General features: G+C 66.1%; 51 protein-coding genes. 24 read left to right on the top strand and 27 right to left on the bottom strand.

Translation table 11 applies throughout. From position 1 onward, the window contains the following. The 6 genes from C8C94_RS00005 to C8C94_RS00030 form a co-directional block, all read left to right on the top strand. Positions 1-1750: bifunctional diguanylate cyclase/phosphodiesterase (locus C8C94_RS00005; RefSeq protein WP_121419242.1), on the top strand; the 1750-nt coding region annotated here is incomplete at its 5' end. Further along, entirely contained in the window at positions 1747-4260 is a 2514-nt protein-coding gene (locus C8C94_RS00010) for a bifunctional diguanylate cyclase/phosphodiesterase (protein ID WP_121419243.1), read from the top strand. The genes C8C94_RS00005 and C8C94_RS00010, both read left to right, overlap by 4 nt. A 96-nt stretch (positions 4261-4356) precedes the next feature. Continuing rightward, the gene (locus tag C8C94_RS00015; RefSeq protein WP_055401739.1) at positions 4357-5568 is read left to right on the top strand and encodes an FAD-dependent monooxygenase; all 1212 of its coding nucleotides are present in this window, start codon (positions 4357-4359) and stop codon (positions 5566-5568) included. 327 nt (positions 5569-5895) lie between these two features. Then, on the top strand, positions 5896-7818 hold the full coding sequence (locus tag C8C94_RS00020; protein WP_121419244.1) for a PrkA family serine protein kinase: 1923 nt from the start codon (positions 5896-5898) through the stop codon (positions 7816-7818). 60 nt (positions 7819-7878) lie between these two features. Then, on the top strand, positions 7879-9147 hold the full coding sequence (locus tag C8C94_RS00025; protein ID WP_121419245.1) for a YeaH/YhbH family protein: 1269 nt from the start codon (positions 7879-7881) through the stop codon (positions 9145-9147). Further along, the gene (locus C8C94_RS00030; protein ID WP_121419246.1) at positions 9144-10775 is read left to right on the top strand and encodes a SpoVR family protein; all 1632 of its coding nucleotides are present in this window, start codon (positions 9144-9146) and stop codon (positions 10773-10775) included. The genes C8C94_RS00025 and C8C94_RS00030 overlap by 4 nt, the downstream gene beginning before the upstream one ends. A gap of 198 nt (positions 10776-10973) precedes the next feature. Here the strand turns inward: C8C94_RS00030 and C8C94_RS00035 are convergent, their stop codons facing one another. After that, the gene (locus tag C8C94_RS00035; RefSeq protein ID WP_121422604.1) at positions 10974-11339 is read right to left on the bottom strand and encodes a MerR family DNA-binding protein; all 366 of its coding nucleotides are present in this window, start codon (positions 11337-11339) and stop codon (positions 10974-10976) included. 109 nt (positions 11340-11448) lie between these two features. Between C8C94_RS00035 and C8C94_RS00040 the strand changes: the two genes are divergently transcribed. After that, a complete protein-coding gene (locus C8C94_RS00040) occupies positions 11449-11898 on the top strand; it encodes a hypothetical protein (protein ID WP_121419247.1) in 450 nt (149 codons plus the stop codon). On the opposite strand, the gene C8C94_RS00045 is transcribed toward C8C94_RS00040, so the two are convergent. Then, complete coding sequence (locus tag C8C94_RS00045) at positions 11870-13048, bottom strand: nitrate/nitrite transporter (RefSeq protein ID WP_121419248.1); 1179 nt, start codon at positions 13046-13048, stop codon at positions 11870-11872. The genes C8C94_RS00040 and C8C94_RS00045 overlap by 29 nt on opposite strands. Before the next feature lie 761 nt (positions 13049-13809). On the opposite strand from C8C94_RS00045, the gene C8C94_RS00050 reads away from it, so the two are divergent. Then, positions 13810-14172 carry an MliC family protein gene (locus C8C94_RS00050; protein WP_055394413.1) on the top strand — a complete coding sequence of 121 codons (363 nt, stop codon included), beginning with the start codon at positions 13810-13812 and terminating at the stop codon, positions 14170-14172. A gap of 185 nt (positions 14173-14357) precedes the next feature. Here C8C94_RS00050 and C8C94_RS00055 read toward each other — a convergent pair whose 3' ends face one another. From C8C94_RS00055 to dctP, 4 genes are all read right to left on the bottom strand, one after another. Further along, complete coding sequence (locus C8C94_RS00055; RefSeq protein WP_121419249.1) at positions 14358-15641, bottom strand: hydroxymethylglutaryl-CoA reductase, degradative; 1284 nt, start codon at positions 15639-15641, stop codon at positions 14358-14360. A gap of 34 nt (positions 15642-15675) precedes the next feature. After that, entirely contained in the window at positions 15676-16992 is a 1317-nt protein-coding gene (locus C8C94_RS00060) for a TRAP transporter large permease subunit (RefSeq protein WP_121419250.1), read from the bottom strand. After that, positions 16989-17519: a TRAP transporter small permease subunit gene (locus C8C94_RS00065; RefSeq protein ID WP_121419251.1), complete on the bottom strand. Its 531-nt coding sequence runs from the start codon at positions 17517-17519 to the stop codon at positions 16989-16991. Before C8C94_RS00065 ends, C8C94_RS00060 begins: the two co-directional genes overlap by 4 nt. Positions 17520-17596: 77 nt before the next feature. Further along, a complete protein-coding gene (gene dctP, locus C8C94_RS00070; RefSeq protein WP_121419252.1) occupies positions 17597-18643 on the bottom strand; it encodes a TRAP transporter substrate-binding protein DctP in 1047 nt (348 codons plus the stop codon). 191 nt (positions 18644-18834) lie between these two features. Between dctP and C8C94_RS00075 the strand changes: the two genes are divergently transcribed. Further along, on the top strand, positions 18835-20253 hold the full coding sequence (locus C8C94_RS00075; RefSeq protein ID WP_121419253.1) for a PLP-dependent aminotransferase family protein: 1419 nt from the start codon (positions 18835-18837) through the stop codon (positions 20251-20253). Between the two features lie 18 nt (positions 20254-20271). On the opposite strand, the gene kynA is transcribed toward C8C94_RS00075, so the two are convergent. The 6 genes from kynA to C8C94_RS00105 all read right to left on the bottom strand — a co-directional run bounded on the left by kynA (position 20272) and on the right by C8C94_RS00105 (position 25835). Beyond that, on the bottom strand, positions 20272-21159 hold the full coding sequence (gene kynA, locus C8C94_RS00080) for a tryptophan 2,3-dioxygenase (protein ID WP_121419254.1): 888 nt from the start codon (positions 21157-21159) through the stop codon (positions 20272-20274). Between the two features lie 18 nt (positions 21160-21177). Then, positions 21178-22488 (bottom strand): kynureninase, encoded by a 1311-nt coding sequence (gene kynU, locus C8C94_RS00085; protein WP_121419255.1) that lies wholly within the window; start codon positions 22486-22488, stop codon positions 21178-21180. Between the two features lie 88 nt (positions 22489-22576). Next, the gene (kynB, locus tag C8C94_RS00090) at positions 22577-23230 is read right to left on the bottom strand and encodes an arylformamidase (RefSeq protein WP_121419256.1); all 654 of its coding nucleotides are present in this window, start codon (positions 23228-23230) and stop codon (positions 22577-22579) included. Positions 23231-23353: 123 nt separating this feature from the next. Then, the gene (locus C8C94_RS00095; protein WP_121419257.1) at positions 23354-23704 is read right to left on the bottom strand and encodes a YkgJ family cysteine cluster protein; all 351 of its coding nucleotides are present in this window, start codon (positions 23702-23704) and stop codon (positions 23354-23356) included. Positions 23705-23745: 41 nt separating this feature from the next. Next, positions 23746-25182, bottom strand: coding sequence for a HAMP domain-containing sensor histidine kinase (locus C8C94_RS00100; protein ID WP_121419258.1), 1437 nt, complete (start codon positions 25180-25182; stop codon positions 23746-23748). Continuing rightward, positions 25179-25835 carry a response regulator transcription factor gene (locus C8C94_RS00105; RefSeq protein ID WP_121419259.1) on the bottom strand — a complete coding sequence of 219 codons (657 nt, stop codon included), beginning with the start codon at positions 25833-25835 and terminating at the stop codon, positions 25179-25181. Before C8C94_RS00105 ends, C8C94_RS00100 begins: the two co-directional genes overlap by 4 nt. Positions 25836-25966: 131 nt before the next feature. Between C8C94_RS00105 and C8C94_RS00110 the strand changes: the two genes are divergently transcribed. Both C8C94_RS00110 and C8C94_RS00115 read left to right on the top strand, forming a co-directional pair. Beyond that, positions 25967-27949: a S9 family peptidase gene (locus tag C8C94_RS00110; protein WP_121419260.1), complete on the top strand. Its 1983-nt coding sequence runs from the start codon at positions 25967-25969 to the stop codon at positions 27947-27949. Beyond that, positions 27937-28305 (top strand): copper-binding protein, encoded by a 369-nt coding sequence (locus C8C94_RS00115; RefSeq protein WP_233573345.1) that lies wholly within the window; start codon positions 27937-27939, stop codon positions 28303-28305. Before C8C94_RS00110 ends, C8C94_RS00115 begins: the two co-directional genes overlap by 13 nt. Before the next feature lie 6 nt (positions 28306-28311). Here the strand turns inward: C8C94_RS00115 and C8C94_RS00120 are convergent, their stop codons facing one another. Genes C8C94_RS00120 through C8C94_RS00130 form a run of 3 tightly spaced genes read right to left on the bottom strand, consistent with a single transcriptional unit; the run spans position 28312 to position 31153 of the window. Then, positions 28312-28992, bottom strand: a complete 681-nt coding sequence (locus C8C94_RS00120) for a hypothetical protein (protein ID WP_121419261.1) — start codon at positions 28990-28992, stop codon at positions 28312-28314. Between the two features lie 14 nt (positions 28993-29006). Then, complete coding sequence (gene argF, locus C8C94_RS00125; RefSeq protein ID WP_216845874.1) at positions 29007-29939, bottom strand: ornithine carbamoyltransferase; 933 nt, start codon at positions 29937-29939, stop codon at positions 29007-29009. Positions 29940-29956: 17 nt separating this feature from the next. Next, positions 29957-31153 (bottom strand): aspartate aminotransferase family protein, encoded by a 1197-nt coding sequence (locus C8C94_RS00130; RefSeq protein WP_121419262.1) that lies wholly within the window; start codon positions 31151-31153, stop codon positions 29957-29959. 268 nt (positions 31154-31421) lie between these two features. Here C8C94_RS00130 and C8C94_RS00135 point away from each other — a divergent pair, with 268 nt between their 5' ends. Then, complete coding sequence (locus C8C94_RS00135; protein ID WP_121419263.1) at positions 31422-31745, top strand: DUF3579 domain-containing protein; 324 nt, start codon at positions 31422-31424, stop codon at positions 31743-31745. Positions 31746-31930: 185 nt separating this feature from the next. Here C8C94_RS00135 and rpsT read toward each other — a convergent pair whose 3' ends face one another. Then, entirely contained in the window at positions 31931-32233 is a 303-nt protein-coding gene (rpsT, locus tag C8C94_RS00140; RefSeq protein WP_121419264.1) for a 30S ribosomal protein S20, read from the bottom strand. A gap of 201 nt (positions 32234-32434) precedes the next feature. On the opposite strand from rpsT, the gene murJ reads away from it, so the two are divergent. Continuing rightward, positions 32435-34000 carry a murein biosynthesis integral membrane protein MurJ gene (murJ, locus tag C8C94_RS00145; RefSeq protein WP_121419265.1) on the top strand — a complete coding sequence of 522 codons (1566 nt, stop codon included), beginning with the start codon at positions 32435-32437 and terminating at the stop codon, positions 33998-34000. 82 nt (positions 34001-34082) lie between these two features. After that, complete coding sequence (locus C8C94_RS00150; protein ID WP_121422607.1) at positions 34083-34934, top strand: SirB1 family protein; 852 nt, start codon at positions 34083-34085, stop codon at positions 34932-34934. A 3-nt stretch (positions 34935-34937) separates the two neighbouring features. On the opposite strand, the gene C8C94_RS00155 is transcribed toward C8C94_RS00150, so the two are convergent. Together C8C94_RS00155 and C8C94_RS00160 are read right to left on the bottom strand one after the other, a co-directional pair. After that, on the bottom strand, positions 34938-35789 hold the full coding sequence (locus C8C94_RS00155; RefSeq protein WP_121419266.1) for a plasmid replication/partition related protein: 852 nt from the start codon (positions 35787-35789) through the stop codon (positions 34938-34940). Between the two features lie 85 nt (positions 35790-35874). Then, positions 35875-36942: a transporter gene (locus tag C8C94_RS00160; RefSeq protein WP_233573346.1), complete on the bottom strand. Its 1068-nt coding sequence runs from the start codon at positions 36940-36942 to the stop codon at positions 35875-35877. Positions 36943-37062: 120 nt separating this feature from the next. Between C8C94_RS00160 and ppk2 the strand changes: the two genes are divergently transcribed. Further along, positions 37063-37977, top strand: a complete 915-nt coding sequence (gene ppk2, locus C8C94_RS00165; protein ID WP_121419267.1) for a polyphosphate kinase 2 — start codon at positions 37063-37065, stop codon at positions 37975-37977. Positions 37978-38036: 59 nt separating this feature from the next. On the opposite strand, the gene C8C94_RS00170 is transcribed toward ppk2, so the two are convergent. Continuing rightward, positions 38037-38795: a LytTR family DNA-binding domain-containing protein gene (locus tag C8C94_RS00170; RefSeq protein ID WP_055394454.1), complete on the bottom strand. Its 759-nt coding sequence runs from the start codon at positions 38793-38795 to the stop codon at positions 38037-38039. Then, positions 38776-40071, bottom strand: coding sequence for a sensor histidine kinase (locus C8C94_RS00175; RefSeq protein ID WP_121419268.1), 1296 nt, complete (start codon positions 40069-40071; stop codon positions 38776-38778). Before C8C94_RS00175 ends, C8C94_RS00170 begins: the two co-directional genes overlap by 20 nt. A gap of 52 nt (positions 40072-40123) precedes the next feature. Between C8C94_RS00175 and argH the strand changes: the two genes are divergently transcribed. Further along, a complete protein-coding gene (gene argH, locus C8C94_RS00180; RefSeq protein WP_121419269.1) occupies positions 40124-41593 on the top strand; it encodes an argininosuccinate lyase in 1470 nt (489 codons plus the stop codon). Between the two features lie 41 nt (positions 41594-41634). After that, entirely contained in the window at positions 41635-42624 is a 990-nt protein-coding gene (locus C8C94_RS00185) for a Bug family tripartite tricarboxylate transporter substrate binding protein (RefSeq protein WP_121419270.1), read from the top strand. 328 nt (positions 42625-42952) lie between these two features. On the opposite strand, the gene C8C94_RS00190 is transcribed toward C8C94_RS00185, so the two are convergent. From C8C94_RS00190 to C8C94_RS00205, 4 genes are read right to left on the bottom strand one after another with little or no spacing between them, the layout of a single operon-like run. Continuing rightward, on the bottom strand, positions 42953-43954 hold the full coding sequence (locus tag C8C94_RS00190) for a GlxA family transcriptional regulator (protein WP_121419271.1): 1002 nt from the start codon (positions 43952-43954) through the stop codon (positions 42953-42955). A 37-nt stretch (positions 43955-43991) separates the two neighbouring features. Beyond that, positions 43992-44627 carry a DJ-1/PfpI family protein gene (locus C8C94_RS00195; RefSeq protein ID WP_121419272.1) on the bottom strand — a complete coding sequence of 212 codons (636 nt, stop codon included), beginning with the start codon at positions 44625-44627 and terminating at the stop codon, positions 43992-43994. Beyond that, positions 44624-45412, bottom strand: coding sequence for a carbon-nitrogen hydrolase family protein (locus C8C94_RS00200; RefSeq protein ID WP_121419273.1), 789 nt, complete (start codon positions 45410-45412; stop codon positions 44624-44626). Before C8C94_RS00200 ends, C8C94_RS00195 begins: the two co-directional genes overlap by 4 nt. 15 nt (positions 45413-45427) lie before the next feature. Then, positions 45428-45997 (bottom strand): cysteine hydrolase family protein, encoded by a 570-nt coding sequence (locus tag C8C94_RS00205; RefSeq protein WP_121419274.1) that lies wholly within the window; start codon positions 45995-45997, stop codon positions 45428-45430. Positions 45998-46306: 309 nt separating this feature from the next. Here C8C94_RS00205 and C8C94_RS00210 point away from each other — a divergent pair, with 309 nt between their 5' ends. Further along, positions 46307-47377, top strand: a complete 1071-nt coding sequence (locus C8C94_RS00210) for a PHB depolymerase family esterase (RefSeq protein ID WP_121419275.1) — start codon at positions 46307-46309, stop codon at positions 47375-47377. 100 nt (positions 47378-47477) lie between these two features. Here the strand turns inward: C8C94_RS00210 and C8C94_RS00215 are convergent, their stop codons facing one another. After that, complete coding sequence (locus tag C8C94_RS00215; RefSeq protein ID WP_121419276.1) at positions 47478-48578, bottom strand: AI-2E family transporter; 1101 nt, start codon at positions 48576-48578, stop codon at positions 47478-47480. A gap of 52 nt (positions 48579-48630) precedes the next feature. Then, positions 48631-49683, bottom strand: coding sequence for a phosphoribosylformylglycinamidine cyclo-ligase (purM, locus tag C8C94_RS00220; protein ID WP_121419277.1), 1053 nt, complete (start codon positions 49681-49683; stop codon positions 48631-48633). Between the two features lie 184 nt (positions 49684-49867). Between purM and hda the strand changes: the two genes are divergently transcribed. The 5 genes from hda to C8C94_RS00245 all read left to right on the top strand — a co-directional run bounded on the left by hda (position 49868) and on the right by C8C94_RS00245 (position 54629). Then, entirely contained in the window at positions 49868-50566 is a 699-nt protein-coding gene (gene hda / locus C8C94_RS00225; RefSeq protein WP_055395116.1) for a DnaA regulatory inactivator Hda, read from the top strand. A gap of 38 nt (positions 50567-50604) precedes the next feature. Further along, complete coding sequence (locus C8C94_RS00230) at positions 50605-51324, top strand: HAD family phosphatase (RefSeq protein ID WP_121419278.1); 720 nt, start codon at positions 50605-50607, stop codon at positions 51322-51324. Between the two features lie 63 nt (positions 51325-51387). After that, positions 51388-52980, top strand: coding sequence for a polynucleotide adenylyltransferase PcnB (gene pcnB, locus C8C94_RS00235; RefSeq protein WP_121419279.1), 1593 nt, complete (start codon positions 51388-51390; stop codon positions 52978-52980). Continuing rightward, positions 52977-53504, top strand: coding sequence for a 2-amino-4-hydroxy-6-hydroxymethyldihydropteridine diphosphokinase (gene folK / locus C8C94_RS00240; RefSeq protein ID WP_121419280.1), 528 nt, complete (start codon positions 52977-52979; stop codon positions 53502-53504). Before pcnB ends, folK begins: the two co-directional genes overlap by 4 nt. A 156-nt stretch (positions 53505-53660) precedes the next feature. Further along, positions 53661-54629, top strand: a complete 969-nt coding sequence (locus C8C94_RS00245) for an IS1595 family transposase (RefSeq protein ID WP_082437481.1) — start codon at positions 53661-53663, stop codon at positions 54627-54629. A 225-nt stretch (positions 54630-54854) separates the two neighbouring features. Here C8C94_RS00245 and C8C94_RS00250 read toward each other — a convergent pair whose 3' ends face one another. Next, a complete protein-coding gene (locus C8C94_RS00250; RefSeq protein ID WP_121419281.1) occupies positions 54855-55490 on the bottom strand; it encodes a cysteine hydrolase family protein in 636 nt (211 codons plus the stop codon). A 160-nt stretch (positions 55491-55650) separates the two neighbouring features. On the opposite strand from C8C94_RS00250, the gene C8C94_RS00255 reads away from it, so the two are divergent. Further along, positions 55651-56619, top strand: a complete 969-nt coding sequence (locus tag C8C94_RS00255; protein ID WP_121422609.1) for a helix-turn-helix domain-containing protein — start codon at positions 55651-55653, stop codon at positions 56617-56619. Positions 56620-56805 lie beyond the last annotated feature (186 nt).

Genomic DNA, 56805 nt, shown 5'->3' on the forward strand with positions numbered 1-56805 from the left:
GCGTGTGGAGGCCGAGCTGGCCGACCAGAAGGCCCATCTGGCCCGCGTGGTCAACGCCATGCCCGACATGGTGTTCTTGAAGGATGCCAGCGGCGTGTACCTGTCCGTCAATCCGGTGTTCGAGCGATTTGCAGGCAGGTCGGAGCGGCAGATCGTGGGCTGCAACGATTTTGACTTGGTGGCCCCGGCCGAGGCTGAGCGCTTTCGCAAATACGACCAACGCGCCATGCAGGCTTGGCAGCCGCTGGTTTACGAAGAAACACTGACCTTTGCCGAAGATGGCTACCGAGGCCAGTTCGAGACCATCAAGACCCCCATCCGTGACCTGACCGGCCGGGTGACGGGGGTGCTGGGGGTGTGCCGCGACATCACAGACCGCAAGCGCGCAGAACAAGAAATCGAGCGCCTGGCCTTCTTCGACGCCCTCACAGGCCTGCCCAACCGCCGCCTGCTGCTGGACCGCCTGCAACGCTCCATCGCCGCCTGCCAGCGCACCAAGAACCTCGGCGCCCTGCTGTTCATCGACCTCGATAACTTCAAAGACCTCAACGACACCCTGGGCCACGACATGGGCGACCAGCTCCTGTCCCAGGTCGCCACCCGCCTGGTGGGCAGCGTGCGCGAAGCCGACACCGTGGCCCGCTTTGGCGGCGACGAATTCGTCGTCATGCTCGAAGCCCTGGCCCCCGACCTGCAAGACGCCGCCACCCAGGCAGAAACCGTGGCCGAGAAACTCCTGGCCAGCCTGAACCAGCCCTTTGAGCTCGACGGCGCCCAGCACTACAGCACCCCCAGCATCGGCATCACCCTCTTTGGCGACGAACGCCTCACGGTGGACGAACTCCTCAAACGCGCCGACCTGGCCATGTACCAGGCCAAGGCCGCAGGGCGCAACACCCAGCGCTTCTTCGACCCCGACATGCAAGCGGCCGTCAACGCCCGCTCCAACCTGGAAGCCGACCTGCGCCAGGGCCTGGCCCGGGGCGAACTGCTGGTGCACTACCAGCCCGTCGTGGACCACCAATCCCAGCTCATGGGCGCAGAAGCCCTGGTGCGCTGGCGCCACCCCCAGCGCGGAATGATCAGCCCCGGCGACTTCATCCCCCTGGCCGAACAGACCGGCCTGATCCTCCCTTTAGGCCAATACGTGCTGCAAACCGCCTGCGAACAACTGCAGCGCTGGGGCCAGCACGAGGCCACCGCCCACCTGTCCATCTCGGTCAACGTCAGCGCCCGGCAGTTCAGGCAACCGGGCTTCGTGGCCGAAGTGCTGCAGACCCTCAAGAACCACCACGCCGACCCCCGCAAACTCAAGCTCGAACTCACCGAAAGCCTGCTGCTGGGAGACATCGAAGACACCATCGCACGCATGGTGCAGCTCAAGAGCGAAGGCGTGGGCTTTGCGCTGGATGACTTCGGCACCGGCTACTCATCGCTCTCCTACCTCAAGCGACTGCCGCTGGACCAGGTCAAGATCGACCAGAGCTTTGTGCGGGACGTGCTGACGGATCCCAACGACGCGGCGATTGTGCGGACCATCCTGGCGCTGGCCAAGAGCCTGGATCTGGAGGTGGTGGCCGAGGGGGTGGAGACGACGGGGCAGCTGAGTTTCCTGAGGCTGCATGGGTGTGAGGGGTTTCAGGGGTATCTGTTTGGGCGCCCGGTACCCATGGATGTGTTTGCGCGCGAACACCAGCTGGGCTTGTTTGCCCAGCCCGCGCTGGCCCTGCCGGAAGGACGCAAGCCATGACCGAGCCGGGCATTCTCTGGGTGGACAGCGACACGCAGCATGCAGCGGCAGCGCGGCATCTGATCGCCACCCGCTACCCCGACTGGCGTGTCGTGAACAGCCCCACACCCGAGACCGCCCGGGCGCCGCTGGCGTCGCAGGCCTGGGATGCCGTGGTGTTGTGCTTCAAGCCTTCGGTGCAGGACCTGCCCGGCGTGCTGGAGCTGTGCGCGGGCCGTCCGGTGCTGATGTGCATCGACGCCCACCAGGAGGCATTGGCCGCACGCGCGTTTCGCTGCGGGCTGGGTGACTACATGGTGCGCGAGGCAGATGGTGTGGCACACCTGCCGGAGCTTTTGCACCGTTTGGCCGTGCTGCTGCAGGGAGCCCAGGGGCAGGGCCAGCCTGTTCGCATGGTGGACGCCCGCATCTGGCAAGAGGCGCTGACTTTGCTGCAGGAGCAGCGCACGGCCCTGCAGGCCACCCTGGCCAGCATGAGCCAAGGCATCTTCAAGACGGCGCCGGATGGCAGCATCACCGTCTACAACCAGCGTGTGCTGGAACTGCTCAACCTGCCCGAATCGCTGATGGCCACGCGGCCCACGCTGGCCGACTTGACCCGCATCCAGGCCGAGCGTGGTGACTTTGGCGAAGGCCACCGCCTGGTGGACCGGCGCGGGCATGACTACGTGGCAGGGGGGGCCGTGGCGCCTGCGCCCGCCGTCTACTGGCGCACCACATCCGATGGCCGCACGTTTGAAGTGCGCACCACCGGGCTGCCCGATGGGGGTCTCGTGCGCACTTTTGCGGATGTCAGCGACTACGTGCGCGTTGAGAACGAGTTGCGTGAGAGCGAGGCGCGCTTTCGATCGCTGAGTGACCTGTCGTCCGACTGGTACTGGGAGCACGACGCCGAAGGGCGCTTTGTGCAGCTGGCGGGCGACCTGAGCGTCAATGGCATACCGCTGTCCAACGTGATGGGCCGCACGCGCTGGGAGATCGGCGCGCTCAACATGACCGAGACCGACTGGGCTGCGCACCGCGCGGTGCTGCAGGCCCACCAGCCGTTTCGCGATCTGGAGCTGCAGCGTCAGCGGCCCGATGGCAGCATGCACTGGATCTCGGTCAGCGGTGTGCCTGTGTTTGACGCGCAGGGCGCCCTGTGGGGCTACCGGGGCGTGGGCCGCGACATTACTGAGCGCAAGCGGGTCGAGAGCCAGATCGAGCAGCTGGCGTTTTACGATGTGCTCACCGGCCTGCCCAACCGCCGCTTGCTGGTGGACCGGCTGCAGCGCGCCACGGCGGCCGTGGCACGCTCAGGCGCTCAAGGGGCTCTGCTGTTCATCGACCTGGACAACTTCAAGGACCTCAACGACACCCTGGGCCACGATACAGGCGACCAGCTGCTGGTGCAGGCGGCCCAGCGTCTGAAGGCTTGCGTACGCGAGGCTGACACCGTGGCACGGTTTGGCGGCGATGAATTCGTGGTGCTGGTGGAAGGCCTGAGTGCCGATGGCCCGCACGCCAGTGCCGAGGCCGCGCTGGTGGCCAGCCATATCGCCACCACGCTGGGCAAGCCCTACGCGCTGGGCGATACCAGCCACCACAGCACCCCGAGCATCGGTATTGCGCTGTTTGGCCAGCAGACCGTGAGTGTGGACGAGCTGCTCAAGCACGCGGACCTTGCGATGTACCAAGCCAAAGCTGCAGGGCGCAACACCCAGCGCTTCTTCGACCCCGACATGCAGGCTGCAGTGAGCAACCGTGCGGCCCTGGAGGCCGACCTGCGCCGAGGTCTGCAAGACAAGGAACTGGTGCTGTACTACCAGCCCGTGGTGGACGGCAAGGGCCGCCTGCAGGGCGCGGAAGCCCTGGTGCGCTGGAAGCACCCCCGGCGTGGGCTGGTGTCGCCAGCTGAATTCATCCCGCTGGCCGAGCAGACAGGGCTCATCCTGCCGCTGGGGCAATGGGTGTTGCAGGCCGCTTGCGAGCAGCTGGTGGTGTGGTCACGCAGCTCGCTCACGCGACAGTTCTTCCTGTCGGTGAACGTGAGCGTGCGGCAGTTTCGCCAGCCCGATTTTGTGGAGCAGGTGCTGGGCTCGCTGCAGTCCAGCGGGGCCAACCCCGAGCGCCTGAAGCTGGAACTGACGGAAAGCCTGCTGCTGGCCGATGTGGAGGATGTGATCTCGCGCATGGAGTACCTGCGGCGCTATGGTGTGGGCTTCTCGCTGGACGACTTTGGCACCGGCTATTCCTCCCTGAGCTACTTGAAGCGCCTGCCGCTGGACCAGCTCAAGATTGACCAGAGTTTTGTGCGCGATCTACAGACCGACCCCAACGATGCCGCCATCGTGCGAACCATTCTTGCGCTGGCGCACAACCTGGATCTGGCCGTGGTGGCCGAAGGCGTGGAGACCACGGGCCAGCTGGAGTTCCTGCAGCGCCATGGCTGCCAGGCTTTCCAGGGCTACCTGTTTGGCCGCCCCATGCCACCAGAGGTTCTGGAGCGGGCACTGCGGCCTGCGCTGTGACGAGCGACGTATGGCGTGGTGTGGTGTCTGGATGTGGTTGCAGGGCCCCTGCGCCATGACAAACATCCAGGCTCGCCCGCACGGCACAATCGGTGCATGAAGAAGCAGGTATTGGTCGCCGGTGGCGGCATTGGCGGCTTGGCCGCCGCGTTGGGCGCATCGCGCGCGGGGTGGGATGTGCGGCTGTACGAACGCGCGGCAGCATTCAGCGAAGTGGGCGCCGGCGTGCAGATCGGGCCGAACGTAGTGCGCCGCCTACAGGCCTGGGGCCTGCAGCAGCCGTTGCAGGCAGTAGCCGCGTTCCCCAGCCGCTTGCAGGTGCGCAACGCCGTCAGTGGCAAGGAACTGGCCGTGCTGCCGTTGGGCCCCACGGCGGTGCAGCGCTATGGGGCGGCCTATGCCACCATCCACCGCGCCGACCTGCATGGCCTGCTGCTTTCCGCCGTGACCAAATACACCGACACGCAGTTGCATCTGGAGCACGCCATCGACGGATTCACCGATGCCGAGGGGGTCGTGACTGTTCGCACCAGCCGGGGCAAGGAGGTGGAAGGCGATGCGCTCATTGGTGCCGATGGCCTGTGGAGCCGCACGCGCACCCAGCTGCTCGGTGCCGTGCCGCCCCGCGTGACAGGGCACCTGGCCTACCGCGCGCTGGTGCCGCAGCATGCGCTGCCCGATGCATTGCGCACAGGCCAGGTCACCGCCTGGCTGGGTCCGCGCCTGCATGCTGTGCAGTACCCCGTGCGCCGGGGCGAGCTGCAGAACATCGTCGTCATTGTGCAAGGCCCCGCGCCGCACGATCTGGAAAACTGGGACCACGCTGCCAATGCTGCGGGCCTGGAGCACGCCCTGCAAGGCACCTGCACGGCGCTGCAGGATGTCGTGCGCAGCGTAGGTGCCGCCGGTGGCCCCGGCTGGCGCCTGTGGCCGCTGTGCGACCGCCCACCGGTGCGCGCTGCCGACGAGATGGCGCAAGGCCTGGTGGCCCTGCTGGGCGATGCGGCTCACCCCATGCGCCCCTACCTGGCCCAGGGCGCTGGCATGGCCATTGAAGACGCGGCCGAGCTGCAGCGTGCGCTGGCCATGCACGACCTGGACGTACCGCTGCGCCTTACCCGCTACGCCCTTAACCGCTGGGAGCGAAACGCCCGGGTGCAGGCGCGCTCCATCCGCAACGGCCGCATCTTCCATGCCACCGGGCCTGTGCGCTGGGGCCGCGATCTGTCGCTGCGCCTGCTGGGCGAGCGGTTGCTGGATGTGCCCTGGTTGTACCGGGGCGATGGCTCCAGCGCCAGTTCGTTGTGAGTTCATTGCGGTGGGCGGGGTGGTGGTAACTGCCCGCCTCGAGCCGCCCGGTTCATGACCCTGCAGGGTGGGTGAACAGCGCCGCCAGGTTGTCAGGATATTCCCTATCCGGGGCAACCCCTGCATGCGCTGCGCGGGATGAACTTTGCGCAGTGTGCCACGCTCTATCCCTGTGTGTGCAAAGCCCCGAAAAGGCAACGGATGCGCCAGCGAATTTGCTGTTCAAGCGCACGCCGTGGTGCTACAAAGGGCCAAGCCGGTAGCGATTCCCACTGCAACACCGTGGCACCACCCGAGCCCGCCGGGGGTGCCGCCACAGGAGGTCGTATGGATGCCATCAGCAGTTTCGCCGCGCGTTATGCCCGTAGCCGCGAAGAGGAAATGTCGATTGACGAGTACCTCGCCGAGTGCAAGCGCGATCCCATGGCCTACGCCACGGCCGCCCAGCGCATGCTGGCCGCCATTGGCGAGCCCGAGATGGTGGACACGCGCAATGACCCGCGCATGTCACGGCTTTTTGCCAACAAGGTGATCAAGCGCTACCCGGCCTTTGCCGAGTTCTACGGCATGGAGGACGCCATCGAGCAGGTGGTGAGTTTCTTTCGCCATGCTGCGCAAGGGCTGGAAGAGCGCAAGCAGATTCTTTATCTGCTGGGCCCTGTGGGTGGCGGCAAGAGTTCGATCGCGGAGCGGCTCAAGCACCTGATGCAGAAGGTGCCTTTCTATGCGCTCAAGGGCTCGCCGGTGAACGAATCGCCGCTGGGCCTGTTTGATGCGCTGGAGGACGGCCCCGTGTTGGAGGAACAGTTCGGCATCCCCCGCCGCTACCTGCAGCGTGTGCTCTCGCCGTGGGCGGTCAAGCGGCTCGACGAGTTTGGCGGCGACATCCGCCAGTTCCGCGTGGTCAAGCGCTACCCCAGCATCTTGAAGCAGGTGGGCATTGCCAAGACCGAGCCGGGCGATGAGAACAACCAGGACATCTCCAGCCTGGTGGGCAAGGTGGACATCCGCAAGCTAGAAACCTTTGCGCAGGATGACACCGACGCCTACAGTTACAGCGGAGGCCTCTGCCTGGCCAACCAGGGCCTGCTCGAATTCGTGGAAATGTTCAAGGCACCCATCAAGGTGTTGCACCCGCTGCTCACGGCCACGCAGGAGGGCAACTACAAGGGCACGGAGGGCTTTGGCGCCATTCCGTTTGACGGCGTGGTGCTGGCGCACAGCAACGAGAGCGAGTGGAAGGCATTTCGCAACAACAAGAACAACGAGGCGTTTCTGGACCGCATCTACATCGTCAAGGTGCCGTACTGCCTGCGCGTGAGCGAAGAGACCCGCATCTACGAAAAACTCATCCGCGAGTCGTCGCTGGGCAACGCCGTGTGCGCGCCGGGCACGCTCAAGATGATGGCGCAGTTCGCCATCCTCACGCGGCTGAAGGAGCCCGAGAACTCCAGCATCTTCAGCAAGATGCAGGTGTACGACGGCGAGAGCCTGAAAGACACCGACCCGCGCGCCAAGAGCTACCAGGAGTACCGCGACTACGCAGGCGTGGACGAGGGCATGACGGGTATATCGACCCGCTTTGCGTTCAAGATTTTGTCGAAGGTGTTCAACTTTGACAGTGCCGAGGTGGCCGCCAACCCGGTGCACCTGATGTATGTGCTGGAGCAGCAGATCGAGCGCGAGCAGTTCCCTGCCGAGCTGGAGACCAAGTACACCAGCTACATCAAGGAGTTCCTGTCCCCCCGCTATGCCGAGTTCATTGGCAAGGAGATCCAGACCGCCTACCTGGAGAGCTACAGCGAGTACGGCCAGAACATCTTTGACCGCTACGTGACCTACGCAGACTACTGGATCCAGGACAACGAGTACCGCGACACCGACACCGGCGAGGTGTTTGACCGGGGCGCACTCAACGCAGAGCTGGAAAAGATCGAGAAGCCTGCAGGCATTGCCAACCCGAAGGACTTTCGCAACGAGATCGTCAATTTTGTGCTGCGCGCGCGCGCCAACAACCAGGGCCAGAACCCCAGCTGGACCAGCTACGAGAAGCTGCGCCTTGTGATCGAGAAGAAGATGTTCTCCAACACCGAAGAGCTGCTGCCCGTGATCAGCTTCAACGCCAAGGCCAGCGCCGAAGAGGCGCGCAAGCACGAGGACTTTGTCACCCGCATGGTGAACAAGGGCTACACGCCCAAGCAGGTGCGGCTGTTGTGTGAGTGGTACTTGCGTGTGCGCAAGAGCAGCTGATCAAGGGACTGGATTGCCAGCGCAGCCCTGCGGGCGCTGGTTCATGCATGGGGGCAACGGATGGCATTGCAAATCATCGATCGCAGGCTCGCTGGCAAGAACAAGTCGGTGGGCAACCGCGAGCGATTTGTTCGCCGTTACAAGGAACAGATCGCGGACGCGGTGCGCCGTGCTGTCTCGCAGCGCGGCATCCGCGACATGGAGCAGGCCGAGAGCATCACCATACCGCGCAAGGACATCAGCGAGCCCGTGTTCCACCATGGCCAAGGCGGCATCCGCGACACGGTGCACCCCGGCAACGCAGAGCATGTGCGCGGCGACCGCATCGAACGGCCCCAGGGCGGAGCGGGCGGGCGCGGCTCGCAGGCCAGCGACAGTGGGGAGGGCGAGGACGACTTCACCTTCACGCTGACCAAGGAAGAGTTCATGCAGCTCTTTTTTGAAGACCTGGCGCTGCCGCACCTGCTGCGCACCCACATCGGCGAGAACCCGCAGTGGAAGTCGCGCCGCGCGGGCTACAGCCAGGATGGAATCCCCAACAACCTGGCTGTGCTGCGCACCATGCGCGGGGCGCTGGGGCGGCGCATTGCGCTGGGCAAGTCGACCCACCGCGAGCTGCTGGCGCTGCAGGCCGAGCTGGACGCCCTGCTGGCGCAGGACGACGGCACGAGCGAAGCGGTGGCCGAACTGCAGCGCCGCATCGATGCGCTGACGGCGCGCATCGACAAGATTCCGTACCTCGACCCCATCGACCTGCGCTTTCGTGCGCGTACGCCGGTGCCAGTGCCCAGCAGCCAGGCGGTGATGTTCTGCGTGATGGACGTTTCGGGTTCCATGGACGAGACGCGCAAGGACCTGGCCAAGCGGTTTTTCATCCTGCTGTACCTGTTTCTCACGCGGCACTACGAGACCATCGACATCGTGTTCATCCGCCACCACACCCAGGCGGCCGAGGTGAGCGAGGAGCAGTTCTTTCACTCCACCGAGAGCGGCGGCACCGTGGTCAGCAGCGCGCTGGCGCTGCTGGACCAGATCATCCGTGCGCGCTATCCGCAGGGCGACTGGAACATCTACGTGGCCCAGGCCAGTGATGGCGACAACTTCACCAACGACAGTGGCATCTGCCGCAACCTGCTGGTGGACAAGATCCTGCCGCTGGTGCGCTACTTTGCCTATGTGCAGGTGGCAGAAGAGGAGCAGAACCTGTGGGACGAGTACAGCCAGTTGATGCCGCTGTTCTCCCACTTTGCAATGCGCAAGGTCGCCGCACCCGGCGACATCTACCCGGTGTTCCGCGACCTCTTCAAGAAAGAGGGGGTGGCCGCATGAACAACGTTGTGCAGTATCCGGTGCTGGAGCGCCGCATCAGCGACAACCCCTGGAAGGCCGCCGCCGTGGGTGAGCGCCGCCACCGCGCCGTGCCCGGCCAGCCCCTGCCTGCGGGCGCGCGGCCTGCCGAGCCGTTGCCCGACCCGAGCGACTGGACGTTCGAGCTGATCGAGCGCTACCACGCCGCCATTGCCGCCACGGCAGAGCGCTTTGGCCTCGACACCTACCCCAACCAGCTGGAGATCATCACCGCCGAGCAGATGATGGATGCCTACTCCAGCGTCGGCATGCCGGTGAACTACCGGCACTGGAGCTACGGCAAGGAGTTTCTGGCCACCGAGCGGCGCTACCGGCGCGGGCACATGGGGCTGGCGTATGAGATCGTCATCAACTCCAACCCCTGCATCAGCTACCTGATGGAGGAGAACACCACCGCCATGCAGGCGCTGGTGATTGCGCATGCGGCCTACGGGCACAACAGCTTCTTCAAGGGCAACTACCTGTTTCGCATGTGGACCGACGCGTCCAGCATCATCGACTACCTGGTGTATGCCAAGGACTACGTGGCCCAGTGCGAAGAGCGCTACGGCATGGCCGAAGTGGAGCGGCTCATGGATTCGTGCCACGCGCTGGCCAACTTTGGAGTGGACCGCTACCGCCGCCCCTCCAAGAAGAACCTGGCGCGCGAACGGCTGGAGCGCGCGCAGCGCGAGGCCTATGCCCAGCAGCAGGTGAACGAGCTGTGGCGCACCCTGCCCATGCGTCCTGGCAAGGAGGATGCCACGCAGGAGCACAACCGCTTTCCGCAGGAGCCGCAAGAGAACATCCTGTACTTCATCGAAAAAAACGCGCCCCTGCTGGAACCCTGGCAGCGCGAGATCGTGCGCATCGTGCGCAAGATCGCGCAGTATTTCTACCCGCAGCGCCAGACCCAGGTGATGAACGAAGGCTGGGCCACGTTCTGGCACTACACGCTGCTCAATACGCTGTACGACGAGGGCTACCTGAGCGACGGGGTGATGATCGAATGGCTGGGCTCGCACACCAACGTCATCTACCAGCCGCCCGTGGGCCACCGCGCCTACAGCGGCATCAACCCCTATGCGCTGGGGTTTGCCATGTACCGCGACATCCAGCGCATCTGCCAGAACCCCACGGAGGAGGACCGGCACTGGTTCCCTGACATCGCGGGCACACCCTGGCTGCCCGCGCTGGACCACGCCATGCGCAACTTCAAGGACGAGAGTTTCATCGGCCAGTACCTCAGCCCGCATCTGATGCGCGAGATGCGTCTGTTTGCGCTGCACGACGATGCCAACGAGCGCGAGCTGGTGGTCAGCGAGATCCACGATGAGAACGGCTACCGCCGCCTGCGCCAGATGCTGTCGCAGCAGTACGACCTGGGCACGCGCGAGCCCAACATCCAGGTCTGGAACGTGAACCTGCGCGGCGACCGCAGCCTGACCCTGCGCCACACCCAGTTCCAGGGCCGCCCGCTGGCCGACGACACGCAGGAGGTGCTGCGGCATGTGGCGCGCCTGTGGGGTTTTGGGGTGCAGATCGAGAGTGTGGATGCCGATGGCAACCATCCCGTGCTGCTGCACTCGGTGGCCTCATCGGCCGCGTGAACAACAGGGGCTGAGCGGGGGGGAGGTGGCAGCGCGATGCGCGCCTGCAGACCTGCTGTACGCGCCATGGGCCAGCGCCCATTTCTTGCAGGATGATTGCTATTAAATATATAGCTGTATGCGCTTATTGGATAGGCGCTAAGGCCTGTTTTGCTTGATATTTTGGAGGCTGCCGACGATGAGGGACCATTGCGCCATTCAGGCGGCGGCAGCGGCCCCACGCAGTGGGCAGTCCGTGGCCACCCGCTCGGCCAGAGTCTGGCGCAGGGCCTGCAGCGCGGCAATGCGTGCGTCGATCTCCTGCAGCTTCACTGCCAGCACCTGGGCCAGCGCTGGGCCGGGGTCGGCGGCGTCCCAGATGGCGGGCAGCCGGTCGCCAATCTCTGCCAGCGTAAAGCCCAGCTGTTGCGCGGTGCGGATGTACTGCACCAGCATCGCCGTTTCGGCCGGGTAGTCGCGGTAGCCATTGACCAGGCGTCGCGATCGGATGAGGCCTTGTTGTTCGTAAAAGCGCAGTGCCTCGCGGCTTAGGCCGGAAGCATTGGCGAGTTCACCGATCAGCATGGGGGTTTCCTGTGGCGTGAAAACAAATGCCACCCCTGGAAGGGGCTTGACCCTGAAGCGTACTTCAGGGCTGAACCTCGGGGCTTCTTTCATCCCCAGGTTGATCCTCATGCCCTTATCTTCAATTTCCACTCCGCGCTACCTGCGTATCGTGCGCGCCAGCGGCTGGTACGACCTGCTGGTGACCTGGCCTTTTGCGATGCCGTGGACCTTTGCGTGGCTGTATGCCCAGTTGGGCATGTTGGCCGCCGTGCTGGGCCTGCCCGGCACCCTGCACCCGTTGGACACCACCCACATGTTGCTGGCCAACCTGCTGGGGTCGGTGGTGGTTGTGTGGTCGGTGGCGCGCATCGTGGCGCCCACGGTGCTGCTGGGGCGGCTGGATGGCGTGGCGCGGTTTCTGTTTGCGGCCTGGCAGATCTATGCCGTGGCCCACGGCGCCAATGTGATCGTGCTGGGCTTCACGCTGTTTGAGCTGCTGTTTGGTGTGCTGCAGTGGTGGCGCGTTGCGGGCACGTCCCCAACACGGGTCAGTGCGCTGGCACCGGCAGGCACCTGAACGCCAGGGCGCCTGTCGCCAGCATGGCGGCAATGGTCAGCATCACAGCCACATACGGGTCTGCGCCCTGTGCGGCGGCGATGGAGGCTGCCACGCCGGTCACCCACTGCATCAGTGCCACGCCCAGAAACAGCGCCATCGTGAACACCGCCATGGCGCGCCCGGTGACGGCGGGTGCGTAGGCCGAACGCACGTCTGAATACTGCAGCACCATGTAGCCCGACAACAGGCCCACCGCGATGGAGCCCGCCACGTCCAGCCACTCGGCGTGCAGCAGGCCGATGGCACCGAAGAGGGTTGCCAGCAGCACCGTGAAGCCCGTGATCCAGCGGCGGCGTTGGCCAGGCCCGGGGTCGAGCCGCCCGAACAATGCCGGTGTGAACAGCGACACCAGCGACGACAACATGGCCACATTGCCGCTGGCCACCAGCGAATAGCCATGCCGCTCAATGAGCAGCGGCCCCAGCCACAGCCCGCGCAGCGTGAGGAAGGAGGCATACGTCGTCAGCGCCAGCAGCATGATTCCGGCGGTGTGCGGCAGCAAGAACAGCGCGCCAAACCCGCGCACCGCCTGCAGCACCGATTCGCGCGGGGGCGCATTATGCGTGGGTTGCGCGGGCTCATGCACCTTCCAGAAGATCAGCAGCCAGGCCAGTGCCGCAAAACCCGCCAGCACCGCAAAGCCCATGCGCCAAGACGACAGCTGCACCAGCCACGCCAGCGGCGTGCCCGTGAACAACATGCCCAGCCCACCCACACCCATGGCCACGCCCGAGACCATCGCAAACCGGCTGGCCGGAAAGTAGCGCGCAATGAACACTGTGCACACCAAAAACGCGGGCGCGCAGCCGACGCCGATCAGCACCTGCCCCAGCAGCACCGCGCCATAGCCGGGCGCCAGCGCCGACAGCACCGAGCCCGCAATCGCCAGCGGAAACGCCACCAGCAGCGTGCGCCGCACACCGTAGAGGTCGATGCCGATGCCCATGAAGAGCTGCATGGTCCCGAAGGCGAATGCGAACGCTCCGGCAAACACGCCCAGCGCCTGCGCCGACAGGCCGAACTCTGCCCGCAGGCCCGTGGCCATGATGGCCGTGATGGTGCGAAACGCCTGGCTCAGCGCAAAACCCGTCACCAGTGCCAGCAGCATGGCCCAGGCGGCGCGGAGGGGGAGCAGTGGGGTAGTGGGTGTGGGGGGCGGGGGCACCTGCACGGTGGTGGGTCTCCAAAAAGGGGTGGCAACAGGCTGCCCCGTTTCGAGCGTACATGGACAGGACGGTGACCGCTGTCTCGCGTGAATCGCAGGGGTTGCCGGGTCCGCCAATCTGCACCAGACGGGAGCGGCCGACGGGCGCGTGGGGCAGGCAGTAGGGGCGTTGGGGGAGGGATAAGGGTCGTGACTTGCGCAAACCAGGGCTCGGGCCAGCGGCTCACCGTTGGGCAAGGGCCGCTGTTTCATCCCGATTTGCGGAGGTACTAAGGGTATGTCCCGAGCCGTCGCCGCAGGCGCTCCAGTCGCCAAGGTGACGTGGCGTTTTGGGGCCAAGCTGCGCGCAATCGGGTGCCAGGCCCGTGCATTGCAACCATGCGTGCCTGCAATGCCGTGTTGGACGGGGCAGTCTTGCCCGTCATCGGGGCGCCACGGAGCGAAGTCAGACTTTAGAGAAGACTCTCGATGTGGGGATCACCCCAATCGACGGGGCGTGGACCGTGCGGCACTCTCATGGGCATGCCCTGCGCTGGGTGTGGATGGCGGCTGAAACCGTTCCTCGGTTTCGGCTTCTCGCCTGCAGCGGAGTGGTGGCAAGGTTTGTGCTTGGGAGCCCCCAGTGACCCCGGTGGTCGGTGGCCACAAGCAGTTTGCAGGTTGGAGTGTGTGCCGCAATGCACATCGCTACTCAGGAGTGACTGATGAAGAAGATGGTTTCGCTGTGTTCAGGTGCGCTGGCAACGCTGTTGATGTCGGGATGCGCAAGCCAGCCGCCCGTGATGCAGGCCTTTAGCGAGCCAACGGACCGCGGCAGCATGCAGTTCGCCTGCGGCAATGGCGAAAAGGTGGAGATGCAGTTCTACCCCGAGCAAGGCCGCAGCGTGTTGCGGCGTAGCGGCTGGACGGTGGAACTGCCCAAACAAGCCACGGAAACCGGCTACGCCTTCAGCAACGGCCCCACCACCGTGCTCGGCAAGGGCAATGAGCTGACCATCCAGATTGGCCATCTGGCACCGATCTGGTGCCGTAGCAACCGCCCCATGATGGTGGCGGGGGTGCAATAGGCGGGCTGCAGAGCAGGCCACCCCCGCTCCCGGTGGTTTCGGGTTGCGGCATTCTTCAAAAACAATAGCTGCCAGCGCCTATGAACAAGGCGCTGGTGGCTTTTTTTATGGGTAATTTCTAGGTCGCTTTTCCAGGTGGTGGGGTGATGCGGCTCGGCACTCTCACGCTGCCGCTGTGAACGAATTCATGCACCACTGCGCAGCCGCTGCAACTCGGCCTCCGCAACGTCGATGCGCACCGTGCCCTGCGCCACCAGCACCTGCGCGACGCGGTCGATCTCGTCGCCCGCGGCGCCCGCCATCATCGCGATGTTCTGCGCGTGCAGGGCCATGTGCCCCTTCTGGATGCCGGTAGTGGCCAGGGCCTTCATGGCCGAAAAGTTTTGCGCCAGGCCCACGGCCGCAATGATCTGGGCCAGCTCGCGGGCCGACGTGACGCCCAGAATCTTGAGCGCTGTCTTGGCCGTGGGGTGCAGCTTGGTGGCGCCGCCCACCAGGCCCACGGCCATGGGCATTTCGATGGAGCCTGCCAGGTCGCCGTCGTTGGTCACCTCCCACGTTGTCAGGCTGGTGTAGTGGCCGCCGCGTGCGGCGTAGGCGTGGGCACCGGCTTCTACCGCGCGCGTGTCGTTGCCGGTGGCCAGCACCACGGCGCTCACGCCGTTCATGATGCCCTTGTTGTGCGTTGCGGCGCGGTAGGGGTCGGCTGCCGCAAAGTGGTAGGCCGCAAGCATGCCGTCGCGTACGGCCTCGCCGCCGATGTCTCCCGTGCGCCACACGCAGCGCGCGCGCGCCAGGCGCCGGTCGGCCAGGTTCGACAGGATGCGCAGGTTGGTCTGCCCGCCCGTCCATGCCGCAATCTGCGGCGCAATCTTTTCGGCCATGGTGTTGACGGCATTGGCGCCCATGGCGTCGCGCGTGTCCACGATGAGGTGGGTGATCACCATGGTGCCGCCGCGTGTGTCGATCACCCGCACCTCCAGGTCGCGGAAGCCGCCGCCCAGCTTGACGAGGATGGGGTCGCAGGCATCGCACAGCGTGCGGATCTCTTCCTTGTGCTCCAGGATGCGGATGCGCGCGTGCTGCGGGTCAGACACCTGCGTGAGCTGGATCTGCGCAATCATCTCGGTGCCCGACATGGACGTGATGAAGCCACCATGGTCATAACACTGGCGTGCCGCGTTGCACACCGCGGCCACCACCGACGATTCTTCGGTGGCCATGGGGATCAGCCGGTCTCGGCCGTCGATCTTCATGTTGGTGGCAATGCCCACGGGGATGTTCATCGTGCCGATGACGTTCTCGATGAGGTGGTCGGCCAGTTCGGCAGGCAGGTTGCCCGTGTTCAGCAGTTGGGCCTTGTCGTCGTCGCCAAGGCCCGCAAACTGGGCCACGGCATCGATGCGTGCCGGAATGGCGAGCTTGTGAAAACCGCCGATGCGGCTGGTGGGGTGTGCGGTGGAAGTCATGGAAGTGTTTGGGATAAATGGGTGAACAAGCGGCTCAGCGCGACGCCATCAGCCGGGGCAGGTAGGTGACCAGATCGGGGAAGGCCGCGCAGATGAGCAGGCCGACGAACTGCAGCCCGAAGAACGGCAAGATGCCCCAGTACACGGCGTTCATTCCAATGTGGCTGGGCAGCGTCCCTTTGATGTAGAACAGCGTGTAGCCGAACGGCGGGCTGATGTAGCCCATCTGGATGGTGATGGCGTACAGCACGCCAAACCACAGCTCGTCAAAGCCCAGCAGGCGCACGATGGGCAGGAAGACAGGCACCGTGAGCAGGATGATTCCCAGCTCGTCCAGCACCGTGCCCAGGAACACCAGCAACAGCATCATGGCCGCCAGGATGAGCCAGCGGTTCACGTCCAGCCCCTGGATGAACTGCAGCAGCGTGTCCGCCCCGCCCAGGCCCGTGAAGATGGCCACATAGGCCTTGGCGCCCAGCGTGATCCACAGGATCATCGCCGTGGCTTTCAGCGCATCGGTCGCTGCGCCGCGCAGCATGCCGCGCTCCCACCGGCGCTTGATGAGGCTGGGCAGCAGCGCTCCTGCCACGCCCACGGCAGCGGATTCGGTGGGCGTCGCGATGCCGAAGAAGATGGAGCCGAGGATCATCACGATCAGCATGGCGGGTATCACCAGGGCCTTCAGTGCCACCAGCTTGTCGCGCAGCGGTGCCTTGCGGGTGCTGGGGTCCAGGGGCACCCACTCGGGCTTCACCCAGCCCACCACGATGATGTAGGCGATGTACAGCGCGGCCAGGATGAGGCCCGGCACGATGCCTGCAATCAGCATCTGGCCGATGGATATCTGGGCCGTGACGGCGTACACGATGGTCAGCACCGATGGCGGGATCAGGATACCCAGCGTGCCCGACGCGCAGATCGTGCCCAGCGCCAGCTCGGGCTTGTAGCCGCGCCGCAGCATCTCTGGCAGGGCGAGGATGCCCATGGCCGTCACGGCCGCACCCACCACGCCGGTCATGGCCGCCATCACCACGCAGATGATGACGGTGCCGATGGCGAGGCCGCCTTTGAGACGCCCAAACCACAGCTCCATCGCGCGGTACAGGTCTTCGATGACACCCGAGCGCTGCAGGATGCAGGCCATCAGGATGAACAGCGGGATCGCGAGCAGTGCCTCGGACTTCATCGTGTCGAAGATCTGCAGCACCAGCACGATGACCGCGTTGGGCTCCCACAGCGTCACAGTGAACAGCAGCGACAGGCCGCCCAGCACGAAGGCAATGGGCAGACCGGTGAGCATGAACAGCGTGAGGCTGCCGAACATCAGCACCAGAATCATGTTGGAGGTCATGGGTGGGCCTCCGCGGGGGACGCGTTAACGGTTGCTTCGCCAAACAGCGTGCGAAAGAACTCCACCACGGCCTGCAGCAGCATCAGCGCCAGGGCCAGCGGCACGGCGGCCTTCACCGGCCAGATAGGTGGGTTCCAGGCTGAAAAGCTGGTCTCGCGGTAGGCGAAGGCGCTGTAGGCTGCGGGTGCGCTGAAGTACAGCAGGATGGCGCAGAACAACACGATGATGGGAAAGTTCACCAGGTCCAGCCGCCGCTGCCATGCGGGGCTCAGGCGCTGGCGCGCCACGTCGAGCGCCACATGGCCCTTGAGGTGCAGCAGGTACGGCCCGCCCAGCAGAAAGTACGGGCCGAACAGCAGCACGGCCAGCTCCATGCCCCACACCGTGGGCGCATTGAACACATAGCGTGCAATGACTTCATAAAGCATGACGGGGACCACGATGGCCATCAACCACACCGTGGCCTGGAAGATCCAGCGGTTGAGTGTGGTGATGGCAGACGTGGAGACAGAGAGCCATGACGGCATGGGTGACTCCTTGGGACAATGGCAGGTGCACCGGGCGCCCATGGCGGGCACCCGGGGCTAGGGCTTTCCAGCGCTGTTTAGGCCAGCAGGCCCAGCTCTTTCATGAAGGCCACCTGGCTGTCCAGGATCTTGGTGGCGAGGGCGTCGCCCTTGGTGGCGGTGCGCCACGCGGCCATGGCCTTGGGCCGTGCAGCGGCGATGTCGGCTGCGCTGAATCGGATGATCTCGCAGCCCTTGGCCTGGTACTTGGCCAGCACGGTGGCATCGCTCACCAGAATGTGCTGGCGCAGTGCCGCCGAAATCTCGCGCGCGGCCACGGCCAGCGCGGCCTTGAACTCGGCGGGCAGCTTGTCGTGTGCTGCACGGTTGGCCACGTAGCTGGTGGCGGTGGTGGGCTGGTGAAAGCCCGGCACCACTACAAACTTGGCCACCTCGGCCAGGCCTGCCTCAAAGTTGGCCGTCAGGTCGCCCCGATCGGCCATGTCGATCACGCCCTTGTCCAGCGCCGAATACACCTCGCCGGTGGGCAGCGGCGTCACCGACACGCCCATGGCGCCCATCACGGCCGAGGCCAGGCCCACAAAGCGACCCTTCTTGCCCGTCAGGTCGGCGATCTTGCGGATTGGCACCTTGGAGTGCAGCGGCTCCTGGCCGTACACGGTGGGGGCGATGTAGTGCAGGCCTGCGGGCGCATACGCCTGGCGCACCAGGTCCAGCCCGCCGCGCTCATAGAACCAGGCTTCGTATTCATCGCTCTCGGCAAAGCCGAACGGAATGGTGCTGGTGAACGCAAACGCAGGGATCTTGCCGGCCTCGTAGCCGTCGAAGGTTTTCATCAGCTCAAACGCGCCACCGCGCACGGCATCAAACGCTTGCGCGGCGGGCACGATCTGGCCAGCGGCAAACAGGTTGATCTTGAAGCGGCCACCGGTCAGCTCTGCCACGCGGGCCACAAAACGCTCCTCGAACTTTTGCGGCGTGGTGCCGCCGTCCCACAGCGCCTGCATGCGCCAGGTGACCGTGGCCTGCGCGTGGCTGGCCAGGGGCGCCGCAGCGCCCACGGTAGCGGCTGCAGCCAGGGTGGATTTGAGGATATTGCGTCGTTGGACGGCTTTGTCTGCCATGTCTTGTCTCCGGTTGGTTTGGAATGTGTGCCCCATCGCCGTGGGTTTACTGCCTCGGCCCATGGCGCAGTCTGGGCTGCGGGCGAGTTCGAAAAGTATATGGACAACGCGGCGGTTGGTTGGATACAGTTTGGGCACAGATCACAAAACTGTACCCATCAATGCAAGGGTACAGATCAGGAGACAGACCCATGCCCCACCCGGAAGAAGACGCATCGCCCGACAGCAAGGTCGAAGCGCTGGCGCGCCGCATTGCGCAATCGATCGAGCAGGGCAGCGTGCTGCCCGGCACCCGCCTGCGGTCCATCCGCGACGCAGCGGCCAAAGATGGTGTGGGCCGCAACACGGTGGTGGAGGCGTACAACCGCCTGGCCGCGCGCGGCTATGTGGAGGCACGGCCGGGCTCGGGCTATTACGTGCGCAAGCCCAGCAGCGGCGTGCACGCCCAGGCCCCCGCGCCGCACGTGACCGAGGCGGTGGACGTGGTGTCGCTGCTGCGTGAGCAACTGGAGCAGCATTACGAGGTGCGCGTGGGCGATGGCCGCCCGCCCGCGTCGTGGATGGAGGGGTCCGAGCTGGGCAGCTCGCTGCGCCGCGCGCGCTCGCAAGGGCTGACGGACATCGAGCATGGCTACGGCACACCCTGGGGCTACCTGCCACTGCGCGAGACCATCGCACGCATGCTGGGCGAGCGCACCATCCCGGTCAACCCGCGCCAGGTGCTGCTGACCCAGGGCGCCAACCATGCGCTGGACCTCATCGTGCGGCACCTGCTGGATGCGGGGGACGAGGTGCTGGTGGATTCGCCCGGCTACTACCCGCTGTTTGGCAAGCTCAAGCTCGCCAAGGTGGAGATGCTGGGCGTGCCCCGCCTGGCCGATGGGCCTGACCTGGATGCGCTGCAGGCGCTGCTGGAAAAACACCGGCCCAAGGTGTTCTTTACCCAGTCGCTGGCGCACAACCCCACGGGCGGGTCGATCAGCCTGCCCAAGGCCCACCGCCTGTTGCAGATGGCTGCGGCCCACGGGTTTCTGGTGGTGGAGGATGACCCATTTGCCGACCTGCAGCCGCCCAACGCCCCGCGCCTGGCAGCGCTGGACCAGCTGGAGCGCGTGATCTACGTGAGCAGCTTTTCCAAAACGCTGTCGGCCGGTCTGCGCGTGGGCTACATCGCAGGGGCGGCGCACCGCATCAATGCGCTGTGTGACCTGAAGATGGTGACGGTGGTGTCCACGTCCGATTTTGTAGAGCGCGTGGTGCACCAGCTGATCTCTGCGGGCCAGTACCGGCGCCATCTGAGCCGTCTCAAGGCCCGGCTGGACAGTGCGTTGGGCCCTGCGCAAAAAGCATTGGCACGCCTGGGCCTCACCGTGCACCCCAGCCCGCCGGGCGGCTATTACCTGTGGGTGGAGTTGCCGCATGGCATCACCGAGCTGGGCCTGGCCCGCAGTGCGGCAGAGCGGGGCATTTTTCTGGCGCCGGGCGCCGTGTTCTTTCCGCAGCGGCAGGGCCAGCAGCAGCCTTTGCAGGCCATGCGGGTGAACGTGGCCTATGCCAACGACCCGCGGTTTTTGCGCTTTCTGCAGGGCGCGCTCAAGGCGGCGTCTTGAAGGCGCGCCGAACCCGGTTCACAAGTCCGTGCGCAGCTTCCAGATCTCGGGGAACAGCACCACGTCGAGCATCTTGCGCAAGTAACTCACCCCGCCCGTGCCACCCGTGCCGCGCTTGAAGCCGATCACGCGCTCCACCGTGGTCACGTGGCGGAATCGCCAGAGGCGGAAGGCGTCTTCCAGGTCGGTCAGCTCCTCGCCCAGCTGGTACAGGTCCCAGTGCTTGTCGGGGTTGCGGTACACAGTCAGCCAGGCCTGCTCCACCGCATCGTTTTCCACATAAGGCTGTGTCCAGTTGCGCTCGGTGTGGCTCGCTGGCACGGCCAAGCCGCGCCGCGCCAGCAGGCGCAGGGCCTCGTCGTACAGCGACGGTGCCTCGTACGCCGCCTGCACCAGGGCCAGCAGGTCAGCGCGGTGCTCGTGGGGCTTGAGCATGGCCCGGTTCTTGTTGCCCATCGAGAACTCGATGCAGCGGTACTGGTAACTCTGGAAGCCGCTGGACTGGCCCAGGTACGGGCGCATGGCGCTGTACTCGGGCGGCGTCATGGTGGCCAGCACGTCCCAGGCGTGCACCAGCTGCTCCATGATCTTGCTGACCCGCGCCAGCATCTTGAACGCGGGCGGCAGCTCGTCGCGCGCAATGTGGCCGATGGCCGCCCGCAGCTCGTGCAGCATGAGCTTCATCCACAGCTCGCTGGTCTGGTGCTGCACGATGAACAGCATCTCGTCGTGTGCGGGCGACAGCGGCTTTTGCGCGGTGAGGATGGCGTCGAGCTGCAGGTAGTCGCCATAGCTCATGCTTTGGCTGAAGTCGAGCTGGGCGCGCTCTTCGTGCACGATGGATTCGGGCAGGGCGGCAGACGCCGGGTTGTTGCCGTCGGCAGGAGTTTGCGAGAAAGGGCACATGGTGGTTTGCCTTTCTGATCAGGTGACGGCGTGCGTCTGGTTGAACTCGGCCTTCTGCCACTCGCCGCTCTCTAGCACCTGGCGCAGGTGCTCCACAGCGTTCCACACGTCTTCAAAGCCCAGGTACAGCGGCGTGAAGCCAAAGCGCAGGATGTCCTTGTGGCGGCCCGTGCCGCCGTCGCCCTTGCGGAAGTCGCCGATCACACCGCGCGCAATCAGCGCCTGCACGATGGCGTAGGCGCCGCTGCCCTGGCCGTTCACGCCCGCGCCTTCGTCGCGCGTCAGGCACACCTGCGAGCCGCGCTGTGCATGCTCACGCGGCGTGGCCAAGCCGAGGCCGTGGCCTGCGCAGCGCTCTTCCCCCAGCTGGATGAACAGGTCGGTGAGCGCCAGCGACTTGGCGCGCAGCTCGGCCATGCCGCCCAGGCTTTGTGCGGCGGTGAACACATCCAGCCCGCATTGCAGGGCCGACAAGCTGATGATGGGCTGCGTGCCACACAGGTAGCGCGTGATGCCCGGGGCGGGCTGGTAGTCGGGTGTGAATGCAAACGGTGCGGCATGGCCCCACCAGCCGGACAGCGGCTGCCAGAAGCGGCTGGCATGGCGCGGGTGCACCCAGGCAAAGGCCGGTGCGCCGGGGCCGCCGTTCAAATATTTGTAGCCGCAGCCAATCGAGAAATCCGCGCCTGCACCGTTCAGATCGACCGGCACCGCGCCCGCGCTGTGCGCCAGGTCCCACACGCACAAGATGCCCTGGGCGTGCGCGGCGGCGGTGATGGCGGCCATGTCGTGCATGGCGCCGGTGCGGTAGTTCACGTGCGTGAGCATCAGCACGGCCACGTCGCCGGTGAGTGCTGCGGTGATCTCTTCGGGCTCCACCAGCACCAGCTCCAGGCCGCGCTCCTTGCACAGGCCTTCGGCAATGTAGAGGTCGGTGGGGAAGTTGCTGCGCTCGCTCACGATGCGCTTGCGCGCGGGGCTGTCTTCGCGCGCGATGTTGAGTGCTGCGCTCAGCACCTTGTAAAGGTTGATGGAGGTGCTGTCGGTGCACACCACTTCATCCTGGCCCGCGCCGATCAGCGGGGCCAGCTGGTTGCCCAGGCGCTGGGGCAGGTCAAACCAGCTTGCTGTGTTCCACGATTTGATGAGGTCTGTGCCCCATTCGCGGGTGACCACATCGGCCACGCGCGCGGCGGCGGCCTTGGGGGCCACGCCCAGCGAATTGCCGTCCAGGTAGATCACGCCCGGGGGCAGGGCGAAGTGGCCGCGCAGCGGCGCGAGGGGGTCTTGCGCGTCGAGCGCGCGGCAGTCTTGCAAGGTGGTGGTCATGGTGTTCAGAGTGGTTTGCTTCTGTTTTGATAGCTATTGGCGCTTGATGGACGAGCGGTAGAGGCCAAAAAAGCTTGAAATTTTTGGGCTACAGCGCCCGCAGCACGGCGCGCACGGGCGATGCGTCGGCCGTGGTCAGCTTGAGCGGTAGGGCAATGAGTTCGTAGTCGCCCTCGGGCACGGCGTCGAGCACCAGGTTTTCGAGCACGCGCAGGCCCCGGCGGCGGATGACCTGATGGCTGTCGAGCGTCTTGCTGTCGGCCGGGTCGATGCTGGCGGTGTCGATGCCCACCAGCAACACGCCCAGGTCGGCCAGGCGTTCGATGGTGCCGGGGGCATAGGCGGCCAGCTGGCCATCCCAGCGGTCCACAGGCATGTGTTCATAGGTGCGCACCAGCACGCGCTGCGGCAGGGTGCCGTTCACCGCGTGGGCAATGTGTTCCCAGTTGATCAGCGGGCCGCAGCCGATGGCGTGGATCACGCGGCAGGGGCCCAGGAACGCGTCGAGCGACACGTCACCAATGGTGGCGCCCTGTGCGTCATAGTGCAGCGGCGCATCGGCATGGGCGCCGACATGGGGCGACATGGTGATCGCGCTCACGTTGACCGGGCAGCCCGGGCCGATGGTGGCACACCACTGCTGGCTGTAGGCCGTGTCGCCGGGGAACACGGGGCTGCCCGCGTGCACGGGCGGCGAGATGTCCCAAAGCCGGCGGGCGGTGGGGGAGGAGGGCGTTGACATGGGACAAAGTTTGCATGTCCCGAAAAACCCGTGGTGTCGGTTATTTCCAACACTCTACCGATTTTTTGTTGAAGCCTAAACTACTTTGATGCGGCGGTAGCCCGGCTGCTGGAGCTTGTCACCTCACAAGACGGCGCTTTCCGCCAGCGGCGCCAGCCCGTGCCGCGCACGCGCCTTGTGGCAGGCGTAGTCGCCCGCCGAGAACTCGCGGCAGGGCGCCGGGCGCAGTTCGTAGATGCTGCAGGCCACCTGCTGGCCCACCTGGCCTGTCAGCGCGGCGCAGCGGATGGGCACCTGCTCCGTGCCCCGCATGCGGCAGGTGCTGCCGTTCACATCCAGTGCCAGGCCGTCGGGCACCGTGCCGCCCATCGCCTGCATCTCGTACACGGCAAAGTCCACGCGAAAGCTGGCGCAGCAGGCGCCGCAGCTCAGGCACGGGTGGGCGGAATCGGCGGTGGTGGTGGCTTCGGACATGCGGGACGGGTGGGATGGGCGCAGGGCCTGCGGCTGGGCCGTCAGGCGCTGTGGGGGAGGGGAATGCTAACGAAAAAGCCCACGCCTTTGCCATTCAAACCCACGCCGATCTGCACCTGCCCGCCCATGCGCAGCACCGCCTGCCGCACGATGGCCAGGCCCAGGCCCGAGCCGTTGGCGGCATGGCCCAGGCCCCGGTAGAAGCGCTCGAACACATGCGTTTGCTCGGTGGCCGCGATGCCCGGCCCGTCGTCCTGCACCGACAGGTGCAGCGCCGTGCCCTCGCGCCACAGCGCCACCGCCACGTTCCCGCCGTTGGGCGTGTAGCGCACCGCGTTGTCAATGAGGTTGTGGGCGATGGATTCGAACGCAGGCTGGTCGAGCCGCGCGGGCAAGGTGTCGGGCGCGTCCAGCGACAGCTCGATCTGCCGTGCCATCGCATCAGGCACGGCCTGGGCCAGCGCGCCGCGCAGCCACTGCGCCACGTCCAGGTCACGCGGGGCGGGGCGCTGGGCGTCGTCCAGCGCGGCCAGGTCCAGCAGTTGCTGCGCCAGGTGCGAGGTGCGGGCGATGGCCTGCTCCAGGTGGGCCTGGGCGTGCATGCGTTCCTCTTCGATGGGCGAGCGGGCCATCACATGGGCCTGGGCGGTGATCACGGCCAGCGGCGTGCGGATCTCGTGCGCAGCGTCCTGCACAAAGGCGCGCTCGCGCTCCACCTTCTGGCGCAACTGGGCGAAGAGGTGGTCCAGCGACTGCTCCAGGGGCTTGAGTTCGCGGTGGCGGGCGTTGAAGCCCACAGGCTGCAGGTCGTCCTTGCCGCGCTGGGCAATGAGGCGTGCTAGTCGCTGCAAGGGGCGCAGGCCATTGCGCACCGAGAGCCAGACGGGAAGCAGTACGAAGGGTGCTGCCAGCAGCAGGTAGGGCAGGAGGTTGCGGCCGCTGGACTGCAAGAAATGCGTGTCTGCCCGCTTCATTTCTACGATGCGCAGGGTCCAGCGCGCGTTGTGCCCGGCGTAGACGCGGTATCGCTGGCCTTGCGCCAGGGGCTCCGAAATCGATGAACCGCTGGCGTAGAGCTGCTCCGGCAAGGCGATACGCAGCTCTTCGAGACCTGGGGGTGAATAGACAACCTGGCCGGTGGCGGTGTCGCGCAGCTCATGCATTGCCACGCCCGGCAGAAGGCCGTTCTGGCGCCGACGGATATTGACCCAGTGATTGGTAGCGGACACCGCTGCAGCGGCCTGCGCCGGGTCGTTGATCGGGCTGAGCGAATCCAGCAGCGCATCGCCGTACTTCAGTAGACCCGGATCGTTGGTGATGGTGTGCTTGTAGTTGATGAAGTTGTAGCTGAGCAGCACAGCCCACACCAGCACAAACGCCACTGTGACCGAGACTACGCTGCGGCGCACCAGTGTCGGCTCTGCCAGTTTTGTCCACAACGTGCGCAGCAATTGCTGGTTGAATCGTGCGCGGCTCATGCTTGCAACAAATAGCCCACGCCGCGCACGGTGCGGATCAGCTCCGCCCCGATCTTGCGGCGCAGGTTGGACACATGCACTTCGATGGCGCCAAAGTCCACGGGCTCGCCCAGCGGGTCCAGCCGCTGCGACAGCACGCTTTTGGACACCACCACGCCGGGCTCACGGGCCAGCTCCAGCAGCAGCTGGAACTCGCGCGGCGACAGGTCCAGCACCGTGCCATCGCGCTGCACTGCGTGGCGGCGAGGCTCGATCACCAGCTCGCCCAGCACCCAGCGCTCGCTGGCCTGGCGGGCGCTGCGCCGCAGCACGGCGCGGATGCGCGAGAGCAGCTCGGCCGTGGCAAAAGGCTTGACCACGAAGTCATCGGCCCCGCCGTCCAGCCCGGCCAGCCGGTCTTCCACGGCCGAGCGCGCGGTGATCACAATGATGGGCACCTGCTCACCCTGCGCCCGCCAGCGCGCCAGCAGATCGAAGCCACTGCCGTCGGGCAAGGTCAGGTCGAGCAGCACGCAGTCCACCGTGGTCGCATCCACCGTGGCGGGCGCGTCCACCGCACGGCGCAGCCACTCGCTGGTCAGTCCCTCCACCTTCAGCGCGGACTGCAGAGCGCGGCCCAGGTCCAGGTCGTCTTCGATGAGCAGGATGTGCATGGGGTGGGATTGTGGCGGCAGCCGTGGCCGTTGCGTGCTGCCATGGGGGGCGCCTTTGGCTGGCCTTAAGGCAAGGCTTTGCACAATGGCTGCATCTGGCGACTCAACACAGGAACACAGGGAGAGGGTGTATGGCGTATCTGACGACAAACAATGCGAATGCAGTGCCGCGATGGTGGGGCGGTGCGGTGCTGGCCACAGTGCTGGCCCTGGCGGGCTGTGCCTCCGGGCCCACCCACCCGTCGCTGGCGGGCGCACAACTGCCCGAGCTGATCCCCGTGCGCGACTTTGTGACCAGCCGGCAGGCCACCGGGGGCTACCAGGTGTCGCCCGACGGGCAGCGCATTGCCTGGTTTGGTGTGGATGGCGTGGTGCCCGCGATCTGGGTGCGCTCTATCGACGGCAGCGACGCCAAGGCGTTCCGCATCCGTGCGCGCACCATTCGCTTCAGCGCCGACAGCCGCTGGCTGGCCATCACCGCCGACCCGACCGGGGACGAAAACACGCGCATCCACGTGGGCCTGGTGGAGGGGCCCGACACCGGGTTGCGCGAGCTGATGCCCGCACAGAAGTCGGTGGCGCACCTGGTCGATGGAGTGGAGGGCACCTCGGACTTCATCGTCACCTCCAACCAGCGCGACAAGAAAGTGTTTGACCTGTACCGCGTGAACCCGGCGGGCGGTGCCCCGGTGCTGCTGGCCACCAACCCCGGCAACGTCAACTGGTGGGGGGTGGACCCCACGGGGCAGTTGCGTGCCCGTGCGCAAATCAAGGGCGACCAGGTGCTGCTGGAGCGTCCGGGCGCGGAGCCTGGCTCCTGGCAGGTCGTGGCACAGCGCAGCCGCTGGGACACGCTCAACATCTTTGGCCTGCATGACGAGGGGCGCAAGGCCTGGGCCTTGTCCAACCGGGGGCGCGACAAGCTGGCGCTGGTACGGCTGGACATGACCACGGGCGCCGAAGAGCTGTTTTACGCATCCCCCGATGTGGACCTGGACAGCGTGACCCTGAGCCGCAGCACGCGCGAGCCGCTGGTGGCTTATTCGATGCCCGGGCATCCGGCCCGCCAGGTGTTCGATGCGGCGCTGGCCGCCCGGCTGGCGGCCCTGGCAGGCGACCAGCCAGCAGATGTGCGGGTGATGAGCGCCGACCAGTCTGACCGCGTTCTCACCGTGGCCGTGGGCACGGAGCGGGGTGCGCGCACCTACTTGCTGCGCGACGGGCGCGAGCCGCAGTTTCTGGGTGAAAGCCGGTTGAGCGTGATCGCCCATGCCCTGGTGCCCTCCGAGCCCATCACCTACACCGCGCGGGACGGCCTGCCCATCCATGGCTACCTCACGCTGCCTGTGGGCGTGCAGCAACCGCGCGCGCTCCCCCTGGTGCTGCTGGTGCACGGCGGGCCCTGGGCGCGCGACCGCTGGGGCGAGGGCACGATGCGGCAGTTTCTGGCCAACCGGGGCTACGCCGTGCTGCAGGTCAACTACCGGGGCTCCAGCGGCTATGGCCGCGCGCACATGGAAAAAGCCCGGGGCGAGTTTGCGGGCCGCATGCACGACGACTTGGTGGACGGCGTGCGCTGGGCCGTAGAGCGCGGCGTGGCCGACCCCGGGCGTGTGGCGATCTACGGCGCCAGCTATGGCGGCTATTCGGCACTGGTGGGTGCGACCTTTACCCCCGAAGTGTTTGCCTGCGCGGTGGGCATCGTGGGCGTGACCGACATCGCCCGCCTGCTGGAGGCTGCACCGCCCTACTGGGAGCTGGGCCTGCCCTGGTGGCACCGCTATGTGGGCGACCCCGCCGTGCCCGCCGACCGTGCGCGCATGGATGCGAAGTCGCCCCTGTACCGCGCCGAGCATGCCCAAAAGCCCATCCTCATCATGCATGGCGTGAACGATGTGCGCGTGAAGCTGGAGCAGTCCGAATGGATGGTGGCCGCCCTGCGCAAGGCGGGCAAAGAGGTGGATTACGTCACCTTCCAGGGCGACGGCCACGGCAACCAGCGCTGGCCCAACAACCTCACCATGTACCGCAAGACCGAGGACTTTCTCGCGCAGTGCCTGGGTGGGCGCACCAGCGGGTTTGACTATTACCAGTTGGGCGCTTGGGCGTTTTGACCATGTGGCGCGCAATGGGCGTTGTCGTGCTGTGGGTCGGGATGGAGGCGGGCGGTGGAGCCAGAGCCTTCGCGGCTGATCCGGTGCCCGCAGAGCCGGTCTACACGCGGGCGCGCGTGGTGTCCGTGGACCGGGAGGGGGGAAGCGGAGGCAAACTGTATGTACGCCTCCGGTTGTTGCCACGGGCGAAGCTGCCGTTCACGACGCAGACCTTCCGTGTGGTCGATCAGGCCCTGCTGGCCGGCGTCTCCGAGGGGGCCTGGGTCAGGTTCACGGCCCGGCGCCTGGAGGGCGAGAACACGCTGACCGCCATCCAGATCGCTGAGGAGTGCAAGCGGTTTCAGCCCTGCCAGTGACCTGGCTCACGCACAGGCCGTACCGTCCTTCAGTGCTTGCAGGGCGTTGCTGAGGTTGATGCGCGCCTGCGCCTCGAAGCGCTCCTGGAACCAGTCGGTGCCGTAAATGCGCGGCCGGTCGAGAAAACCCTGCAGCACCGCACTGCGCCCCGCCACATAACGCGGCCAGCGCACAAAAAAGTATTCGCGCCGCACATTGCGTTCGAACTGGCGGTACACCGCGTCGCTCTGGCCGAGGATGGACAGGTCGATATCGACCACCCACTGTGCATCGCCCGTGAGTGGGCCGGGGGTGTGGCGGGTGTCGAGGATGTGCTGGTGCACGGTTTGCGCCAGCGTGGCGGGTAGGTCCTGGCCCAGGATGAAGCGACTTGCCCAGTCGGCGCTGCGCTCTTCGTTGTGTTTGCTCCACGGCCAGTAAATGGCATCGTGGTACCACAGGGCCAGCGCAACAGCGTGGGGATTGTCGAGTGCGCCGGGTTGCTGATCCTGCAGCACGTGCCAATGCCGCAGGCAGGCCCAAAGGTGGGTGGTGTCGTGGTAGGCGCGCGGCCAGCGCGCCCAACTGAGCACAAGCCGTCGCCCCTCTTGACGCCACGCCGGTGTGTCCTGGCCGAGTGCTTGGCCCAGCCATGCCCAGTGTGCCAGCAGTTCAGCGGTGTGGGCGGGCTGGCGACGCCAAGGCATGGAGAGCCAAAAAATCAGGCGATGCGGCCGAGCAGAAGGTACTCCATGAGTGCCTTCTGCACATGCATGCGGTTCTCAGCCTCATCCCACACCACCGACTGCGGTCCGTCGATCACATCCGCCTCGACCTCCTCGCCCCGGTGCGCAGGCAGGCAGTGCATGAACAGCGCATCAGGCTTGGCGGCGGCCATCATTTCCGCATCCACACACCAGTCGGCAAAGGCCTTCTTGCGCTCTTCGTTCTCGGCCTCGTAGCCCATGCTGGTCCACACGTCGGTGGTGACCAGATCGGCGCCTTGGCAGGCTTCCAGCGGGTTGCTGAAAAATTGATAGCTGCTGGCGCTGATCCCGTGTGCGCCCGCGGCCAGTTTCTCATCGACTTCGTAGCCGCGAGGTGTGCTCACGTGCACCTTGAAGCCCAGTAGCGAGGCCGCCTGCAGCCAGGTGTTGGCCATGTTGTTGCCGTCGCCCACCCAGGCCACCGTCTTGCCCTGGATGGAGCCGCGGTGCTCGATGTAGGTGAAGATGTCCGCCAGGATCTGGCACGGGTGGAATTCGTTGGTCAGGCCGTTGATGACGGGCACACGGGAGTTGGCGGCGAAGCGCTCGATCTTGGCCTGCTCGTAGGTGCGGATCATCACGAGGTCGGTCATGCGGCTGATGACCTTGGCGCTGTCCTCGATGGGCTCCGCGCGGCCCAGCTGGCTGTCGCCGGTGGTCAGGTGCACCACGCTGCCGCCGAGCTGGTACATGCCGGCCTCGAAGCTCACGCGCGTGCGGGTGCTGGCCTTTTCGAAGATCATGGCCAGCGTGCGGTCCACCAGCGGGTGGTATTTCTCGTACGACTTGAACTTTTTCTTGATGACGGCGGCGCGCTCGAACAGGTAGGCGCACTCGTCGGCGGTGAGATCGGTGAACTGCAGGTAGTGTTTCAGCGTTGTCGTCATGGCGGTGTGGCTTGGATTCATTCGGCCAGGATGGCCTGGACCAGCGGGGTCAGCTTGGCGACGATCTCGTCAGCCTCGGCGGTGGTGAGGATCAGCGGGGGCACGAGGCGGATCACGCTGTCGGCCGTGACCGAGAGCAGCAGGCCGGCTTCGGCCGCGCGGCCGATCAGTGCGCCGCAGGGCTTGGCGAGCTCGATGCCCAGCATCAGGCCCTGGCCGCGAATTTCCTTCACGCCGGGCAGGCTGCCCAGTTCGCGCTGCAGCGCTGCCCGCAGGTGGTCGCCCACCTTGGCGGCGTTCTGCAGCAGGCCTTCTTCTTCCATGATGCGCAGCGTTTCCACCCCCGCGCGCATGGCCAGGGGGTTGCCACCAAAGGTGGTGCCGTGGTTGCCGGGCTGCAGCACGTTGGCGGCCTTGGGGCCAGCCACCACCGCGCCAATCGGCACGCCCGAGCCCAGGCCCTTGGCCAGGGGCATCACGTCGGGCACGATGCCTGCCCATTGGTGCGCAAACCACTTGCCGGTGCGGCCCACGCCACACTGCACTTCGTCAATCATCATGAGCCAGCCGCGCTCGTCGCACAGCTTGCGCAGCTGCTGCAGGTATTCCACGCGCATCGAATTGATGCCACCTTCGCCCTGGATGGTCTCGAAGAACACGGCCACCACATTGGGGTTGCCCTCGGTCGCCTTTTTGATGGCCTCGATGTCGTTCATGGGCACGCGGATGAAACCTTCGACCAGCGGCCCAAAGCCGCTGTGGATCTTGGGGTTGCCCGTGGCCGACATGGTGGCAATCGACCGGCCGTGGAAGGCCTTCTCGTACACCACGATCTCGGGCTTGGCGATCCCCTTGTCCACGCCGAACTTGCGCGCGATCTTGAGCGCGGCTTCATTGGCCTCCAGGCCCGAATTGCAGAAGAACACGTTCTGCATGCCCGACAGCTCCACCAGCTTGGCGGCCAGTTGCTCTTGCAGCGGCACGTGGTAGTAGTTGGAGGTGTGGATCAGCTTGGTGATCTGGTCCTGCAGCGCGGGCACCAGCTTGGCGTGGTTATGCCCCAGCGTGTTCACGGCGATGCCGCCGAGGCCGTCCAGGTATTCCTTGCCGTTCACGTCCCACACTCGGCAGCCCTGACCGCGGGCCAGCGCGATGGGCACGCGGCCATAGGTGTTCATCACGTGGGGCGAGGCTGCCGGGGTGGTAGCGGTCATTGCGGAAATCTCCAGACGGTGCGGTGAAGGGGCCGGCTCGTGGCCGGTATGAACCCGAAAAAGCGAAGCACGATTCTAGGGGGAGCCCGGCGGGCGGCTATTGACGATTGCGCATCACTGCGATGCAGGGCATACCGTATGAAAGGCCCCTCTGTGCGGCCATCCATGGAGATTAGAGGGCTAGCTCTTATATAAGAGTTAGAATGGCGGGCTGCGGCGCAGCGTGCAGTGATCCTGTGTCAGGCGCCTCCTTATCACTCCAATCCCGATGGTTTCTCCCACCTCCAAAGAAGTCTTCATTCAGGGCGTCACCCATGACGGGAAAACCTTTCGCCCCAGCGACTGGGCGGAGCGTCTGGCCGGGGTGATGAGCAGCTTTCGCCCTGGCGGCGCGCGCCCGGGAAGCCACTTGAGCTATTCGCCCTGGTGCATTCCGACCACCCTCAATGGCGTCAAGTGCGTGGTTGTGAACCGCGATTTGCGCGACCACGAGCCCATGGCCTGGGATTTCGTCATCAACTTCGCGCGCGACAACAACCTGCAGGTGGCTGAGGCCTGCCTGCTGCCCGATACCCCTGCTTCCAGCAAGTAAAGGCGCTGCAGCGGCGCCGGGTACGTCTGCCGGGCGGAAAACCCCAACCCGAACCTTCAATCCGTTCCAGCAACGAAAAAACCGCCCGAAGGCGGTTTCTCGTTTTGCTGGCAGCGCACCCGTTACAAACGGCGAACGGCACGGGCCGTTCGGGCTGTTGGCCTGCCGGGGCAGGCCGAGAGAGGTTAGGCGGCTGCCAGTGCCAGGGCTTTCACCTTGGCAGACAGGCGGCTCTTGTCGCGAGCAGCCTTGTTCTTGTGGAAGATGCCCTTGTCGGCCACGGAGTCCACCACGGCTTGCATCTTGGCGAACAGTTCGGTCGCCTTGGTCTTGTCGCCAGCCAGAACAGCCTTTTCGACGTTCTTGACAGCGGTACGGTATTTGGAGCGCAGCGAGGTGTTCGCGGCGTTGAGCTTGGTGTCCTGACGGACGCGCTTGCGGCCCGACGCCAGGCGCGGGTTCTTCTTCTTGGGTTTAGCGGATGCCATGGTTTAGTTTCCTTGAGGTCTGAGGATGATGCCAGCAAAGCCCGCGATTATAGCCCAAGGCTGTTTGTTCATCGCCATGGTGTTCAAAACCGGCGTAGCGCCATCGCTAGCGTACCCCTGGAACCGGCTCTGCCGGGCCACAGGGTGCGTCCCCCTCTGGGGGAAGGCGCGAAGCGGCTCAGGGGGAATACACTCCCGCCCGTGTCACTGTTCAAAGCCGCCTCCACCGTTTCCCTTTTGACCCTTGCCTCCCGCATCACCGGGCTGGTGCGAGAGCTTCTCATGGCTTCCGTCTTTGGGGTTAGTGCCATGACGGACGCCTTCAATGTGGCATTTCGTATCCCCAATCTGTTCCGGCGGGTGCTGGGCGAGGGCGCCTTCAGCCAGGCTTTTGTCCCGGTGCTGTCCGCCACCCGTGCCCAGGAGGGCGAAGAGAGTGCCCGCGCGCTGATCGACCATGTGGGCACCTTGCTGGCATGGACGCTGGTGCTGCTGTGTATTGCTGGCGTGCTGGGCGCCCCCTGGATGGTGTGGGGCATGGCCAGCGGGCTCAAGCAGTCGCCCCAGGGCTTTGACGCCGCCGTCACCATGACGCGCTGGATGTTCCCCTACATCGGCTTCATGTCGCTGGTGGCGCTGGCGGGGGGCATTCTCAATACCTGGAAGAAGTTTGCAGTGCCGGCGGCGTCGCCGGTGCTGCTCAACATCGCACTGATCCTGTCCATCACGGTGGGCGCACCCTGGTTTTCCCGCCATGGCATCGAGCCCATTTACGCCCAGGCCGCGGGGGTGATGCTGGGTGGCTTGCTGCAACTGGCCATCCAGGTGCCTGCGCTGGTACGCCTGGGGTTGCTGCCGCGCATCGGGGTGCGCTGGGCGGCCATTCGTGCCGCCTGGTCCGACCCCACCACGCGCAAAGTGGCACGGCTGATGCTGCCCGCGCTGCTGGGGGTGAGCGTGGCGCAGATATCCCTGCTGATCAATACGCAGATTGCCTCGCACCTGCCCACTGGCAGCGTGAGCTGGATCACCTACGCAGACCGCCTGATGGAGCTGCCGACCGCGCTGCTGGGCGTGGCGCTGGGTGTGGTACTGATGCCGCAGCTGGCCAGCGCCCGCGCCAAGCAGGACGACGACCAGTACTCGGCCATGCTTGACTGGGGGCTGCGCCTGGTGGTGCTGTTGTCCGTGCCCTGCATGGTGGCCTTGCTGGTCTTTTCAGAGCCGCTGGTGGCGGTGCTGTACCACTATGGGGCCTTTGGCGACCAGGACGTGCGCCAAACCACCCTGGCCCTCACGGGTTACGGTGTGGGCCTGGTGGGCATTGTGGCCATCAAGGTGCTGGCGCCGGGCTTCTATGCCAAACATGACATGCGCACCCCCATGCTCATTGCGGTGGCGGTGCTGGTGCTGACCCAGTTGATGAACCTGGTGCTGGTGCGTTACCTGCAGCATGCGGCCCTGACGTTGACCATCGGCATTGGCGCACTCATCAATGCCGGTTGGCTGTTGATCGGTCTGCTGCGGCGCGGCAGCTACCGGCCCCTGCCGGGGTGGGGCAAGTTCGCCCTGCAGGTGATCGCTGCGAGCGCCTTGCTGGCCGTGCTGCTGGTATGGGGTGCGCAGCATTTCGACTGGGTGGAAATGAGGGGGCAAACCCTGCAGCGGATAGGGTTGCTGGCGGCGCTCATGGCTGCTGCTGCCGTGCTGTACTTTGGCGCGCTGTGGGCAGCCGGGCTCAAGCTGCGCCAGTTGCTGCGGCGCTGATTTCACCGAAGGCCACAAATGCCCTGTCAAGAAGGGCTTTCTGTCGCTTGACGCCGCCCGCCCCGGCACTTACAACACCACCATGTCACTGAGCTATTCCGTACCCACCTCGCTGGAGTACTTTGCATCGCTGGTGCAAAGCGATGATCACTTCCCGCTGCTGGAGGCAGCGGCCAGCCTGGCGCAGGACGAATACCCTGAGCTCGACATGCAGCAACTGCTGGGCGATATGGACCAGTTGCTTGCGCGCATCAAGCGCCGCCTGCCTGCCGACGCACCTGCGCTGCAGCGACTGCGTACGCTCAACCAGTTTTTCTTTGTCGACCTGGGCTTTGGCGGCAACATCAATAACTACTACGACCCCGAAAACAGCTATCTCAACGCCGTGCTGCGAACGCGCCGGGGCATCCCCATCAGCCTGGCCGTGTTGTGGATGGAGCTGGCCCAGGGCCTGGGCCTGCACGCCCGGGGCATTGCATTCCCCGGGCACTTCATGGTCAAGGTGCTGCTGCCCAAAGGACAGGTGGTGCTGGACCCGATCTCGGGCCAGTCGCTCAGCCGCGAAGAGCTTGCCGAACGGCTGGAGCCTTACAAGCGCCGCAACGGTCTGGTGGACGACTACGACGTGCCGCTGGGCCTGTACCTGCAGGCGGCCACACCGCGCGACATCATTGCGCGCATGCTGCGCAATCTGAAAGAGGTGCACCGCACGCAGCACGACTGGCAGCGCTTGATCACCGTGCTCGACCGGCTCATCGTGCTGCTGCCTGACGCCTGGGGCGAGCGGCGCGATCGGGGGCTGGCCCATGCCGAGCGGGGCAACACCCTCGAAGCGATGGCCGATCTGGAAGCCTACCTGGCCCACGCCGAAGACGGGCTCGACATCGACCTGATCGCTGACCGGCTGAGCGCGCTGCGCAACGCCAACGGCTAACGCTCAGAACGGCGCGCTGCCTTCTGGCAGTGCCGCCTGCAATTGCGCCACCTGCCGACGCAGCTCGGTGTTCTCTGCCGTCAGTTCTGCCACGCGGGCCCGCAGGGCCTGCAGTTCATCGGCGCCCGCTTCAGCGCCCGGGCTGGCGTCCTTGGCCGCAGGGCTTTCGTCCGATGGCGCTTCTTCGCGTGGCTTGCGCTTGTTGAGTTCGCGCACGCGCTTGGCGGCCTGCTTGAGTTCGTCCTTGCCTGCCACGACGGCTGCCACCTGCTCCTCGGCGGGCAGCGTGGCTACGGCAGCTGCCGCATTGATGGAGATGGTGCCGGACTTCACGGCCGCCACCAGTTCCGGTGCGGCCTGCTTCTGGATTTTTTCGATCATCACCACCTGGCTGCTGCTCAGGCGCGCGGCCTTGGCAATGGCTTCGCGGCTGTCCAGGGGCGAGGGTGCGGGCAGGGCGGCCGCAGCTTCGGGGGTGTCAGGGGTGGTGGTGGCCGCTTCGGTGTCTGTGGACGTCGTTGCGCGGGCCTTGCGGTCGGCCATGATCTCGCGCTTGCGCAGCGCCAGTACACCGCGCTGGAAATCCGATACGCTGCGGCGTCCCAGGTGCTGGTCGATCATCCACAGGTGCACGTCTTCCATCGACTGAAAGCGCGGGTTCTGCACCGTCTGGAACGGCAGGCCATGCTTTTGGCAGATGCCATAGCGGTTGTGGCCGTCCACCAGCACATCGCCCCACAGCACCAGCGCGTCGCGGCAGCCTTCGGCGAGGATGCTGCGCTCCAGCGCCTCGTGTTCGTCGGGGGTCAGGGGTTCGATGTAGGCTTTGAGTTCTTCGTTGACGACGATGTTCATGGCAGGGCAGGCAATCGGGAGCGGGGAAGGGGCGCGATTGTAGAGGCCCCGACAAGAGTCCTGGGCCAGGGCGCCGCCCTGGGCACTACGGGTCTCGCGTGCCCCGCAGCGCCAGCCAGCCCGCTACCGCTGTAAAGGCCGCCACCACGGCCACGATGATCCAGAAGCCATGCCCGTTGTCGGCCAGCGGCACGCCGCCCACATTCATACCGAACAGGCCGGCCAGGATGTTGATGGGCAGGGCCAGCACGGTCACCACCGTCAGCACAAAGAGGCTGCGGCTGTTGGCTTCCTGCACGCTGGCTGCGATCTCTTCCTGCAGCAGTTTGATGCGCTCTTGCAGTCCCTGCATGTCGCGCAACACCACCGAGAACTCTTCCGTGGAGTCGCGCAGCTCCTGCGCATCGTCCGAGCCCATCCAGGCCGGGGGATGCTGCAGCAGGCGGAACAATGCAGCAGGTTCGGGCGCCAGCAGCCGCTGCAGCCGCACCAGCAGCCGCCGCAGCACACCCAGGCGTGCGCGTTTGTGGTCCAGGCGTCCGGCCAGCAACGCGTCTTCCACGTCGTCGATGCGCTGCGTTACGCCGCGCACGATGTCCACCAGACCCGAGGCCTGCGTGCGCATCAGCTCGGCCAGCAGGGCCACGCTGGAGCAGGGCGCATTGCCGCTGCGCACGGCGGTGCGCAGTGCGTCCACCGACCGCAACGGGCGTGTGCGCCCAGTCACCATCAGGTGAGGCGCCACGCTGGTCCACAGGGTGGCGATGTCCGAGGGCTCGAACGCAAAGTCAAAGTGTGCGTCGTTGAGCACCGCGATCAGCGTGTCGTCGTCGCGCTCGATGCGGGTGGACACAGAACGGTCCTTGAGCGCGTCAAAAAAAGCTTCGGGCAGGTCGGCATGCCGCTCCATCCAGCGCACGGCCTGCGCGTGGCTAAGATTGAAATGCAGCCACAGGAACTGCCCTTGCGGTGCGGCTCCTGATGGAATGCTTGCCAGCCACTGCGCCGCCTGCACGGTATCGACCTCGCGCGGCGCGGTGTTTGCGGCGAGCAGGTAGCCGCAGATGAGCCCGGCGGCATCACCCCCATAGTTCAGGCTGTTGCCTGCAGGCGCAGCGTTGGGGCGGTGAGGGGCGGGGGGAGCGGAGTGCACGGGCCTGCATCCTGGCCGCTGCACATGACATGGTCGTGACAGATCACACCCGTGTCACGGTCCTGTCACTTGGCGGTACCACCATGGCGCCATCTTTTTTTTGCACCGCCGGACGGCACCATGTTCCACAGCAACACCCTTGACACCCAGGAGCTGATGCAGCGCATCGCCAACGACCTCATCGACAGCTACGACGAAGAGCTGGAGCTGGAGATCGAGGACCGCAATGTGGACGACATCGGCGCGCCGCAGCCCACCGATCGCCTGGCGCGCCAGCAGTATTTCAAGGATCTGTTCCAGTTGCAGGGTGAACTCGTCAAGCTGCAGGACTGGGTGCAGCACAGCCGCCAGAAGGTGGTGATCCTGTTCGAGGGACGCGATGCAGCCGGCAAGGGCGGCGTGATCAAGCGCATCACCCAGCGTCTGAACCCGCGCGTGGCCCGTGTGGCGGCACTGCCTGCGCCCAACGACCGCGAGCGCACCCAGTGGTACTTTCAGCGCTATGTGGCGCACCTGCCTGCGGCCGGCGAGATGGTGCTGTTTGACCGCAGCTGGTACAACCGTGCGGGCGTCGAACGGGTGATGGGCTTTTGCACCGACGACGAATACGAAGAGTTCTTCCGCACCGTGCCTGAGTTTGAAAAGATGCTCGTGCGCTCGGGCATCACACTCGTCAAATACTGGTTCTCCATCACCGACGAAGAGCAGCATCTGCGCTTTCTGGGCCGCATCCACGATCCGCTCAAGCAGTGGAAGCTCAGCCCCATGGACCTGGAAAGCCGCGTGCGCTGGGAGGCCTACACGAAGGCCAAAGAGACGATGCTGGAGCGCACCCACATCCCCGAGGCGCCTTGGTGGGTCGTGCAGGCGGTGGACAAGAAAAAGGCCCGCCTCAATTGCATCGCCCACCTGCTGTCGCAACTGCCCTACCAAGAGGTGCCCCACCCGACCGTGGTGCTGCCCGAGCGGGTGCGCAACCCTGAATACCTGCGCCAGCCGGTGCCCGCGAGCATGTACGTGCCCGAGGTGTATTGAAGAACTGCTATCAAATTAATAGCTATATGCGCTTGACTATCAAGCGCTAGCGGCCAAAATCAGCGCGCCAACTCCTCTCGCACAGCCGCGACTTGCCGGCGGGAGACCGCCAGCAATTCGGTGGATCCCTGCAGCCGCACCGCCCAGCCTTCGCCTTCTTCGGGGTCGTAGTGTTTCTCCAGTGCACGCACGGCGCGGCGGGCCACGAGCGCATTGCGGTGGATGCGCAGGAAGCGCGGGGCGAACTTGGTTTCTATCTCGCTGAGCGAGCCGTCCATGATGTAGCTGCGGGTGGTGGTGCGCACGGTCACGTACTTCTGCTCGGCCTTGAAGTACAGCACCTCGGCCAGGGGCAGGCGTTCGGTGCGGCCCCGGTCCTGGATCAGCAGGGTTTCGCCTTCGGGCAGGCTGGGCGCCTGGGCGGGTGCGGAAGGGCGTGCGCTGCGCTGCGCCTTGGCCAGTGCCTGCTGCAAGCGTTCGCGGCGCACGGGCTTGGTCAGGTAGTCGGTGGCGTCCAGCTCGAACGCGCTCACGGCGTGGTCGGCGTGGGCCGTCACAAACACCACCGCCGGGGGCTGGGGCAGGGTCTGCAGGGTGTGGGCTAGGGCCAGGCCGTCCTGGCCGGGCATGTGGATGTCGAGCAGTACCAGGTCAAAACCCCGTCCGCCCGTGGGCCCCAGCAGTGCCATGGTTTCGCTCGCGTTGGAGGCCTCGGCCACCGTCATGCGCTGAGCGGGCTGGGCCTGGGCGCAATCGGCCAGCAGGGTCCGCAGGCGGCTGCGCGCAAGGGCTTCATCGTCAACGATCAGGATGTTCATGGTCTCTCAAGGGGCTGTTGTTGTCGTTGGGGCTGTCCACCATGCGGCGCTGCAACGGCGCCGCGCGGCTGCCATGGCGGTTGCCGGGGTTGCCAGAACTGCGGCGCGCGGGCGGTGCTGTGCTGCGCCCACCCCGGGGGCGGGGCTGGGCGGGGGCGGGCAGGGTAATGCGCACCTGGTAGAGGCCGTCCTGCACGCCAGCGGTGAACTCGCCCTGCACATCGTGCAACAGCGCCAGCCGCGCACGTACATTGGCCAGCGCAATGCCGTGGCCCCGGGGTGCGGTGTCTTCGCCATTGCCATGGCCGTTCTTGCCTTCCTTGGGGGGAAGGGTGTTGGTAATGCGCACCACCACACGGCTGCCGCGCAGCTCGGTCAGCACGCGGAGCTTGCCACCCCGGTCGCTGGGCTCCACGCCGTGTTTGACGGCGTTTTCCACCAGAGGCTGCAGCAGCAGCGGGGGCAGGCGGGCGCCGTCGGTGCGGGGGTCCAGGTTCCACTGCACCTGCAGGCGTTTGCCAAAGCGCACCTCTTCGATGCCCAGGTAGCGGCGCGCGAGCGTGATTTCTTCGGCCAGCGTGGTCGATTCACCCTGCTCGATGAGGGCGACCCGAAACAGGTCGGACAGGTCTTCCAGCAGCGATTCGGCCTTGGCCGGTTCTTCGCGCACCAGCGCGATGGCGCTGTTGAGCGTGTTGAACAGAAAATGGGGGCGGATGCGTGACTGCAGCTCCGTCAGGCGCGCCGTGGTGGCTGCGGGCGTGCGGCCCCGCGCGCGCAGCACCAGCGCGGCCACCAGCATGGCGGCCAGCAGCGCGCCCGTGGCGGCGCTGGCCAGCCAGGGGGCCGAGGTGGGCTGCGCCACCAGCGCCAGCATGCCGCAGGCATAGGCCCCGGCCAGGGCACCCAGCAGCACGCCCGCCAGGTATTGCTGCACGGTGGTCAGTCGCTGCAGCACGGTCTTGAGGCTGCAGGCCGTGACCAGCCACAGCAGCGTGGCGGGCAGCGCACCGCCCGTCAGCAGTGCCAGGGTGGCCAGCCATTCCACAGGGTTGCCCGCCCCATACATCGCGCCCACGCCCACCACCAGCTCCACGAACAGCACGGCCCGCAGCACCACGCCCACCTGGCAGGCGTCAAACACCAGGGCCCGCCCGCGCGGCGGCTGCCCGCCCGGCCCGGCGCCAGCGGCCGCCCGCACGCTGCGCGCAGACCTTTCTGGCGGGCCAGAATCGGGCAGCGGGGGCTGGGTCGATAAAATTTGCGTGTTTTGCATTGCGGCGCCCGGGTTGTCCGGGTGTCTGAACCTCCGGATTATTGCCCTCCTTATGTCCAAAGCCCAAGCCACCAGCGCTGACTCTGCGCCGTCCCACAACCAGCTCGACACCAAGGCCCAGGCCTGGTCGGCGTTGTTTTCCGAGCCCATGAGCGACCTGGTCAAGCGCTACACCTCCAGCGTGTTCTTCGACAAGCGCCTGTGGCAGGCCGATATTGCAGGCAGCCTGGCACATGCCGAGATGCTCGCCGCGCAGGGCATCATCTCTGCCTCCGACCACGCCTCCATCCAGCGTGGCATGGCACAGATCACTTCGGAAATCGAGTCCGGTGCGTTCGAGTGGAAGCTCGACCTCGAAGACGTGCACCTGAACATCGAAGCCCGCCTGACCCAGCTGGTGGGTGATGCCGGCAAGCGCCTGCACACCGGCCGCAGCCGCAATGACCAGGTGGCCACGGACGTGCGCTTGTGGCTGCGCGGCGAGATTGATTTGATTGGTGACCTGCTCAAAGAGCTGCAGGTGTCGCTGGTGGATGTGGCCGAGCAGAACGTCGAGGTGATCCTGCCCGGCTTCACCCACCTCCAGGTGGCACAGCCGGTGAGCTTTGGCCACCACATGCTGGCCTATGTGGAGATGTTCAAGCGCGACGCCGAGCGCATGGCCGACGTGCGCCGCCGCACCAACGTGCTGCCCCTGGGCAGCGCGGCGCTGGCGGGCACCACCTACCCGCTGGACCGCGAGCGCGTGGCCAAGACGCTGGGCATGGAAGGCGTGTGCCAGAACAGCCTGGACGCCGTGAGCGACCGCGACTTCGCCATCGAATTCACCGCCGCCGCCAGCCTGTGCATGGTGCACGTGAGCCGCTTGAGCGAAGAACTCATCATCTGGATGAGCCAGAACTTCGGCTTCATCAAGATCGCCGACCGCTTCACCACCGGCAGCTCAATCATGCCGCAGAAGAAGAACCCCGATGTGCCGGAACTGGCGCGCGGCAAGACCGGCCGCGTCGTCGGCCACCTGATGGGCCTGATCACCCTGATGAAAGGCCAGCCCCTGGCCTACAACAAGGACAACCAGGAAGACAAGGAGCCACTGTTCGACACCGTGGACACGCTCAAAGACACACTGCGCATCTTTGCCGAGATGGTGGGCGGCCAGATGAACCCCGCCACGGGCCAAAAGGAAGGCGGCATCACCGTGAACGCGCAAGCCATGGAGCAGGCCGCCCTCAAGGGCTACGCCACGGCCACCGACCTGGCCGACTACCTGGTGAAGAAGGGCCTGCCCTTCCGCGACGCGCACGAAACCGTGGCCCATGCCGTGAAGGCGGCCACCTCGCACGCGTGCGACCTGTCGGAGCTGCCTTTGACGGTGCTGCAGGGCTTTCACCCCGCCATCGAGAAGGATGTGTACGAGTGCCTGAGCCTGCGTGGCTCGCTTAATGCCCGCAATACGCTGGGAGGTACGGCCCCGGCGCAGGTGCGTGCACAGCTTGCGCGCCACCGGGCACGCCTGGCCTGATTTTTGCGGTGCCCATTGCACATCCTTTTGGAGCTTTTGCCATGACCCCATCCCGCCGCAGCCTGTTGTCCCGTCTTTTGCGCACCAGCGCCTTTCTGGGGGCTGCGCTGACCGTGGGGCTCGCGTCGGCGCAGTCGGCCAAGCCCATTCGCCTGCTGGTGGGGTTCCCGCCCGGCGGTGGTTCGGACGCCATTGCGCGCACCTTGTCCGAGAAGCTCAAGGACGAACTGGGCGTGCCAGTGGTGGTGGAGAACCGCCCTGGCGCCGGGGGCCAGATTGCGGCCCAGGCGCTCAAAGCCGCAGTGCCCGATGGGACCACGCTGTTCATCACGCACGACCACACCATCTCCATCCTGCCCCAGGTGGTCAAGAACGCCGGCTTCGACCCGGTGCGCGACTTCGTTCCCGTCGGCGGCTTTGCCACCTTTGTGAATGCATTTGCCGTCTCTGGAGGCACGCCCGCCAAGTCGTTCGGCGACTACGTCAACTGGGTGCGCACGGCGGGCCAGGGCAAGGGGGCCGTGGGTATCCCGGCGCCAGCTTCCACCCCCGAATTCCTGGTCAAGCTGATCGGGCAGAAGTACCAGATCGACCTGGTGTCCGCCCCCTACCGGGGCAGCGCGCCCATGATGGCCGACATGCTGGGCAACCAGATCGGTGCAGGCGTCGCCTCGGTGCAGGATTTCATCGAGAACCACAAGGCGGGCAAGGTGCGCGTGGTGGGCGTGCTCGGCACCAAGCGCCAGGCCGCCATGCCCGATGTGCCCACGTTCGACGAAATGGGCCTCAAGGGCTTTGAAGACCTGCCGTACTACGGCATCTACGCCCCCACCGGCACACCGCAGAAGTTCATCACCGAGTTCTCCATCGCCCTGTCCAAGGTGGTGGCGATGCCGGATGTGCGCGAGCACCTGACGGCCATGGGCCTCACGGTGGGCTACATGACACCGCAGCAGCTGGCCACCCGCCAGGCGGCCTACACCGAGGCTTGGACGCGCATCATCAAGACCAGCGGGTTTGTGGCGCAGTAGGCCAGGGCGTGATTGGTGTGGTCAGTCGAGCGGATGCCGCTGCATCCTCCAGTTCCTGAGAACGGTCGAATTGCGGAAATACAAACTGCGGATTCACGTGCTTCAGATTTCTAAGGCTGGGCCGGGCCTTTGAATTGGTGCGCCGCAAAAGCCGTGACCCGGTCAAAGCGCTCCTCCGGCAGGGTGTCCAGAGTCTGCTGCAGGCGCGGGGCCTGCAGATGTTCATTCTCATCGGTGCGATGGCTCTTTCATGGCAGTGTCTGTGCCGTCGCGGCGGGTGCCTTTTGGGGCCGTGGCCGAGGCTGCGAAGCGGGCCGGTGCCCGCAGTTCAGTGCGCGCGCGCCCGGCCCGTACCCTGCGACGGCGTGCCTCCGCGCCCGAACTGGTGCCAGGCCCGGCGCAGCTGGGTGTCGGAGCTGAACCCCGCCATCAGCGCCGCCTGCGTCACGTTCTGGCCAGACCGCAGCGCGGCCTCGGCCGTGGCCAGGCGGATGCGCCGCAGGTACTGCAGCGGGGCGATGCCCGCATGTTCCAGAAACAGCCGCGTGAGGTGGCGCGGCGAGGTGTGTGCCACCTCGGCCATCTGCGGCACGCTCCAGTCGGCCTGCGGTTGCTGGCCCACGGCGTCCTGCACGCGGTGCAGTGCGGGGTGCATGTGGTTGCGGTGGTGCAGAAACGGCGAGAACTGCGGGTCGTCCGGCCCCCGGCGCAGCCCGATCACCATGGCCTGCGCCACCTGCACCGCCACCGTGGGGCTGCAGATGTCGGAGATGCGGTGGATCAGCAGGTCGATGCCGGTGGTCACGCCTGCGCTGGTGTAGATGGGGCCATCGGCTACGAACACGCGGTTGGCGGCCACGTCGCAGCGTGGGTCTACCAGGGCCAGCTCGTCCAGGTGCAGGTGGTGCGTGGTGGCGCGCCGGCCGGTCAGCAGCCCTGCATGGGCGGCCAGCACCGCGCCCGCGCACACGGTGACCAGCTCCAGCTGCCCCGCCACCGGGCGCAGGCCGCGCAGCCAGTGCAGCAGCGCCTGGGCTTCGGCGCCGCTCACGTCGATGTGGTGGCCTGCCAGGCCCACCAGTACCACCCACGCGGGGCTGGGCAGTGTGTCAGGCAGCGGCGCCAGCCCGGTGACAGCGACCCCCACGGACGACATGGACTCGGGCGTGGGGCTCACGAAGTGCTGCACAAAGCGCTCTGGTTGGCCCAGGGCGACCAGGGTCTGGTTGGCAATCCGCAGCGCCTCGGCCGGGCCCGCCCAGTCCAGCACCAGGCTGCCAGGCAGCAGGGCGAAGTACACGTGGATGGGGGAAGGTGTGGTGTCCTGCATGACAAGTTCTTGAAAAAGGCGCCGCTCCCAAGGCGTTTTATGGCTCCCTGTTCCACGGGGTGTCCATCTGGCGGGCGGTGCGCTCCGCAAGTGCTGCGCTCGCCAGCCGGGTGACCAGATGCAGGCTCATGTCAATGCCGGCGCTGATGCCGGCCGACGTGACCAGCGCCCCCCGGTCTACCCAGCGCACATTTTCCCGCACATCCAGCGCGGGAAACTGCGCCCGCAGGTCAGCAATGTCCTCCCAGTGGGTGGTGGCAGGGCCTTCGGTCAGCACGCCTGCGGCTGCCAGGATGAACGCACCCGTGCACACCGATGCGGTGATCTGCGCACCACGCGCCGCCTGGGCCACCCAGGCGCGGGTGTCTGCGCAGGCCGCGGCGGCGTCCACCACGCCGCCGGGCACGATGAGCACATCGGGCGCGGTGGCGCTGGTGAAGTCCGCGTCCGGCAGCACGCGCAGACCAGCGCGGGCCCGCACGGGGGCCAGGCTGCGGGCCACGCACTGCACGGCAAATGGCGCGGGTGCGCCAGGCTGCAGGCGCTGCGCCATGCGCACGGCGGTGGTGAACACTTCGTAGGGGCCGCCCAGGTCCAGGGCTTCCACCTCGTCAAAAACGAGGATGGCGACTTGCAGGGGCTTTGGGGGTTTGATGGCAGATGGTGTGGTCATGGTGTGGTGCGGGGAGGGGGGGCAAACACATAACGCGGATAGGTGCCGTGCGCAGTCGTTGTGGCGTTCAGGTCGATATCGATGGTGCAAAAGGGTTGTTCTGCCGTGGTGCGGGCGAGCAGGGCGCCATCGGGGCTGATGACCCAGCCCGCGCCGCCATAGGTGCCTGCAGCGTGGTCCGTGCGGTTGGACGACAGGCTGTAGGCGCCAGTGCGCACGGCCGCAACGGTGCCCACGGCCAGCCATTTGTCGGTGGTGGCGGCCGTTGTGGCGCGCGGCGACAGGATGGCCTGCAGCCCGCCCAGCGCCGCATAGTGGGCATAGGTGTCCAGCGCCCAGAGTTCGGTGCAAATATTCAGGCCGAAGGCCAGCGGCCCGGCGTTGAAACGGGGAAATGCTGCATCACCGCGCTCAAACCACTGGGCCTCCCAGCCACCCGGTTCATCGGGCAGGTGAAACTTGCGCCGCAGGGGCGCGTAGCCGGTCTGCGCGGACCAGAGAAAGCCTTCGTTCAAGCGCTGCCCGCCCGCAGTGACCGGGCGCGCGCCCACCACCCAGTCGGCGCCCAGCTCGGGCAGGCGGGCTGCCCAGGCGTCGCTGAGTGCGACGGCGGCGCCCCAGCGTGCTGGATCGGCGGGGAGCGATTCCCACACCGGCTCGACAAAGGCGAACTCGGGCAGCAGCACCAGCTCGGATTGCGCGCTGTGGGTGTGGGCGCACAGTGCTACCCAGGCAGCTTCGAGCAGATGGGGTTGGTAGGGCAATTCGCAGACAGTGGCGCGCATGGTGTTCTCCGGCGGTCAGGCTGCGGCCGCTTCCAGGGCGTCCAGGGCTTCCCGCACGGTGCGCAGGGTGGCAAAGCGGCCCTGCAGCACCGTGGCGGTGCGGGTCTTGATGTCGGCGGCTGCCAGCGTCTGGCCGTCGGGCTGCACCATGTCCCAGGTCAAGGTGGCGTCGGTCACATAGTCCACCTCCCAGCCCAGGTCCGAGGCGTGGCGCGTGGTGGTTTCGCAGCATTGTTCGGTGCGGATGCCGCTGATGATGAGGCGCTGGATGCCATGGCGCGTCAACCACACGTCCAGTCCCGTGCCCACCAGCGCGCTGTGGCGCGACTTGGTGAAGGTGGCGGCCGCCTCGAAGGGCGCCAAGCCATCGAGTGCGCGCACCTGGCCTGACACCTGCGAAAACGCATTCTCTGGCACTTCGGGGCCATCGCTGTGGAACACCCGCACCACCGGCACGCCGCGCGCCACGCAGCCTTCGATCAGGGCGTTCTGGGCCTGCAGATAGGCGGGCAGGTCGTGCGTGGTGAAGTAAGGGCGGTGGCGAAAAGACTCCTGGACGTCAATCACAATCAGACATGTATTCATGGTGTGCTTCTTTCGATGGATGGTTTGAAGCCTCTATTTTTATTAAGCTAAGGCGTGGAGTCCGCGCCAGACGGGACAGGTTTCGATCAATTTACGCCATCGGTGGAGGTCTTGGCGAGGTTTCACAGGGAATGGTGGGCAAGCGGGCCATGGGGTTGTCTGGAAAAAGGCGATTAACGCTGTATGGGTAATGTTTTGTAGCTATCAGATTGATAGTTTTGCGCGGTGAGCCGCATAAGCTGTTATGGTGATTAGGGTTTTCCCTAAATTTTTGACCTCTACAGCCCACCCACTACACAACTCCTTGCCATGGCCAGACGCTCCCGCTTGTTTTCCCTGTCAGCGCTGACGCGGGCCTACCAGCGCAATCTGAAGGCCTTTGCCCGGGCGGCGCGCCCTGTGCGCGCCAAGGCCCCGGCTGCGCAGCGCCGGGTGGTGCCTGCGCCAGTGGTGCCCGCCCGGCGCGCGGCCAGCAAGCCCGTGCCCGCTCGCGGAGAGTGGGTCGGTGGCATTGCACCCGGGCCTGCGGGCGCGCGGCGCTACCACCTCTACATCCCGCCAGGGCTGGCGCTGAAAGCAGACGAGAAACTGCCCTTGCTGGTCATGTTGCATGGCTGCGGCCAGACGGGGGGCGATCTGGCTGCCGCCACGCGCATGAACCGGCTGGCCGCGCGCGAGCGTTTTCTGGTGCTGTACCCCGAGCAGGAGCGCATGGCCAACGCCCATGGTTGCTGGAACTGGTTTGAGCGTCGCAACGGCAAGGCCCAGGCCGAGGCAGCCACGCTGCTGGCTGCGGTGGACAAGGTGGCGCGCCGCTACCCGGTGGACCTGGCCCGTGTGGCCGTGGCGGGCTTGTCGGCCGGTGCCAGCATGGCCGTGCTGATGGCCGCGCTCTATCCCCAGCGGTTCTGTGCCGTGGCCATGCATTCCGGGGTGGCACCGGGCACGGCCGAATCGGCCGCCACGGCGCTGGCCGCCATGCACGGGCGGCGCGCTGCGCACCTGCCAGAGCCCCTGGGTGTCTCCCTCAACCAGGGCGCAACCCCTTCCGTGCTGCCGCTGCCGCCCCTGCTGGTGCTGCATGGCGATGCCGATGGTGTGGTCTCGGTGCGTAACGCGGCGGCCACGGCCCTGCTGTGGGCGGACGCGCTGGGCGCGCGGGCCGGAGCCTTGCGCACCCTGCAGCGTGGCCAGCGCCAGGCCATGCGGGTGACCGAATTCAAGACCCGGGGCCGCACCGTGGTGGCACTGCGCGAAGTGGCGGGTCTGGCTCACGCCTGGAGCGGCGGCGTGGCGCAATTGCCGTTCAGCGACCCGGCCGGGCCGGATGCCTCGGCCCTGGTGTGGGCCTTTGTGGCGCGGCAGTTTGCAAAAAAATGAATAGAAATAGGCTCTAGCGCTTATCTGTCAAGCGTGAGAAGCTATAAAGTTTGTAGTGGATGTGGTGTTTGATGCTGCCGGTGGCAGCATCCATGGCCGGCTACACCAGCCGCGCTGCCACCAGTTCCTTCTTGAGGTAGGCATAAAACAGCGGGGCCGCCACCAGCCCGGCGGGGCCAAACACGGCCTCGGCCACGAACATCACGCTCAGCAGCTCCCACACGCCCATCTGCGTGCGGCGGCCCACCACCTTGGCGTTGATCACGTATTCGGCCTTGTGGATCAGGATCAGAAAGCCCAGGCAGGCGGCCGCCGCCAGCGGCGACACCGACAGCCCCACGATGGTGATCACCACGTTGCACACCAGGTTGCCCACGATGGGCACGAGCCCGGCAATGAACGTGAACGTGATCAGCACGGGCGTGTAGGGCAGCTCCAGATTCCACAGCGGCAGCACAAACAGCAGGAACAGCGCGGTGAGCAGGGTGTTGAACGCCGCAATCCAGAACTGCGCGGCCACGATCTGCCGGAACGCCTCGCCAAACAGTGTGATGCGCAGCTTGAGCTGCTGGGCCAGCGGGCCGCGCGCGAGGGCTGGTGGGCGCACGGCCGCCAGCGCGCCGATGAGCAGGCCCACATAGGCAAACAGCAGCCCTGCCAGCCAGGCGCGCCCGGCCATGGCCAGCGCGCCGGCCTTGGCGCCCAGGTAGTTGGCGATGATGCGCTGGATTTCAGCCGCGCCCTCGGGCAGGTGGGCCGCCATGTCGGCAGGCAGCTTCAGGCGCAGCTCCAGCACCGTGCGCGCCATGTAGTTGAGCAGCTCACGGTATTGCTGCGGGGCATCGACCAGATAACCCCGCGAGTGCGTCAGTCCGGCGGCCAGCAGCGCCAGCGGCAGCAGCATGACCAGACCTGCCGCCACCACCTGCGCCACCCGCAGGCTGCGGGCGGAAGGGGTGGACTGGCGCTGCACCCGTCCCAGGCCCTGGGCAAACCAGCGCGTGAGGGCCCGCGTGAGCAGAAAGCCCAGGCACACGCACAACAGGCCCGGCAGCAGGCCGCGCCACATCACCAGCAGCAGCACGGCCGCCACCAGCAGGTAGCTGGCCACCACAACGCCCCGGGTCAGGGCGCGCGGTGGCAGCGTGGTGGGCTCGGGCGGTGCGGGGGCGACGGGGGCAGAAGGGGGGCGCTGCGCCATGCGCTGAAACTGGTCGTGTGCGGTGGGGTTGAATGAATGCGGGCGGGGGCGATCAGGCCACCACCACGGCGGCGCCTTCGCCGCGCGCAGCGATCGTGCCAATCGTGTACACCTGCTCACCTGCAGCGCGCAGCGTGGCGGCGGTGGCCTCCGCGTTGGCTGCATCCACCACCACTACCATGCCAATGCCGTTGTTGAAGGTGCGGTTCATCTCGATGTCGTCGATGCCGGCGGTCTTTTGCAGCCAGGCAAACAGCTCGGTCTGGGGCCAGCTGCCCTTGGTCAGATGGGCGGCCGAGCCTTCGGGCAGCACGCGGGGGATGTTCTCCAGCAGGCCGCCACCGGTGATGTGGGCCAGGGCCTTGATCGGATGGACCGCCAGCGCGGCCAGCACGTTCTTCACGTACAGGCGGGTGGGTTCCATGATGGCCTGCTTGAAGGGCTTGCCGTCCAGCGTGGCGGGCAGGGTGCCAGCGGCTTCGGCGCGGTCGATGCACTTGCGCACCAGGCTGAAACCGTTGGAATGCACACCATGGCTGGCCAGACCCAGCACCACGTCCCCGGGCTTGACGTCCTTGCCGGTCAGGATCTTGGACTTTTCGACCGCACCCACGGCAAAGCCGGCCAGATCGTATTCACCGGCAGGGTACATGCCGGGCATTTCGGCCGTTTCGCCGCCGATCAGCGCGCAGCCGCTCAGTTCGCAACCCTTGGCGATGCCGCCCACCACGGCCGCAGCCGTGTCCACATCCAGCTTGCCGCAGGCGAAGTAGTCCAGGAAGAACAGGGGCTCGGCGCCTTGCACCAGCACGTCGTTCACGCTCATGGCCACCAGGTCGATGCCCACGGTGTCGTGCATGTTCCATTCAAACGCCAGCTTGAGCTTGGTGCCCACGCCGTCGGTGCCGGAGACCAGCACCGGCTCCTTGTAGCGCTTGGGCACTTCGAACAGCGCGCCAAAACCGCCAATACCCGCCAGCACACCTTCGCGCATGGTCTTCTTGGCCAGGGGTTTGATGCGTTCGACCAGGGCGTCGCCCGCGTCGATGTCAACGCCAGCGTCTTTGTAGGACAGGGGGGTGGGGGAGGTGGCAGAGGTGCTCATAGGGGTGCTCAAGGCAGGGACGGCACGGAACAGCGTGCGCAGCAGACTAAAATTTGCCCAGATTTTACGGGTTGCGCACCCAGTGCCACCCGCTCACCCCTTCACACCGCCCTGTTTTGTCCTTCAAGCCCATGCTGTTTCATGCCCCAACCCTCTGCCTGCGTGCCTGTGGGCGGCAGCCATGATGAAGCAACTGGCACTGGACATCGGCCTGGCCACAGGGCCCACGCTGGCCCGGTTTTATGCAGGCCCCAATGAAGCCGCCCTGCAACATCTGCGCCTGGCCGCTGGCGAAGGCAGCAGCGAAGCCACCCGCTCCCCCGTGCCCACCTACCTGTGGGGCGAGCCCGGCAGTGGCAAGACCCATTTGCTCCAGGCCGTGCGCCAGGCCCTGCGCGAGCAGGGCTCCAGCGTAGGCTGGCTCGACCCGGCCGTCGCCGAACCCCCTGATTTCGACGAAAACTGGGCAGCCGTGCTCATGGACGACGTGCACCTGTACAGCACTGCCCAGCAGGCCACCGCGTTCAATTGGTTCGTCAACGCCATCAGCCCCGCCAGCGGCAGCCAGCGCTGGGTGCTGGCTGCTGGCAACCTGCCCCCGGCAGACCTGCCCTTGCGCGACGACCTGCGCAGCCGCCTGGGCTGGGGCCATGTGTTCCAGCTGCAGCTGCTGGGCGAGGCCGAGCGCCGCGCCGTGCTGCGCCAGGAGGCCGACGCACGCGGCGTGTTCCTGGGCGATGAAGTCATGGACTACATGCTCAACCGCTTCTCGCGCGACCTGGGCAGCCTCATGCAGCTCTTGGACCAGCTGGATGCCTTTGCCTTGCGCACCCAGCGCGCCATCACGATTCCCTTGCTCAAGACAATGTTGGAATCGGAATAACGCCGTGCCCCCACGTCTTTTTTTACGTGTGAACCTGAATGACTTCTGAACCCCGCCGCCTGCGGCTTGCGCTGTTTGACCTGGACCACACGCTGCTGCCGCTCGACTCCGACTACGAGTGGGGCGAATTCACCATCCGCATCGGCTGGAACGACCCCGTGGAGTTCGCGCGCCGCAACGACGAGTTCTACGCCCACTACCAGGCTGGCACGCTCGATGTGCACGACTACGTGCGTTTTGCGACCGAGGCGGTGCGCCTGCGCGGGCCCGAGGCGGCGGCGGCCGCGCACCAGCAGTTCATGCGCGAGGTCATCACCCCGGCCATCAAACCAATGGCGCTCCACCTCATCCGCCAGCACCAGGCTGCAGGCGACGAGGTGCTGATCGTCACTGCCACGAACGAATTTGTGACCACGCCCATCGCGCAGGCGCTGGGCGTGTCGCAACTTCTGGCCGTGCAACTGGTGCGCGACGCCAGCGGCTGGTACACCGGCGAGATCGACGGCATTCCCACCATGCGCGAAGGCAAGGTGCGCCGCATGGAACAATGGCTGGCCGAGCGGCAACTGGCCTGGGGAGATGTCGAAAGCACGTTCTACAGCGACTCGATGAACGACGTGCCCCTGCTGGAGAAGGTGAACCACCCGGTGGCCACCAACCCCGACCCGCGCCTGCGCGCCCTGGCCCAGGAGCGCGGCTGGCGCATACTGGACCTGTTTGCGGCCGATGCCGAAACGCCTGTACCACCAGCTGAATGATGAGCGCCTTGCAGCCCCCACCAGCCGCCGTTTCGTGCCCGACCCCCTGAAACCTTTCACTCCATGATCAAGAAGTTCCTAGACAAACTGATGGGCAAATCGACGCCCGGCACCTCGGGCGGCAAGCCCCACTTCGGCAAGCGCGAGGAGGTGCCCGCCTCGGTGCACGGCATCAACCCCGAACTGGTGGACCGCCGTGCTGCCGAGGTGGTTGCCACGCTCAAGCAAGCAGGTTTTGAGGCCTACATCGTCGGCGGCGCCGTGCGCGACCTGCTGCTGGGCCTGCGCCCCAAGGACTTCGACGTGGCCACCAACGCCACGCCCGAGCAGGTCAAGGGGCTGTTCCGCCGCGCTTTCATCATCGGCAAGCGCTTTCGCATCGTGCACGTGGTGCACGGCCGGGGGCGTGAGCATGAAGTGATCGAGGTCTCCACCTTCCGCGCTTACCTGGACAACGCCGCTGCAGGCCAGGTGGCGGGCAACGAAAAGACCAGCAAGGCCCAGCTGTCGGGCATGCAGCACGCTGTGGATGCCAGCGGACGCGTGCTGCGCGACAACGTCTGGGGCCCGCAGGACGAAGACGCCACACGCCGCGACTTCACCGTGAACGCCATGTACTACGACCCGGTGAGCCAGATCGTGGTCGACTACCACAAGGGCCTGCAGGACGCCAAGAAGAAGACACTGCGCATGATTGGCGACCCCGCCACGCGTTACCGCGAAGACCCGGTGCGCATCATCCGCGCCGTGCGGTTTGCGGCCAAGCTCAGCCCGCTGGGCTTCAGCATCGACGCCAAGTCGGCCGCGCCGCTGGTGCAGTCGCAGGCGCTGCTGGCCGAGGTGCCCCAGAGCCGCATGTTTGACGAAATGCTCAAGCTGCTGCAGACCGGCCACGCGATTGCCACCATCGAGCAGCTCAAGAAGCTGGGCATGGCCAAGGGCATCTACCCGCTGCTGGACGTGGCCGTGGAGCGCGCCGATACGCCGTTTGTCAAAGCCGCCCTGGTGGACACCGACCGCCGCGTCAACGAAGGCAAGCCCGTCGCCCCGAGCTTCCTCCTGGCCTGCGTGCTGTGGGAAGACGTGCGCAATGGCTGGCAGACGCGCCTGAACCAGCGCCAGCACCCGCTTCCCGCGCTGCAGGAGGCCATCGACGAGGTGTTCGACAAGCGCATTGGTGATGTGTCCGGCCGGGGCAAACTGGCCGCCGACATGCGCGAGATCTGGGTCATGCAACCGCGTTTTGAAAAGCGCGTGGGCAACACACCGTTTGGCATGGTGATGCAGCCGCGCTTTCGCGCCGGTTTCGACTTCATGCGCTTGCGCGCCGATGTGGGCGAGGTGGAAGAAGCCCTGGCCGAGTGGTGGCAGGACTTCCAGACCGCCGACGACGAGCGCCGTGATGACCTGATGGACCAGGCCAAAGAAGAACAGAAAGCTCGCCAGAAAGCGCAGCCCGTGGTCAAGCGCGTGCCCCGCGCTGCACCCGCCGCCGATCCGCGCGGCTTGCCCCAAGGGTCAGACGCCGGACCGGTCGACAGCGACGCTGAGTTCCCCTCCGAAGGTGGTGCCCCCAAGAAGCGCCGCCGCCGCCGTCGCAAGCCCGGTGGTGCGGGAGGCGGCGAAGGCGCAGCCCCTGCGGCGGCGGGCGAGTGAATCTGCCGGACCTCGGCGAGGAGGGCGAACGGCCCGCCCTGGTCTATGTGGGCCTGGGCGCCAATCTCGGCGAGCGTGAGGCGGCCTTGCGCAATGCTTTGGCGGCCATCGGCCAGTTGCCAGGCACCCGGGTCACGCGCGTGTCGCCGCTCTACGGCAGCGCGCCGGTCGATGCCGGTGGGCCCGACTACCTCAATGCCGTGGCCGAGCTGACCACGGCACTGGCCCCGCAGCCCCTGCTGCAGGCCCTGCAATCCATCGAACAAGCCGCTGGCCGCCAGCGCCCCTACCGCAACGCCCCGCGCACGCTGGACCTGGACATCCTGTGGTTTGGCGGCCAGGCCATCGACACCCCCGAGCTCACCGTGCCCCACCCTCGGATGGCCGAGCGCGCGTTTGTGCTGCGCCCCCTGGCCGATCTTGCGCCCGAGCGGGTGGACGCCACAGCGTTGCAGGCCGTGGCCGCACAAGACATCCGCGTGCTGGAGGGGACGCACTGGGCGGCAGACCTGACATCGGTTTAATGTGCTCCTGAAAGAGGAGCTTCTAGCGCTTGATGCATAAGCGCTGGAGGCCAAAAACAGGCTCTTCTAGCGAATGCTAGTGATGCCTCTTTAATCGCGCCCCATGGCCCTGATCTTTAAGGTACGACGCCTTTGCGTCTGCCCCAGGAGAAGGCCATGCGACAGCAACAGATGACGCGCTTGATCCACAGCTTGCCCCAGCTGACGCACCACCAGCGCCAGCAACTGGCAAGCTCCCTGCAGGTGCTGCTCGATCACAGTCAAGCCATCGCCGTTGTAGAAGCGCACAGCGGCGGTTCCCGGGCTTGCCCGCATTGCAACAGTTCCCTGCTTGTCAAGAACGGCTCGGCCAATGGGCTTCAACGCTTCAAGTGCCGCCATTGCGCGCGCACCTTCAACGCCTTGACTGGAACACCGCTGGCGCGTTTGCATCTGCGGGACAAGTGGATGGGTCAGACACAAGCTTTGGGCGAAGGCCTCTCGCTCAATCAGGTGGCCCAGCGCCTGGGCGTGGCACAAAGCACCGCCTTTCGCTGGCGTCACCGCTTCCTGGCCTGCCCAAGCAACCAGCAGGCTCGCCAGCTTGTGGGCATTGCCGAGGCCGATGAGTCCTACTTCCTGGTCTCCTGCAAGGGTCAAAGAGGGTTGCTGCGCAAGGCCCGTCGCCGGGGAGGTAAAGCGCTGGCTGGCTGCAAGGGTTCGGAGTACACACCCGTACTGATGGCGCGAGACCGTGCGGGAGCAACGGTCAACCTCATCCTGGAGACGAACAAGGCCGTCAGTGTGCAAGCGGCACTCAAGCCCTTGTTGCCACCGGACACCATCCTGTGCACCGATGGCAGCGTCACTCTGGCCAGTGCAGCGCGGCTCTTGGGTGTGCAGCACCAGGCAGTGAACGTGAGCCGGGGCCAGCGGGTGAGCGGCCCCTGGCATGTGCAGAACGTCAATGCCTATGTCAGCAGGCTGCGCGGCTGGATGCAGCACTTCAAGGGCGTTGCAACGAAATACCTTGATTCGTACCTGGGGTGGTTCAGGTTGTTGGACCGATCAGGCCCGATGGGCCCACAGCCCGCGCTGGTGCTGGGTGCGGCCATGGGGAATCAAGACGTCACTAGCATTCGCTAGAAGAGCCAAAAAACACTTGAATTTCTGGCGGCTCTGGTTGTGCCGCTTCAGCTGCTCGTGTCGCCCGCGGGATGGGCGGGCTATTCTCCCCAGGCTGCTGCATGGGTTTCACAGCAGCCGTCAGCAACGGGCGCTCCCCCCCGCTGATGCCACCGTGGGACTGGCGCCGCCACACCAAGGGTGGCAGCGCCCCCTGTGACGAAGGCGCCGCAGGCGACACAGCGGTTACCCCTGTCTGGCGCGCAGGTTCGACATCACCACGTTGTCCTTGTCCAAAATCTGCCCTGTCTGCAGTGCCGCAAGCCATTCGCTGGTGGACACCACGGCAGCAAAGTTGCTGTGGAACACCACGCTGAACACCCGGTGAATTTCTTCGGCGCTCGCGCTGCCGGCCGCGTTGGCGTACGGCAAGGCGCCGCTCGCGTCATGCAAAAACTCCACCGCAAGGCCCCGGTGCGCCGCTTCGTAGATGGTGGCAGCGTCGCAGTTGTGCGTCATGTAGCCCACGATGGTGAGCGTGTCGATGCTGCGCTCGGCCAACCACTCGGCCAGGCCCGTGTTGGTGAAGACACTTGCCAGGGCTTTTTCAATGTGATGGTCGGCGTGGCGGCGTGCCACCTCGGGGTGCAGCTGCCAGCGCTCGGTGGCCTTGTCGAACACTGGCGCCCCCGATGGCGCCGTGTGCTGTACCACCACCACCGGCACCCCGGCAGCCTGGGCTGCATCCATGGCTCGGGCGATATTGGGCAGCGTGTCCGCCACTGGTGGGTATTCGATGGGCAGATTGCCACCCGCGAAGTATTCCTTTTGCACGTCGATCACGATGAGGGCACGGCGGGGGACGGTGGTTGATGAGGTCATGGTCTTTGGTCCTTGGATGACGGAAAAATCCGGGTTGCCCGAAAGGGTGCATGGATTGTTGGCGCTCTGGCCTGCTGTGGAAAGTGGCTGGATTGACACCTTTCGATAGAATCAGGCCATCGTGAGCGCCACAAACCCGAGCCAGTCTGACACCCGCGTTGTGGTCTCATCCGCCCCGGGAACGGTCGCCGTGGTGGCCTTCGACGGCATCAGCCCCTTTCACCTTTCGGTGCCCTGCCTGGTCTTTGGCGAGGACCGCACGGCACAGGGCATGCATCGCTACCGGGTGCTGGTGTGCGGGGTGGCGGCTGGCCCGTTGCGCACGAGCGCCGGGTTCAGCATCGACGTGCGCCATGGCCTCCGGGCTCTGCAACATGCGCAGACCATCGTTGTACCGTCGTGGCGTGACGATCTGGCTCCGGTGCCCCCTGCATTGCTGGCCTCGCTGCGGGCTGCGCACCGCCGGGGGGCGCGCGTTGTGGGCTTGTGCCTGGGGGCCTTCGTGTTGGCCGAGGCGGGGCTGCTCGATGGCCGGGCCGCCACCACACACTGGGCGCTGGCAGCAGAATTTGCGCGACGTTATCCGCAAGTGCAACTCAAGCCCGAGGTGTTGTACGTGGAGGACGGCCCGGTGCTCACCTCGGCTGGCACTGCTGCGGGCATCGATTGCTGCCTGCACCTGCTGCGCCAGCAGCACGGCGCCGAGGCCGCCAACTCTGCCGCACGCCGCATGGTGGTGGCACCCCACCGCCAGGGTGGGCAGGCACAATACATCCAGCAGCCCGTGGCGCCCTCAGTGCACGGGGACCGGCTTGCGCCGCTGCTGCAGTGGATGGGCGAGCATCTGCACGAGACGCACACCCTGGAGGCTCTGGCCGAGCGCGCCGTGATGAGCCCCCGCACCTTTACCCGGCGCTTTCGCCAGTCCACCGGCACCACGGTGGGCCAGTGGTTGCAGAACCAGCGCATCGCACTCGCACAGCGCTTGCTGGAGAGCAGCGACCAGTCCATCGAAGCCGTGGCCATCGCAGCGGGGTTTGGTTCGGCGGTGTCGTTGCGCCAGCACTTCTCGGCCAGCGTGGGCATTGCACCCTCGGCCTACCGGCGGCAGTTTCACCGCATTGAATAGGTTCGCTATCTATTTAATAGCATATAGTGCTTGATAGATAAGCGCTAGAGGCTGTTTTCTTTCAAAACCAGCACTTGCGCGAAATCACCCTTCACTGCGGGTGAGGCGCTCACCAGCGCACCCGTGGATCCGGCTTCGTCGGTCCAGCGGGTGCGTTCCCTCGGGGGAAGCGGCGCAGCCGCTCAG

It is taken from the genome of Acidovorax sp. 94 (assembly GCF_003634645.1).
Classification (GTDB): domain Bacteria; phylum Pseudomonadota; class Gammaproteobacteria; order Burkholderiales; family Burkholderiaceae_C; genus Acidovorax; species Acidovorax facilis.

Coding starts and splice junctions, on each gene's coding strand:
- C8C94_RS00010 (WP_121419243.1), top strand. CDS start 1,747: ATGACCGAGCCGGGCATTCTCTGGGTGGACAGCGACACGCAGCATGCA.
- C8C94_RS00015 (WP_055401739.1), top strand. CDS start 4,357: ATGAAGAAGCAGGTATTGGTCGCCGGTGGCGGCATTGGCGGCTTGGCC.
- C8C94_RS00020 (WP_121419244.1), top strand. CDS start 5,896: ATGGATGCCATCAGCAGTTTCGCCGCGCGTTATGCCCGTAGCCGCGAA.
- C8C94_RS00025 (WP_121419245.1), top strand. CDS start 7,879: ATGGCATTGCAAATCATCGATCGCAGGCTCGCTGGCAAGAACAAGTCG.
- C8C94_RS00030 (WP_121419246.1), top strand. CDS start 9,144: ATGAACAACGTTGTGCAGTATCCGGTGCTGGAGCGCCGCATCAGCGAC.
- C8C94_RS00035 (WP_121422604.1), bottom strand. CDS start 11,339: ATGCTGATCGGTGAACTCGCCAATGCTTCCGGCCTAAGCCGCGAGGCA.
- C8C94_RS00040 (WP_121419247.1), top strand. CDS start 11,449: ATGCCCTTATCTTCAATTTCCACTCCGCGCTACCTGCGTATCGTGCGC.
- C8C94_RS00045 (WP_121419248.1), bottom strand. CDS start 13,048: ATGCTGCTGGCACTGGTGACGGGTTTTGCGCTGAGCCAGGCGTTTCGC.
- C8C94_RS00050 (WP_055394413.1), top strand. CDS start 13,810: ATGAAGAAGATGGTTTCGCTGTGTTCAGGTGCGCTGGCAACGCTGTTG.
- C8C94_RS00055 (WP_121419249.1), bottom strand. CDS start 15,641: ATGACTTCCACCGCACACCCCACCAGCCGCATCGGCGGTTTTCACAAG.
- C8C94_RS00060 (WP_121419250.1), bottom strand. CDS start 16,992: ATGACCTCCAACATGATTCTGGTGCTGATGTTCGGCAGCCTCACGCTG.
- C8C94_RS00065 (WP_121419251.1), bottom strand. CDS start 17,519: ATGCCGTCATGGCTCTCTGTCTCCACGTCTGCCATCACCACACTCAAC.
- dctP (WP_121419252.1), bottom strand. CDS start 18,643: ATGGCAGACAAAGCCGTCCAACGACGCAATATCCTCAAATCCACCCTG.
- C8C94_RS00075 (WP_121419253.1), top strand. CDS start 18,835: ATGCCCCACCCGGAAGAAGACGCATCGCCCGACAGCAAGGTCGAAGCG.
- kynA (WP_121419254.1), bottom strand. CDS start 21,159: ATGTGCCCTTTCTCGCAAACTCCTGCCGACGGCAACAACCCGGCGTCT.
- kynU (WP_121419255.1), bottom strand. CDS start 22,488: ATGACCACCACCTTGCAAGACTGCCGCGCGCTCGACGCGCAAGACCCC.
- kynB (WP_121419256.1), bottom strand. CDS start 23,230: ATGTCAACGCCCTCCTCCCCCACCGCCCGCCGGCTTTGGGACATCTCG.
- C8C94_RS00095 (WP_121419257.1), bottom strand. CDS start 23,704: ATGTCCGAAGCCACCACCACCGCCGATTCCGCCCACCCGTGCCTGAGC.
- C8C94_RS00100 (WP_121419258.1), bottom strand. CDS start 25,182: ATGAGCCGCGCACGATTCAACCAGCAATTGCTGCGCACGTTGTGGACA.
- C8C94_RS00105 (WP_121419259.1), bottom strand. CDS start 25,835: ATGCACATCCTGCTCATCGAAGACGACCTGGACCTGGGCCGCGCTCTG.
- C8C94_RS00110 (WP_121419260.1), top strand. CDS start 25,967: ATGGCGTATCTGACGACAAACAATGCGAATGCAGTGCCGCGATGGTGG.
- C8C94_RS00120 (WP_121419261.1), bottom strand. CDS start 28,992: ATGCCTTGGCGTCGCCAGCCCGCCCACACCGCTGAACTGCTGGCACAC.
- argF (WP_216845874.1), bottom strand. CDS start 29,939: ATGACGACAACGCTGAAACACTACCTGCAGTTCACCGATCTCACCGCC.
- C8C94_RS00130 (WP_121419262.1), bottom strand. CDS start 31,153: ATGACCGCTACCACCCCGGCAGCCTCGCCCCACGTGATGAACACCTAT.
- C8C94_RS00135 (WP_121419263.1), top strand. CDS start 31,422: ATGGTTTCTCCCACCTCCAAAGAAGTCTTCATTCAGGGCGTCACCCAT.
- rpsT (WP_121419264.1), bottom strand. CDS start 32,233: ATGGCATCCGCTAAACCCAAGAAGAAGAACCCGCGCCTGGCGTCGGGC.
- C8C94_RS00150 (WP_121422607.1), top strand. CDS start 34,083: ATGTCACTGAGCTATTCCGTACCCACCTCGCTGGAGTACTTTGCATCG.
- C8C94_RS00155 (WP_121419266.1), bottom strand. CDS start 35,789: ATGAACATCGTCGTCAACGAAGAACTCAAAGCCTACATCGAACCCCTG.
- ppk2 (WP_121419267.1), top strand. CDS start 37,063: ATGTTCCACAGCAACACCCTTGACACCCAGGAGCTGATGCAGCGCATC.
- C8C94_RS00170 (WP_055394454.1), bottom strand. CDS start 38,795: ATGAACATCCTGATCGTTGACGATGAAGCCCTTGCGCGCAGCCGCCTG.
- C8C94_RS00175 (WP_121419268.1), bottom strand. CDS start 40,071: ATGCAAAACACGCAAATTTTATCGACCCAGCCCCCGCTGCCCGATTCT.
- argH (WP_121419269.1), top strand. CDS start 40,124: ATGTCCAAAGCCCAAGCCACCAGCGCTGACTCTGCGCCGTCCCACAAC.
- C8C94_RS00185 (WP_121419270.1), top strand. CDS start 41,635: ATGACCCCATCCCGCCGCAGCCTGTTGTCCCGTCTTTTGCGCACCAGC.
- C8C94_RS00190 (WP_121419271.1), bottom strand. CDS start 43,954: ATGCAGGACACCACACCTTCCCCCATCCACGTGTACTTCGCCCTGCTG.
- C8C94_RS00195 (WP_121419272.1), bottom strand. CDS start 44,627: ATGACCACACCATCTGCCATCAAACCCCCAAAGCCCCTGCAAGTCGCC.
- C8C94_RS00200 (WP_121419273.1), bottom strand. CDS start 45,412: ATGCGCGCCACTGTCTGCGAATTGCCCTACCAACCCCATCTGCTCGAA.
- C8C94_RS00205 (WP_121419274.1), bottom strand. CDS start 45,997: ATGAATACATGTCTGATTGTGATTGACGTCCAGGAGTCTTTTCGCCAC.
- C8C94_RS00210 (WP_121419275.1), top strand. CDS start 46,307: ATGGCCAGACGCTCCCGCTTGTTTTCCCTGTCAGCGCTGACGCGGGCC.
- C8C94_RS00215 (WP_121419276.1), bottom strand. CDS start 48,578: ATGGCGCAGCGCCCCCCTTCTGCCCCCGTCGCCCCCGCACCGCCCGAG.
- purM (WP_121419277.1), bottom strand. CDS start 49,683: ATGAGCACCTCTGCCACCTCCCCCACCCCCCTGTCCTACAAAGACGCT.
- hda (WP_055395116.1), top strand. CDS start 49,868: ATGAAGCAACTGGCACTGGACATCGGCCTGGCCACAGGGCCCACGCTG.
- C8C94_RS00230 (WP_121419278.1), top strand. CDS start 50,605: ATGACTTCTGAACCCCGCCGCCTGCGGCTTGCGCTGTTTGACCTGGAC.
- pcnB (WP_121419279.1), top strand. CDS start 51,388: ATGATCAAGAAGTTCCTAGACAAACTGATGGGCAAATCGACGCCCGGC.
- C8C94_RS00245 (WP_082437481.1), top strand. CDS start 53,661: ATGCGACAGCAACAGATGACGCGCTTGATCCACAGCTTGCCCCAGCTG.
- C8C94_RS00250 (WP_121419281.1), bottom strand. CDS start 55,490: ATGACCTCATCAACCACCGTCCCCCGCCGTGCCCTCATCGTGATCGAC.